At 36.4% G+C, this 57,671-nt stretch carries 55 protein-coding genes, 1 pseudogene and 1 riboswitch (1 of these 57 running past the window's edge); of the genes and pseudogenes, 38 read left to right on the top strand and 18 right to left on the bottom strand.

From position 1 onward, the window contains the following. The 6 genes from SB773_RS15075 to SB773_RS15050 form a co-directional block, all read left to right on the top strand. Positions 1 to 122: the 3' end of a WecB/TagA/CpsF family glycosyltransferase gene (locus SB773_RS15075; protein WP_002016406.1), read on the top strand. 619 nt of this gene lie to the left of the window's left edge; the window shows 122 of its 741 coding nt (coding positions 620–741); its start codon lies beyond the left edge, outside the window; its stop codon occupies positions 120 to 122. 154 nt (positions 123 to 276) lie between these two features. Then, the gene (locus SB773_RS15070) at positions 277 to 1,476 is read left to right on the top strand and encodes an MFS transporter (protein WP_002016404.1); all 1,200 of its coding nucleotides are present in this window, start codon (positions 277 to 279) and stop codon (positions 1,474 to 1,476) included. Between the two features lie 208 nt (positions 1,477 to 1,684). Further along, entirely contained in the window at positions 1,685 to 2,401 is a 717-nt protein-coding gene (locus SB773_RS15065) for a LytR/AlgR family response regulator transcription factor (RefSeq protein ID WP_410590661.1), read from the top strand. Between the two features lie 122 nt (positions 2,402 to 2,523). Further along, the gene (gene cstA / locus SB773_RS15060) at positions 2,524 to 4,599 is read left to right on the top strand and encodes a carbon starvation protein CstA (RefSeq protein WP_410590659.1); all 2,076 of its coding nucleotides are present in this window, start codon (positions 2,524 to 2,526) and stop codon (positions 4,597 to 4,599) included. Continuing rightward, positions 4,592 to 4,795, top strand: a complete 204-nt coding sequence (locus SB773_RS15055; protein WP_002184484.1) for a YbdD/YjiX family protein — start codon at positions 4,592 to 4,594, stop codon at positions 4,793 to 4,795. The genes cstA and SB773_RS15055 overlap by 8 nt, the downstream gene beginning before the upstream one ends. A 147-nt stretch (positions 4,796 to 4,942) precedes the next feature. Further along, positions 4,943 to 5,998 (top strand): diguanylate cyclase, encoded by a 1,056-nt coding sequence (locus SB773_RS15050; RefSeq protein WP_113733710.1) that lies wholly within the window; start codon positions 4,943 to 4,945, stop codon positions 5,996 to 5,998. A 111-nt stretch (positions 5,999 to 6,109) separates the two neighbouring features. Here SB773_RS15050 and pdxK read toward each other — a convergent pair whose 3' ends face one another. Continuing rightward, positions 6,110 to 6,934 (bottom strand): pyridoxine/pyridoxal/pyridoxamine kinase, encoded by an 825-nt coding sequence (gene pdxK / locus SB773_RS15045; protein ID WP_002016397.1) that lies wholly within the window; start codon positions 6,932 to 6,934, stop codon positions 6,110 to 6,112. A 134-nt stretch (positions 6,935 to 7,068) separates the two neighbouring features. On the opposite strand from pdxK, the gene SB773_RS15040 reads away from it, so the two are divergent. From SB773_RS15040 to SB773_RS15030, 3 genes are all read left to right on the top strand, one after another. Next, positions 7,069 to 8,640: a GAF domain-containing sensor histidine kinase gene (locus SB773_RS15040; protein WP_113733711.1), complete on the top strand. Its 1,572-nt coding sequence runs from the start codon at positions 7,069 to 7,071 to the stop codon at positions 8,638 to 8,640. A 20-nt stretch (positions 8,641 to 8,660) separates the two neighbouring features. Further along, the gene (locus SB773_RS15035) at positions 8,661 to 9,308 is read left to right on the top strand and encodes a response regulator (RefSeq protein WP_002016393.1); all 648 of its coding nucleotides are present in this window, start codon (positions 8,661 to 8,663) and stop codon (positions 9,306 to 9,308) included. 190 nt (positions 9,309 to 9,498) lie between these two features. Further along, positions 9,499 to 10,125, top strand: a complete 627-nt coding sequence (locus SB773_RS15030) for an FMN-dependent NADH-azoreductase (RefSeq protein ID WP_410590655.1) — start codon at positions 9,499 to 9,501, stop codon at positions 10,123 to 10,125. 58 nt (positions 10,126 to 10,183) lie between these two features. Here the strand turns inward: SB773_RS15030 and SB773_RS15025 are convergent, their stop codons facing one another. Further along, on the bottom strand, positions 10,184 to 10,855 hold the full coding sequence (locus SB773_RS15025) for a transcriptional regulator YeiL (protein ID WP_410590653.1): 672 nt from the start codon (positions 10,853 to 10,855) through the stop codon (positions 10,184 to 10,186). A 107-nt stretch (positions 10,856 to 10,962) separates the two neighbouring features. Here SB773_RS15025 and SB773_RS15020 point away from each other — a divergent pair, with 107 nt between their 5' ends. Continuing rightward, positions 10,963 to 11,658, top strand: coding sequence for a YjjG family noncanonical pyrimidine nucleotidase (locus tag SB773_RS15020; protein ID WP_044438384.1), 696 nt, complete (start codon positions 10,963 to 10,965; stop codon positions 11,656 to 11,658). Positions 11,659 to 11,844: 186 nt separating this feature from the next. On the opposite strand, the gene SB773_RS15015 is transcribed toward SB773_RS15020, so the two are convergent. Beyond that, complete coding sequence (locus SB773_RS15015) at positions 11,845 to 13,074, bottom strand: chloride channel protein (protein ID WP_113733712.1); 1,230 nt, start codon at positions 13,072 to 13,074, stop codon at positions 11,845 to 11,847. A 319-nt stretch (positions 13,075 to 13,393) separates the two neighbouring features. Beyond that, a riboswitch (SAM riboswitch) is annotated at positions 13,394 to 13,498 on the top strand. 234 nt (positions 13,499 to 13,732) lie between these two features. Here SB773_RS15015 and SB773_RS15010 point away from each other — a divergent pair. From SB773_RS15010 to SB773_RS15000, 3 genes are all read left to right on the top strand, one after another. Next, positions 13,733 to 15,031 carry a bifunctional O-acetylhomoserine aminocarboxypropyltransferase/cysteine synthase gene (locus tag SB773_RS15010; protein WP_002068601.1) on the top strand — a complete coding sequence of 433 codons (1,299 nt, stop codon included), beginning with the start codon at positions 13,733 to 13,735 and terminating at the stop codon, positions 15,029 to 15,031. After that, positions 15,015 to 15,920, top strand: a complete 906-nt coding sequence (metA, locus tag SB773_RS15005) for a homoserine O-acetyltransferase MetA (RefSeq protein WP_002143920.1) — start codon at positions 15,015 to 15,017, stop codon at positions 15,918 to 15,920. Before SB773_RS15010 ends, metA begins: the two co-directional genes overlap by 17 nt. A gap of 138 nt (positions 15,921 to 16,058) precedes the next feature. Further along, positions 16,059 to 17,354, top strand: coding sequence for a homoserine dehydrogenase (locus SB773_RS15000; RefSeq protein ID WP_002130122.1), 1,296 nt, complete (start codon positions 16,059 to 16,061; stop codon positions 17,352 to 17,354). 29 nt (positions 17,355 to 17,383) lie between these two features. Here SB773_RS15000 and SB773_RS14995 read toward each other — a convergent pair whose 3' ends face one another. Beyond that, positions 17,384 to 18,010, bottom strand: coding sequence for a YczE/YyaS/YitT family protein (locus SB773_RS14995; RefSeq protein WP_113733714.1), 627 nt, complete (start codon positions 18,008 to 18,010; stop codon positions 17,384 to 17,386). 98 nt (positions 18,011 to 18,108) lie between these two features. Between SB773_RS14995 and SB773_RS14990 the strand changes: the two genes are divergently transcribed. The 5 genes from SB773_RS14990 to SB773_RS14970 are packed head-to-tail and all read left to right on the top strand — an operon-like array spanning position 18,109 to position 22,574. Continuing rightward, positions 18,109 to 19,086 (top strand): LacI family DNA-binding transcriptional regulator, encoded by a 978-nt coding sequence (locus tag SB773_RS14990; protein WP_410590649.1) that lies wholly within the window; start codon positions 18,109 to 18,111, stop codon positions 19,084 to 19,086. Between the two features lie 10 nt (positions 19,087 to 19,096). Further along, positions 19,097 to 19,978, top strand: a complete 882-nt coding sequence (locus tag SB773_RS14985; RefSeq protein WP_113733716.1) for an SGNH/GDSL hydrolase family protein — start codon at positions 19,097 to 19,099, stop codon at positions 19,976 to 19,978. Further along, positions 19,975 to 20,892 (top strand): ABC transporter ATP-binding protein, encoded by a 918-nt coding sequence (locus tag SB773_RS14980; RefSeq protein ID WP_113733717.1) that lies wholly within the window; start codon positions 19,975 to 19,977, stop codon positions 20,890 to 20,892. Before SB773_RS14985 ends, SB773_RS14980 begins: the two co-directional genes overlap by 4 nt. Beyond that, entirely contained in the window at positions 20,885 to 21,877 is a 993-nt protein-coding gene (locus SB773_RS14975; RefSeq protein WP_002089839.1) for an ABC transporter permease, read from the top strand. The genes SB773_RS14980 and SB773_RS14975 overlap by 8 nt, the downstream gene beginning before the upstream one ends. A gap of 19 nt (positions 21,878 to 21,896) precedes the next feature. Next, on the top strand, positions 21,897 to 22,574 hold the full coding sequence (locus tag SB773_RS14970; protein WP_410590646.1) for a uracil-DNA glycosylase: 678 nt from the start codon (positions 21,897 to 21,899) through the stop codon (positions 22,572 to 22,574). 38 nt (positions 22,575 to 22,612) lie between these two features. Here SB773_RS14970 and SB773_RS14965 read toward each other — a convergent pair whose 3' ends face one another. From SB773_RS14965 to SB773_RS14955, 3 genes are all read right to left on the bottom strand, one after another. Then, positions 22,613 to 22,906: a DUF3817 domain-containing protein gene (locus SB773_RS14965; protein ID WP_000953390.1), complete on the bottom strand. Its 294-nt coding sequence runs from the start codon at positions 22,904 to 22,906 to the stop codon at positions 22,613 to 22,615. A gap of 209 nt (positions 22,907 to 23,115) precedes the next feature. After that, the gene (locus SB773_RS14960; protein WP_113733719.1) at positions 23,116 to 23,937 is read right to left on the bottom strand and encodes a Cof-type HAD-IIB family hydrolase; all 822 of its coding nucleotides are present in this window, start codon (positions 23,935 to 23,937) and stop codon (positions 23,116 to 23,118) included. A 356-nt stretch (positions 23,938 to 24,293) separates the two neighbouring features. Next, positions 24,294 to 25,577: a purine/pyrimidine permease gene (locus SB773_RS14955; protein ID WP_044438401.1), complete on the bottom strand. Its 1,284-nt coding sequence runs from the start codon at positions 25,575 to 25,577 to the stop codon at positions 24,294 to 24,296. 241 nt (positions 25,578 to 25,818) lie between these two features. Between SB773_RS14955 and SB773_RS14950 the strand changes: the two are divergent. The 3 genes and pseudogenes from SB773_RS14950 to SB773_RS14940 all read left to right on the top strand — a co-directional run. Continuing rightward, positions 25,819 to 26,112 (top strand): annotated as a pseudogene (locus SB773_RS14950) (cation:proton antiporter regulatory subunit); the annotation flags it as partial. A 6-nt stretch (positions 26,113 to 26,118) separates the two neighbouring features. Continuing rightward, positions 26,119 to 26,406: a YwdI family protein gene (locus tag SB773_RS14945; protein ID WP_001198367.1), complete on the top strand. Its 288-nt coding sequence runs from the start codon at positions 26,119 to 26,121 to the stop codon at positions 26,404 to 26,406. Positions 26,407 to 26,469: 63 nt separating this feature from the next. Continuing rightward, on the top strand, positions 26,470 to 26,838 hold the full coding sequence (locus tag SB773_RS14940; RefSeq protein ID WP_002016371.1) for a DUF423 domain-containing protein: 369 nt from the start codon (positions 26,470 to 26,472) through the stop codon (positions 26,836 to 26,838). A gap of 31 nt (positions 26,839 to 26,869) precedes the next feature. On the opposite strand, the gene gerQ is transcribed toward SB773_RS14940, so the two are convergent. The 4 genes from gerQ to hemQ form a co-directional block, all read right to left on the bottom strand. Continuing rightward, complete coding sequence (gene gerQ / locus SB773_RS14935) at positions 26,870 to 27,316, bottom strand: spore coat protein GerQ (protein WP_410590642.1); 447 nt, start codon at positions 27,314 to 27,316, stop codon at positions 26,870 to 26,872. Positions 27,317 to 27,343: 27 nt separating this feature from the next. After that, the gene (locus SB773_RS14930) at positions 27,344 to 27,766 is read right to left on the bottom strand and encodes a cell wall hydrolase (protein ID WP_088293208.1); all 423 of its coding nucleotides are present in this window, start codon (positions 27,764 to 27,766) and stop codon (positions 27,344 to 27,346) included. Positions 27,767 to 27,940: 174 nt separating this feature from the next. Then, a complete protein-coding gene (locus SB773_RS14925; RefSeq protein WP_113733723.1) occupies positions 27,941 to 29,218 on the bottom strand; it encodes a serine hydrolase in 1,278 nt (425 codons plus the stop codon). A gap of 196 nt (positions 29,219 to 29,414) precedes the next feature. Beyond that, the gene (gene hemQ / locus SB773_RS14920; RefSeq protein WP_002089820.1) at positions 29,415 to 30,158 is read right to left on the bottom strand and encodes a hydrogen peroxide-dependent heme synthase; all 744 of its coding nucleotides are present in this window, start codon (positions 30,156 to 30,158) and stop codon (positions 29,415 to 29,417) included. A gap of 277 nt (positions 30,159 to 30,435) precedes the next feature. On the opposite strand from hemQ, the gene pta reads away from it, so the two are divergent. Beyond that, positions 30,436 to 31,407: a phosphate acetyltransferase gene (gene pta / locus SB773_RS14915; RefSeq protein ID WP_002016367.1), complete on the top strand. Its 972-nt coding sequence runs from the start codon at positions 30,436 to 30,438 to the stop codon at positions 31,405 to 31,407. Between the two features lie 69 nt (positions 31,408 to 31,476). Here pta and lipL read toward each other — a convergent pair whose 3' ends face one another. Both lipL and SB773_RS14905 read right to left on the bottom strand, forming a co-directional pair. Further along, on the bottom strand, positions 31,477 to 32,322 hold the full coding sequence (lipL, locus tag SB773_RS14910) for an octanoyl-[GcvH]:protein N-octanoyltransferase (RefSeq protein WP_002034931.1): 846 nt from the start codon (positions 32,320 to 32,322) through the stop codon (positions 31,477 to 31,479). 127 nt (positions 32,323 to 32,449) lie between these two features. Continuing rightward, the gene (locus SB773_RS14905; protein ID WP_002016365.1) at positions 32,450 to 33,145 is read right to left on the bottom strand and encodes an RsfA family transcriptional regulator; all 696 of its coding nucleotides are present in this window, start codon (positions 33,143 to 33,145) and stop codon (positions 32,450 to 32,452) included. A 289-nt stretch (positions 33,146 to 33,434) separates the two neighbouring features. On the opposite strand from SB773_RS14905, the gene SB773_RS14900 reads away from it, so the two are divergent. The 6 genes from SB773_RS14900 (at position 33,435) to SB773_RS14875 (ending at position 39,382) form a co-directional block, all read left to right on the top strand. Next, complete coding sequence (locus SB773_RS14900) at positions 33,435 to 33,659, top strand: YuzB family protein (protein WP_000526075.1); 225 nt, start codon at positions 33,435 to 33,437, stop codon at positions 33,657 to 33,659. Between the two features lie 236 nt (positions 33,660 to 33,895). Continuing rightward, the gene (locus SB773_RS14895; RefSeq protein ID WP_002113119.1) at positions 33,896 to 34,951 is read left to right on the top strand and encodes a FecCD family ABC transporter permease; all 1,056 of its coding nucleotides are present in this window, start codon (positions 33,896 to 33,898) and stop codon (positions 34,949 to 34,951) included. Beyond that, the gene (locus SB773_RS14890) at positions 34,948 to 35,964 is read left to right on the top strand and encodes a FecCD family ABC transporter permease (protein WP_060750525.1); all 1,017 of its coding nucleotides are present in this window, start codon (positions 34,948 to 34,950) and stop codon (positions 35,962 to 35,964) included. Before SB773_RS14895 ends, SB773_RS14890 begins: the two co-directional genes overlap by 4 nt. Before the next feature lie 15 nt (positions 35,965 to 35,979). Further along, on the top strand, positions 35,980 to 36,792 hold the full coding sequence (locus SB773_RS14885) for an ABC transporter ATP-binding protein (RefSeq protein WP_000212073.1): 813 nt from the start codon (positions 35,980 to 35,982) through the stop codon (positions 36,790 to 36,792). Between the two features lie 201 nt (positions 36,793 to 36,993). Next, positions 36,994 to 37,932, top strand: coding sequence for an ABC transporter substrate-binding protein (locus SB773_RS14880; protein ID WP_002138981.1), 939 nt, complete (start codon positions 36,994 to 36,996; stop codon positions 37,930 to 37,932). 145 nt (positions 37,933 to 38,077) lie between these two features. Beyond that, positions 38,078 to 39,382: an HD domain-containing protein gene (locus SB773_RS14875; RefSeq protein WP_002143908.1), complete on the top strand. Its 1,305-nt coding sequence runs from the start codon at positions 38,078 to 38,080 to the stop codon at positions 39,380 to 39,382. A gap of 39 nt (positions 39,383 to 39,421) precedes the next feature. Here SB773_RS14875 and SB773_RS14870 read toward each other — a convergent pair whose 3' ends face one another. Continuing rightward, positions 39,422 to 39,607, bottom strand: coding sequence for a 2-hydroxymuconate tautomerase (locus SB773_RS14870; RefSeq protein WP_001147171.1), 186 nt, complete (start codon positions 39,605 to 39,607; stop codon positions 39,422 to 39,424). Positions 39,608 to 39,719: 112 nt separating this feature from the next. On the opposite strand from SB773_RS14870, the gene SB773_RS14865 reads away from it, so the two are divergent. Next, positions 39,720 to 40,394, top strand: a complete 675-nt coding sequence (locus SB773_RS14865) for a site-2 protease family protein (RefSeq protein ID WP_002016358.1) — start codon at positions 39,720 to 39,722, stop codon at positions 40,392 to 40,394. 25 nt (positions 40,395 to 40,419) lie between these two features. Continuing rightward, on the top strand, positions 40,420 to 40,929 hold the full coding sequence (locus tag SB773_RS14860) for a YwhD family protein (protein WP_002016357.1): 510 nt from the start codon (positions 40,420 to 40,422) through the stop codon (positions 40,927 to 40,929). Positions 40,930 to 40,961: 32 nt separating this feature from the next. Here SB773_RS14860 and SB773_RS14855 read toward each other — a convergent pair whose 3' ends face one another. Together SB773_RS14855 and SB773_RS14850 are read right to left on the bottom strand one after the other, a co-directional pair. After that, positions 40,962 to 43,013 carry a transglycosylase domain-containing protein gene (locus tag SB773_RS14855; protein ID WP_410590634.1) on the bottom strand — a complete coding sequence of 684 codons (2,052 nt, stop codon included), beginning with the start codon at positions 43,011 to 43,013 and terminating at the stop codon, positions 40,962 to 40,964. A 100-nt stretch (positions 43,014 to 43,113) separates the two neighbouring features. Further along, complete coding sequence (locus tag SB773_RS14850; protein WP_410590632.1) at positions 43,114 to 43,839, bottom strand: glycerophosphodiester phosphodiesterase; 726 nt, start codon at positions 43,837 to 43,839, stop codon at positions 43,114 to 43,116. Positions 43,840 to 43,989: 150 nt separating this feature from the next. Here SB773_RS14850 and SB773_RS14845 point away from each other — a divergent pair, with 150 nt between their 5' ends. The 4 genes from SB773_RS14845 (at position 43,990) to speB (ending at position 47,671) form a co-directional block, all read left to right on the top strand. Continuing rightward, on the top strand, positions 43,990 to 44,397 hold the full coding sequence (locus tag SB773_RS14845; RefSeq protein WP_002016353.1) for a MerR family transcriptional regulator: 408 nt from the start codon (positions 43,990 to 43,992) through the stop codon (positions 44,395 to 44,397). Between the two features lie 5 nt (positions 44,398 to 44,402). Beyond that, positions 44,403 to 45,566 carry an MFS transporter gene (locus SB773_RS14840; protein ID WP_002016352.1) on the top strand — a complete coding sequence of 388 codons (1,164 nt, stop codon included), beginning with the start codon at positions 44,403 to 44,405 and terminating at the stop codon, positions 45,564 to 45,566. Between the two features lie 186 nt (positions 45,567 to 45,752). Beyond that, on the top strand, positions 45,753 to 46,580 hold the full coding sequence (gene speE, locus SB773_RS14835; protein ID WP_000424693.1) for a polyamine aminopropyltransferase: 828 nt from the start codon (positions 45,753 to 45,755) through the stop codon (positions 46,578 to 46,580). A 218-nt stretch (positions 46,581 to 46,798) separates the two neighbouring features. Further along, positions 46,799 to 47,671: an agmatinase gene (speB, locus tag SB773_RS14830; protein WP_060750523.1), complete on the top strand. Its 873-nt coding sequence runs from the start codon at positions 46,799 to 46,801 to the stop codon at positions 47,669 to 47,671. Between the two features lie 419 nt (positions 47,672 to 48,090). Here speB and SB773_RS14825 read toward each other — a convergent pair whose 3' ends face one another. After that, complete coding sequence (locus tag SB773_RS14825; protein WP_410590628.1) at positions 48,091 to 49,128, bottom strand: PTS sugar transporter subunit IIC; 1,038 nt, start codon at positions 49,126 to 49,128, stop codon at positions 48,091 to 48,093. 234 nt (positions 49,129 to 49,362) lie between these two features. Between SB773_RS14825 and SB773_RS14820 the strand changes: the two genes are divergently transcribed. Continuing rightward, positions 49,363 to 49,725 carry a YxeA family protein gene (locus SB773_RS14820; protein WP_002130097.1) on the top strand — a complete coding sequence of 121 codons (363 nt, stop codon included), beginning with the start codon at positions 49,363 to 49,365 and terminating at the stop codon, positions 49,723 to 49,725. 25 nt (positions 49,726 to 49,750) lie between these two features. Here SB773_RS14820 and SB773_RS14815 read toward each other — a convergent pair whose 3' ends face one another. Next, positions 49,751 to 50,791: a S66 family peptidase gene (locus tag SB773_RS14815; RefSeq protein WP_410590626.1), complete on the bottom strand. Its 1,041-nt coding sequence runs from the start codon at positions 50,789 to 50,791 to the stop codon at positions 49,751 to 49,753. Positions 50,792 to 50,939: 148 nt separating this feature from the next. Here SB773_RS14815 and SB773_RS14810 point away from each other — a divergent pair, with 148 nt between their 5' ends. The 3 genes from SB773_RS14810 to SB773_RS14800 all read left to right on the top strand — a co-directional run. Beyond that, positions 50,940 to 51,377, top strand: coding sequence for a YwiB family protein (locus SB773_RS14810; RefSeq protein ID WP_002089794.1), 438 nt, complete (start codon positions 50,940 to 50,942; stop codon positions 51,375 to 51,377). Further along, positions 51,377 to 53,047 (top strand): arginine--tRNA ligase, encoded by a 1,671-nt coding sequence (gene argS / locus SB773_RS14805; protein ID WP_002143903.1) that lies wholly within the window; start codon positions 51,377 to 51,379, stop codon positions 53,045 to 53,047. The genes SB773_RS14810 and argS overlap by 1 nt, the downstream gene beginning before the upstream one ends. A gap of 1,575 nt (positions 53,048 to 54,622) precedes the next feature. Further along, the coding region (locus SB773_RS14800) for a Cna B-type domain-containing protein (protein WP_410590623.1) at positions 54,623 to 57,671 on the top strand (3,049 nt) is incomplete at its 3' end.

The raw sequence follows: 57,671 nt of genomic DNA, 5'->3' as shown, positions 1-57,671 counted from the left end.
CAAAATGGATTCAATCTATTCATTTAGAGTGGTTTTACAGATTATGTAGTAATCCAACACGTTGGCGTCGTCAGTTAGTATTAGCTGAATTTTTAAAAGAAGTAATGCGTTCAAAAAAGTAGCGGAACATCGCTACTTTTTTTTATTTGTTTATTTTTGATAAACATTTTACTTTTTGGGAATGATGAAGGAGAATTTTTATAAGAAAGTATTTTACTTATGCAATACACACATGTAAAATGATGTGTAAAGACACCTGTGTAAGGAGGACTTCTTGTGAGCAAGGTAAAAGAAATTTCGAAGCGAAAGCTACTTGGTATAGCAGGGCTTGGCTGGCTATTTGATGCAATGGATGTTGGAATGCTTTCATTTGTAATCGTAGCACTCCAAAAAGATTGGGGATTAAGTACTCAAGAAATGGGTTGGATAGGTAGCGTTAATTCAATTGGTATGGCAGTAGGAGCGCTCCTTTTTGGGATACTATCAGATAAAATAGGACGGAAATCGGTCTTTATTATTACATTATTACTATTTTCTATCGGTAGTGGTTTAACTGCTTTAACGACGACATTCGCGATGTTCCTCGTTTTACGCTTTTTAATTGGTATGGGACTTGGCGGGGAACTTCCAGTTGCATCTACTCTTGTATCAGAAAGTGTTGAAGCGCACGAACGTGGAAAAATAGTTGTACTATTAGAAAGCTTTTGGGCTGGTGGTTGGTTAATCGCAGCTCTTATCTCATATTTTGTTATTCCTAAATACGGTTGGGAAGTTGCTATGGTATTAAGTGCAGTTCCAGCGTTATATGCTTTATATTTAAGATGGAATTTACCCGATTCTCCAAGATTCCAAAAGGTTGCCAAAAGGCCATCTGTTATTGAAAATATAAAATCGGTTTGGTCTGGAGAATATCGTAAAGCAACAATTATGTTATGGATTCTATGGTTTTGTGTGGTCTTTTCCTATTATGGAATGTTCCTTTGGTTACCTAGTGTAATGGTACTGAAAGGCTTTAGTTTAATAAAAAGTTTTCAGTACGTACTCATTATGACTTTAGCTCAACTTCCAGGATATTTCACAGCTGCATGGTTTATTGAACGTCTTGGTCGTAAATTTGTATTGGTTACGTATTTAATTGGTACAGCATGTAGTGCTTATGTGTTCGGAATTGCGGATTCATTAACAGCATTAATAGTGGCGGGTATGTTACTATCCTTCTTTAATTTAGGTGCTTGGGGTGCATTATACGCTTATACACCGGAACAGTATCCAACAACTATTCGCGGTACAGGTGCAGGAATGGCAGCTGCATTTGGGCGTATTGGTGGTATTCTTGGACCACTATTAGTAGGGTATTTAGTTGCTTCACAAGCTTCACTATCGCTAATATTTACGATTTTCTGTGGATCAATTTTAATTGGGGCACTTGCTGTAGTTATACTTGGCCAAGAAACGAAACAGAGGGAATTAGTATAAAGAGAAACCTTAATCAGTGGTGTTTTGTCCATCAACCACTGATTATTAGCCCGCATCAATCGGGATAAAAGAAAAGGGGAACCAAAGTGGTTTCCTTTTTTCTGTTTTTTTAGATAAATAATGGTATAGTAAGAAAAAGGGAATATTTCTTACTAAAGCGAATGTATACAACAAGACATATGGACAAAGGAATTAGGTGGCTGGATAAATGAAAATCTTACTTATCATGGAAGAAACAGAAGAGCGAAGAAAATTAGTTGAGAACTTTACTGAAAACATTCGAAATGTAGAATGTTTTGAAGCGAAAACTGGAACAGAATCTTTGCTAATAATGAAAAAACATACACCTGATTTTGTTTTTTTAAATTCGCAATTAATGGATGGTACTGGTTTTGAATATTCGAGTTTGTTACGAGAAGTGAATTGTTATACGAAATTTATTTTTATTGGTGAGGATATAGAAGAGGCAATTACAGCTTTTCGTTTCCAAGCGTTTTATTATTTATTACGACCATTTCGTGAAGAAGATTTACAATTCATTTTATATAAAATAGGAAAAGAACAAGGTGAGAAAGCAAAGAGTCATCTGCGTAAACTGCCGATAGAAGGCCATGAGGGGATTAGATATATTCTCCCGGAGGATATTGTATATATTAGTAAAAATAAGGAAAATAAAACCGTTTCAATTTATACAACGAATAATCAGCATATTTCAACATACACACTCCAGGAATTAGAAAATAAACTAAATGCATATGATTTTTTACGTGTACATAAAAGCTATTTAATTAATATGTCATATGTACAAGAACTTAAACCTTATTATAATGGCACGTATAATTTGCATTTAGACAGGTACGATGAGCAACCGATTCCAGTAAGCCGTAATTATGTAAAACGGCTTCGAAATAAAATTGAACTATGACAAGTAATGAGAGAATTTTAACATAATAGCCTAGAAATCCTTCATGATAAGGAGGATTCAAATTAAATATTCAGAAAATTTAGTACAATCTCCTCTAAGAAGTAGTAATGGGGGGATTGTACGTGAAAACATTGAAATCAATTTTACTTTGGGGAGTTATTGCAGCAGTAGGAGCATCTGCTTTTGGTGTAATAGCTTTATCACAAGGTGAGACAATTAATGCTGTATGGCTATTAGTTGCTGCTGTATCAGTGTATGCGATTGCTTATCGCTTTTATAGTAGATTTATAGCAAGGAAAGTTTTTGGCCTAGATAATAATAGGCAAACGCCTGCTCATACGTTAAATGATGGGAAGGATTATGTTCCAACAAATAAATGGGTTTTATTCGGACATCACTTCGCTGCGATTGCAGGGGCAGGTCCTTTAGTAGGACCAATTTTGGCGGCGCAGATGGGGTATTTACCTGGGACTATTTGGATTATTGTTGGGGTAGTTATTGCCGGAGCTGTACAAGATTTTGTAATTTTATTTGCTTCAATGAGACGTAATGGTAAATCATTAGGAGAAATGATTAAAGATGAAATTGGTCCTGTTACAGGATTAATTGCGATGATTGGTATTTTAGGTATTATGATAATTTTATTAGCAGTATTAGCTTTAGTAGTTGTGAAGGCACTTGTTGGAAGCCCATGGGGAATGTTTACAATCGCAGCAACAATTCCAATTGCTATTTTAATGGGAGTTTACATGCGTTACATTAGACCAGGGCGAGTAGGGGAAGGATCAGTAATCGGTATTGTTCTACTAGTCCTATCGCTTATTGGTGGACAGTATGTAGCAGAAAATCCAACACTTGCAAGTATGTTTACTTTTAGTGGTGAAACAATTGCTATTATGCTTATCGTATATGGATTCATTGCATCGGCATTACCAGTTTGGATGCTCCTTGCACCACGTGATTATTTAAGTACATTTTTAAAAATAGGAACGATACTTGGATTAGCAATTGGTATTTTAATTGTAGCTCCAGATTTGAAGATGCCGGCAGTATCTAAGTTTATTGATGGAACAGGTCCTGTTTTCTCCGGGAACTTATTTCCGTTCTTATTTATTACAATAGCTTGCGGTGCTGTCTCTGGATTCCACGCTCTCGTTTCATCAGGTACGACGCCGAAAATGATTGAGCAAGAAGGTCATGCACAGCCAGTTGGTTATGGGGCAATGTTAATGGAATCATTTGTAGCAGCGATGGCTATGATTGCAGCTTGTGTATTAACACCAGGAACTTATTTTGCAATTAATAGTCCAGCAGCACTGATCGGAACAGATGTATCACAAGCGGTTCAAGTTATTTCTTCGTGGGGATTTGCTATTACACCGAATGAATTAAAAGAACTTGCTGTTAACGTCGGAGAACAGACCATTTTATCACGTACAGGTGGCGCACCAACATTAGCAATTGGTATGGCACATATATTTTCACAAGTAATAGGTGGAACGGCGATGATGGCATTTTGGTACCATTTTGCCATTCTTTTTGAAGCACTATTTATTTTAACAACGATTGATGCTGGAACACGTGTAGGACGATTTATGATTCAAGATATTTTAGGGCATGTGTACAAGCCGTTTGCGAAAACAGATTCCACAATAGCGAATGTGGTTGCTACAACGTTATGCGTACTAGGCTGGGGGTACTTCTTATATCAAGGGGTGGTTGACCCTCTCGGTGGAATTAATACGCTATGGCCACTTTTCGGTATTGCAAATCAAATGTTAGCGGGGATTGCATTATTACTTGGAACGACAATTTTATTCAAAATGGGGAAAAAGGCATACGTTTGGGTAACGCTTATTCCGACTATAGGATTACTTATTGTAACGATGACAGCTGGTTATCAAAAGTTGTTTCATGAAAATCCTAAAATAGGATTTCTATCACATGCGAAAGTATTTCAGGGAGCATTAGATGATGGTAAGGTATTAGCTCCAGCTAAAAATGTTGCGCAAATGAAACAAATTATTTTTAATGACTATATTGATGCGGCACTTTGTGGAATTTTTATGATAGTTGTAATTGCTGTATTAATTTCTGCACTTCGAATTTGGATTCAAGTATTAAGAAATAAGCCAATGCCGTTAAAAGAGGCACCATATATTCCAAAAGATGAAAGTGAGTCGAGGAACTATGCTTAAAAATTTACGGAACGTATGGGGAAAGAGAAAGCAATTTATTAGTTTACTTGTCGGAGTTCCAAGTTATGAAACGTATGTAAATCACATGAAATTACATCATCCAGAAGAGAAAATTCTATGTCAAAAGCAATTTTTTGCTGAGGCACAAGAAGCTAGATTTAATGCAAAAGGCGGAAAGATATCGCGATGTTGTTAATGGAGGAGACGAAATTTCGTCTCCTTTTTTGTTTTACTGTTCCACGTGGAACAGTAAAACAAAAAAGATTGGGAATTATAGGGATTACGTAATACAATAGCATATAGAAAGGGATAGATGGAAAAGAAAAAGTAGGGAGATTATTTTATGTTCAGAGATCTATTTGTAAATATGACAATTATTCTGTCCTTTATCTTTGTGGGTGCTCAGCTTTTAAGAGATAAGCCATTAAAAGAAGGATTCTCTTTTTGGCAGAAATGTTTGGTCGGTATTTCAACTGGAATATTGAGTATATTGTTGATGCATTTTGGTGTGCATATTGAAGATATTATGTTGGATTTACGTTATTTAGCTGTTGTTTTGGCAATTATAATTGGTGGCCCAATAGCTAGTATTATAACTGTTATGATTATTTTAATAACGCGGGTATTTTTTACTGAGTATTCTTTAGCCTCTGAATTGGCTTGCTATACTATCGTGGCAATAGGGATTGGCATTACTCTCATTTGGCGGATGAAGATTTCTATATTTACAAAATGGATATGGTTTAATGTGTACAGTTTGTCTATTTTAATACTACCACTTTATATTTTATTTAAGGATATATATGTAGTGGTATTATATTTAATTTGTTGTATTGTAGCGGCATACATCACATTTGTAAGTGCAAGTTACATATTGCAATCCAATGAATTATTTCAAACGATGAAGCATTATGCAACGATAGATGCATTAACGAATCTAGGAAATGTAAGACAGTTTGATTTTGAGATGAATCGTCATATTGATAGTAAGCATATGAAAAATGATTCACTTTGTTTATTACTTATCGATATTGATCACTTTAAGTATGTAAATGATACGTACGGTCATCCTGCTGGAGATGAAGTGTTAAAACAACTAGGGCGTATTTTGTTAGAGAATGCACCATTCCCAAATTTAGTCTTTCGAAAGGGTGGCGAAGAGTTTGCTCTGTTGTTACCAAAAAAGAGAGTAGCATTTGGAACTCGTATAGGGGAACAAATTCGGCTAGCAGTTGAAAAGCATTCATTTCAACTGCAAAATGGGGAAAAAATTAAAATTACAGTTTCTGTTGGGCTTTCAGAATATAAAAAATCGCCTGAGCAATTTATTCAATCAGCGGATGATGCGTTATATTATTCAAAAAGAAATGGTAGAAACAAGGTTAGTTCAGCATCATAGGAATTCGGGGAGTACTTTAAAAGATTTCTGTAAAGTAATTAAAACCCACAGAACAATAAATGTTCTGTGGGTTTTAATCTATTTTTAAATTTATTAATAAAAAGCGTTATGTTAGACAAGTTCTTTCGGTGCAACGAATTTGCGGTATGCACCGTGATGTGTTGGTCCTACATATTCGTTAATCTTAAATGAATGACGAATTGCAGCTGTGATGAATTCTTTCGCAGTTTTTACTGCTTCTTTCACCGTTTTTCCTTTTGCAAGTTCTGCTGTAATTGCAGCAGAATATGTACAACCTGCACCGTGTGTATTTGTCGTATCAATCTTTTCTGATTCTAGAAGATCGAATGTTTCGCCGTCATATAACACATCAATAGCAGTTTCTGTGCCTAGTTTGCTACCACCTTTAATCAGTACGTATTTAGCGCCTAAAGCATGGATTTTTTTTGCAGCTTCTTTCATGTCCTCAAGAGAATTAATTTTCACACCACTTAATTGATATGCTTCAAATAAGTTTGGCGTTACGACTAATGCCTTTGGAACAAGAACGTCACGTAAGCAGTCATTTGTTTCAGGATGTAACGCTTCATCCGCTCCTTTACATACCATAACAGGATCAACTACTACATTTTCGAAATTGTGCTTTTCAATTGTTTCCGCAACCATTTCGATAATTTCTACTGATCCAAGCATACCCGTTTTTAAAGCATCTACGCCAACGCCTTCAATTGTCGTTTCTAATTGTGGTTTTAATGTAGAAGCTGGGATTGGGAATACGTTATGTGCCCAACCGTTATGTGGATCCATCGTTACGATTGTCGTAAGAGATGTCATTCCGTATACACCAAGTTCTTGGAATGTTTTTAAATCTGCTTGTATACCAGCACCGCCACTTGTGTCAGAACCAGCGATAGTAAGTGCCTTATTCAATGTCATTATGAAAGCCCCCTCAAGTGATATAATGAAAACTATGTTTTCACCATTATATCAATGTTACGAATAAGTACAAAGTGAAAAGTAGATGATTTATGTTAAGTACTATTTAAAATCTTGTATGTAGGAGACGAATTATGTTTCAAGAGAATCGTACAAATGAATTAGTTATATTAAAAGAGATTGCAGAAACGTTGAATACCTCAAATGATACATATCACGTACTTCAAGCTGTGCTGGAAAAGCTGTTGAATGTAACTGGTTTAACGACAGGATGGATTTTCCTTGCGGATGAAAATGGTAGATATACAAAATTAATTGATTACCAATTACCAGAGGGATTGAAATTCGAAAATAAACGACCGATGTGTGAGGGGAATTGCTGGTGCTTACACCGCTTTGTGGAAGGAAAACTAGAGCGAGCAGTTAATATTATTGAATGTAAGAGAATTAATAATGCGATTGAATACAACTGGGGAGATACAGAAGGGATTGTACATCATGCGACAGTACCGCTAAAAGCGGGAGAAGATGAATTTGGCGTGTTAAATGTAGCTAGCCCAGGTAAAACGCATTTTTCGGAAGAAGAATTAGTACTATTACAATCAGTTGCCTTTCAAATTGGAACGGCATTAAAGCGTACAAAACTGTATGAAAATGAAAAGAGAAGAGCTCATTATTATGTAAAGTTAGAACGCTTTATTCAAGCTTTAAGGACAATTCATAAATTTAATGCATTACCAGAAGAGATTGTAATGCAAATAGGGAGCTTATTTCTATGGGAGCAAGTTGTATTCTTTATTAGAGAAGAAAATGAACTAGCTGTGAGAGCTTCTTATAAGAAAGGTGAACTACAAGATGATTTGAGGGCAGTAGCACAGGAAGCGTTGGAAAAAGAAGAGTCTGTCTTATCGAAGCGTCAGGTTGGTAATATAGAGCATCCCAATAGGACAGTTATCGCTATTCCGATACATATTCAAGATCATATATTTGGAGTATTAAGTGTAAGTTCTAATAATGGAGAATTTGATATAAATACGATAGATGTAGTACAAGCGTTAGCAAATCATATTTCATTAATGATAGAGAACTTAAGATTAAATGAAAAACGCCGCGAACTTGTACGAATGGAAGAGCGTAATCGTTTAGCTAGAGATTTACATGATTCTGTTTCACAAAAGTTGTTTTCATTAACGTTTATGACGAAAGGCGCTGAAGCTGTCTTAAAGGGTCAAAATGAAAAGGTAGATCAGTCTTTGTATGAGATGCGTGAATTAGCACAAGGTGCCTTAAAAGAAATGAGGACATTAATTTGGCAGCTCCGTCCGGCTGGATTAGAGAAAGGGTTATTACCAGCTTTAAAGCAATATGGTGAAAGTTTAGGATTGAAAATCCGGGAACAAGTTACAGGTGTACGTGATTTGCCGCGTGTAGTAGAAGAAGCGCTATGGCGAATTGGACAAGAAGCTTTAAATAACGTAAGTAAGCATGCGGATGTAAGAGAAGCGACGATTTATTTCAAAGTGACGGAGAAAAATGTATCATTAGAAATAGTCGATCAAGGAAATGGGTTTGTAGAAAAGGATATAAAAGAGAAGAAATCACTCGGTATGACTACGATGCGTGAAAGAGTAGAATTAGTTGGTGGAACAATTAAAATTGTAAGTAGTAAGAAACGAACGAGTATAAAAGTAAATGTACCATTATGATGTGAAAATGAGGGAAGTTTGTGAAAATAAAAGTATTGTTAGTTGATGATCATACAGTTGTTTTAAAAGGATTAGCATTTTTTCTAAGCACACAGGAAGATTTTGAATTAGTTGGTGAAGCAAATAATGGGAAAGAGGCGCTAGTGAAAGTAGGCGAAACGAGTCCAGATGTCGTATTAATGGATTTATATATGCCTGAGATGGATGGAATTGAGGCAACAGCTTGTATTAAAAAAGAATATCCAAACGTGAAAGTAATTGTATTGACTAGTTTTTCTGATCAAGCTCATGTATTGCCGGCACTAAAAGCTGGGGCGAGCGGTTATATTTTAAAAGATATCGAACCAGATCAGCTTGTTGAAGCTATTCGAAGCGCGTATAAAGGTAATATTCAATTACATCCAGATATAGCAAATGCCCTTCTTTCTCAAACATTACCACAGGAAGAGAAAGAAGAAGAACCTTCCGTTCAAGTGGATGTATTAACAGCGAGAGAAAATGAAGTATTGCAGTTATTGGCGAAAGGGATGAGTAATAAAGAAATTGCTTCTGTTTTAGTTATTACAGAAAAAACGGTAAAAGCTCATATGAGTAGTATTTTGAGTAAGTTACATTTATCCGATCGCACACAAGCAGCATTATATGCAGTGAAAAATGGAATTGTATAAGACAAAAGTCGTAAGACCTAGTTCGCCTTTAGAAGGTGGACTTTTTTTATGGAAAAATACGTCTATGTGAGGACGTAATTGTCTTGATATAAAGATAAAATGTATTTGTAAGCAACAATAATTATAAGGGAGTACCCTTTTTCGTAAGTGATATATAACAACATAAGAGTGAGTAGTAGGAGGAAAAACAATGGCAACAGTTTTATTTGTAAAAGCAAACAACCGCCCAGCGGAACAAGCAGTTAGTGTGAAATTATACGAGGCATTTTTAGCAAACTATAAAGAAGCGCATCCAAATGATACAGTGGTAGAACTTGATTTATATAAAGAAGAATTACCATATGTAGGCGTAGATATGATTAATGGTACATTCAAAGCAGGTAGAGGATTTGATTTAACAGAAGAAGAAGCAAAAGTGGTAGCAGTTGCTGATAAGTATTTAAATCAATTTCTAGAAGCTGATAAAGTAGTTTTCGGTTTCCCATTATGGAACTTAACGATTCCAGCCGTATTACACACGTATATTGATTATTTAAACCGTGCTGGTAAAACGTTTAAATATACATCAGAAGGTCCAGTTGGGCTTATTGGAGATAAGAAGATTGCGTTATTAAATGCACGTGGCGGCGTATATTCTGAAGGACCAGCAGCTGAAATGGAAATGGCTGTAAAATATGTAGCAAGCATGATGGGCTTCTTCGGCGCAACAAACATGGAAACGGTAATTATCGAGGGACATAACCAATTCCCAGATAAAGCAGAAGAAATCATTACTGCAGGTCTTGAAGAAGCAGCTAAAGTAGCAAGCAAATTTTAATTAAAATTATAATCGCCACTCAAAAAAACAGCATTAACTTTTATGTTAATGCTGTTTTTTATATTTTTAGCTCGTCAGCAAGTTTTTCTAATTGATTTCGATCTTGTATATAATATGTTCGGCCTTCTTTTTTTAAATAGTTTTGCTGGCAAAACTGGTTTAATACATATAAAAGATGGCGGTAACTGACGTTTAAGTATTCTGAGGCCTCAGTATGTTTTTCGGTATAGCAATTATTTTGTTCCGTTAATAGAATGAACGCAGCTAATCGGTTTTCAAATGGATAACTATAGTTTTTGGCGTAATTTTCTGTTCGGGTAATTGTTTTTTCTCCAATAAATTTGCATAGTTTCTGTAGAAAGGTATCATCTTGCAATAAAAGATGCTGACAATCTTTAAGAGGAAGCGCTAAGCAAATACAATCTTCAATCACCTCAACCGCTTTCGTAACAGATTCTACGCCAATTAATCCTAATTCCCCAATGAATGAAGGTGCTTGAATAAAATTAATTAAAGAGACTTTCCCATTTTTATGGCTCATATATATTTTTGCTTTCCCGGAAATTAAGTAATAGAGATAAGGGAGGTCGACTCCCTCCTTACATATCATCTCTTTCTTTTGAAAAGAATGTAGTTCTACATATGGTAAGACATGAAAGGAAAAAAGAGTATGGAATTGATGAATTTGCATGTGTTGATAAATTTCTTTCTCATTTTTACTGATTTTCATATTTTCACCCCTGTTTGTAGTATGAGATATCTCCTATTATTTTTACAAGGAAGAATGATACGATTTATGTAAATTTGTTTTTGTAGAAAAGAGAGTGTGAGGGGTTTATGAAAAAATATAAAACATTGCTATTTGATGTAGATGATACATTGTTAGATTTTCAGAAGGCGGAGAAAGTGGCGTTACGTATGCTCTTTGAAGAGAAAGGGATTCCTTTAACTAGCGAGGTTGAAGCGCAGTATAAAAAAATTAATAAAAGCCTTTGGGATGCTTTTGAAGAAGGTGAAATAAACCGTGATGAAGTCGTAAATACACGATTTTCGATTTTGTTTAAAGAGTACGGGGAAGAAGTAGATGGGATATTATTCGAAAATAATTATCGTAGCTACTTAGAAGAAGGAAACCAACTCATGCAAGGTGCATTTGAATTTATAAATCAAATTCAAAATGAGTATGATTTATATATAGTGACAAACGGTATTTCTAAGACGCAAGATAAACGTTTACGTAATGCAGGATTACATTCATTGTTTAAAGATATTTTTGTTTCTGAAGATACGGGATTCCAAAAGCCGATGGAAGAGTATTTTGATTATGTTTTTGAAAGGATTCCTAATTTCGCTTTTGAAGAAGGGCTCATTATTGGGGATTCGTTAAGTGCCGATATTAAAGGTGGATATGTAGCGGGAATTGATACTTGTTGGTTTAATTCAGAAAAGAAACCAAATAATAGCGAGATTGTGCCAACATATGAAGTGCATAGTTTTGAAGCGTTATACGCGCTATTAAAGCAGCATGTGTAATAAAGTGAAACTTTAATCAGTGTGGATTTTGGCCATCCCCCACTGATTATTAGCCTTCACCAATCGGGCAGTTATCTCCCACCCAACTCCCTCGCACTTGCCGGATTTTGAGGTGAGAGTCTTACTGCTCGCAAATAGCGGGATAAAAACAGGCAGTGGAACTTTTGTCCCTACTGCCTGTATGTATTAGTTTGTAGCTTCATTGTTTTTAGGAAGCGGAAATGCATTCCCAATCGCTGCTGCCCCGAGCATCGGTAATAATAAATTGAGCGGGAAAAACATGAGTAATAGTAATGTTATAGCTATTGGTTTTCGTAATGCATAGCTTGAAATAGCTGTCGTGACGATGGCTACAGAAGATATTGGATCTATGGGTAGAATAGAAGCTATAGCGTATCCGATACTTGATCCAGCAAATATAATTGGGAAAATATGTCCGCCGCGCCAACCCGTATTTAAACAAACGGCAGTAATACATAATTTTAAAATTCCTGAAAGAAGTAGTACCCAGAAGGATAAATGGCTCCATTCAACGACTAAATCTTTTAATTGATGTTCCCCTGAGAATAACGTGTAAGGAAGAAAAGTTCCTGTAATTCCTAATAAAATACCGCCTATAATTCCAAGTGATACCTTGTATTCTTTGAAGGGGTGGATTAATTTCTCTAATGTGAATTCTAATTTGAAATAAAAGAAACCAACTATAGCACCAATGCTAGCAAGTGGTAGAAAGGCGATCCATTCATTAAGAGCAAGAGACCCTTCCCCAAAATCAACAATAAAGGATCCACGATTATCGAGTTTACTAAGCAATAAGTAAACGGAAAAACCGGCAAAAGTGGTAGCTAAATATACAATTGCTTTTTTTCCTTTCGAAAATTCATTAATTTGTTCACCCTCATTTTCATTCGGAGCTAAGAAACCGAATAATGGTGCATTAAAAATTACACTTAAAGTAGCACCAATTCCAACCTCTGTTAGTTCATTCATTCCCTTTAAAGCAAAATTAAAGCGATCTCCTACCCATGTACAAAGTCCACCGATAATTCCAACAAGTGCTGCTTCTGGGCCTAAACTAGCTCCAAATATTAAAACGATAATCGCAGTTAAAGTAGCTTTATGTACAAAACTGTATTCGATTCTACCTGTTTTTTTATATTCAGCCATCACTTCGGGCATAAGACGTGGATATGTACCGAAGTATTTTTGTGTTAAACCAACGAGGATACCACCGATGATTGTTACACAAATGGTGTAATAAGGCGGAGAAGAGAAAATAGTAGGTAAGTATCCCCAAATAAAGTGAATTCCGATATTTATTGTAACTAAAAATAACCAGACTGTAGCTCCTACTATAGAGCCTAAAAGAATGCCATATAGGACGAGTATATAGTGCATGTCTTTTTTATTTGTCATGTTGTACCTCCGTTATGTAAATTTTCATGTAGAAAGGATTAAATATGCTAGTGTGAAATGAATTGAATATATATAGTATCTTTTTGAGGGTTTGGCTTATTCAATATATTGAAATCTCATGAAAATTTGAAACCAACGCGGTTAAACCACTTATTTAATTCTATATATTGATCGGAGTTTTTAAAAGGTCTTTTTCAAATGAATATGGAATATATTTCTTTTGTTGTTTATATTAAATTCCTCGCATTTAATTTAGAACATTCAGAAAAACCATTTGACATCAGGAAATTATTGCTATAAAATCAACGGTAATTGCATAGTCTTATCAAGAAAAGGTGGAGGGACAGGCCCGATGAAACCTTGGCAACAGCCGTATAACGGAATTGTGCCAAATCCTGCAGGTAATAATCCTGAGAGATAAGAAAGAGCCTTAGAGCGTGTTTTCAAACTGCTCCTTTCTTGTTTTCAGGGAAGGGGCAGTTTTTTATTTTGGATAAAGTGAAACTTTAATTAGTGGGGGTTTTGTCCCTCCCCCGCTAATTATTAGCCTTCATCAATCGGGCAGTTATCTCCCACCTAACTTCCTCGCATTTGCCGAATTTGGAGGTGGGAGTCTTACTGCCCGCAAATAGCGGGATAAAAGAAAGGAGAATGAGAGATGGGAGAATCATGGGGGAAAGGAACGATTTGTGTGCAAGGTGGCTATACGCCAAAAAATGGTGAGCCACGTGTTTTGCCACTTTATCAAAGTACAACGTATAAATACGATACGTCAGATGATTTAGCAGCACTATTTAATTTAGAGGCAGAAGGATATATATATACGCGTATTGGAAATCCTACTCTAGCTGCATTTGAGCAGAAGTTATCAGATTTAGAAGGCGGTGTAGGGGCTGTTGCAACAGCTTCTGGGCAGGCAGCCATTATGCTTGCGGTTTTAAATATTTGCAGTAGTGGAGACCATTTACTTTGTTCTTCAACTGTTTACGGAGGAACGTTTAATTTATTTGGAGTGAGTTTGCGAAAGCTGGGCATAGATGTTACGTTCTTTAATCCTAATTTAACGGCAGATGAAATTGCGGCACTTGCTAATGATAAGACAAAACTCGTTTATGCAGAGTCGTTAGGAAATCCAGCAATGAACGTTTTGAATTTCAAAGAACTTTCAGCAGCAGCAAAAGAATTAGAAGTACCTTTTATCGTTGATAATACATTAGCGACGCCTTATTTATGCCAGGCGTTTGAACATGGGGCAAATATCATTGTCCATTCTACAACGAAATATATTGATGGCCATGCAAGTTCTCTAGGCGGCATTGTAATAGATGGAGGGAACTTCGATTGGACAAATGGAAAATACCCTGAGCTTGTCGAACCTGATCCGAGTTATCACGGCGTAAGCTATGTTCAAAATTTTGGAGCAGCAGCGTATATTGTGAAAGCACGCGTTCAGTTATTAAGAGACTACGGAAACTGTATGAGCCCATTCAATGCATATATTAGCAACATTGGCCTGGAAACATTGCATTTACGAATGGAGCGTCATAGTGAAAATGCTCTCGAAGTTGCTAAGTGGCTTGCCAATCATGATCGCATTGAATGGGTGAATTATCCAGGATTAGATAGTAATGAAAATTACTCGTTAGCACAAAAGTATTTGAAAAAAGGTGCTAGTGGAGTTTTAACATTTGGTATTAAGGGCGGATTAGAAGCAGCGAAAGAATTTATCGCAAATGTAAAGCTTGCAACTCTTGTAACGCATGTAGCTGATGCAAGAACTTGTGTAATACATCCTGCTAGTACGACGCACAGACAATTAAGCGCAGAAAATCAGCGTTTAGCTGGCGTTACATCTGATTTAATCCGTTTATCGGTCGGTATAGAAGATGTTTCTGATATTATTGCAGATTTAGAAGCGGCGCTAGTCGGAGGCAAACAACATGCCGATCATAATTGATAAAGATTTACCAGCTCGCAAAGTATTGCAGAAGGAAAATATTTTTGTAATGACGAAGGAGCGAGCAGTAACACAAGATATACGTGCTTTGAAAATTGCTATATTAAATTTAATGCCCACAAAGCAAGAAACAGAGGCGCAATTACTTCGTTTAATTGGAAATACGCCGTTGCAATTAGATGTGCATTTACTTCATATGGAATCGCATCTGTCTCGCAATGTAGCGCAGGACCATTTAACGAGCTTCTATAAAACATTTCGTGATATTGAGGATGAAAAATTTGATGGACTCATTATTACAGGAGCACCAGTTGAAACTCTTTCTTTTGAAGAGGTAGATTATTGGGAAGAGCTTGGACGTATTATGGAGTATTCAAAAACGAATGTAACATCTACGCTTCATATTTGCTGGGGGGCACAAGCAGGTTTGTATTATCACTATGGTGTGCCGAAGTATCCTCTTGCGGAAAAAATGTTTGGTGTATTTGAACATGAGGTTCGCGAGCAACATGTGAAATTGTTACAAGGGTTTGATGAAGTGTTTTTTGCTCCGCATTCTCGTCATACAGAAGTAAGAGAGAGTGATATTGAAAAGGTGAAAGAATTAACGTTATTAGCCAATTCTGAAGAAGCAGGTGTTCATCTTGCTATTGGGCAAGAGGGAAGGCAAGTTTTCGCACTCGGACATAGTGAATACAGTTGTGATACGTTAAAGCAAGAATACGAACGGGACTGCCAAAGAGGGTTAAATATTGATGTGCCAAAAAATTATTTTAAACATAATAATCCAGATGAGAAGCCACTTGTTAGGTGGAGGAGTCATGGGAATTTATTATTCTCTAATTGGCTGAATTATTATGTGTATCAAGAAACCCCTTATATATTGTAAATGATTGTATAACACGTGGTAGCGTTTTATTTGTAAAGATCAACCTGTATTTTTCTTAATATTCAAAATACATTGTTTTTCAGATTTTTTGTCTATATAATGGCATCTAAACACAATTTTTGAGGGGTGGACAGTATTATGAAAGACATTCAAGTGGGGTTATTAGGTCTTGGGACAGTTGGTAGTGGTGTAGTTCGTATTATTACAGATCATCAAGAACGACTTATACACCAAGTAGGTTGTCCAGTGAAAGTAACGAAAGTATTGGTGCAAAACATTGAGAAAGAGAGAGAAGTAGACGTGCCTTCTACTCTATTAACACAAGATGTGAATGAAATTTTAGATAATCCTAATATTGATGTTGTCATTGAAGTAATGGGCGGCATTGATGATGCAAAAGCATATATTTTACAAGCTTTAAAAAGCGGGAAGCACGTTGTGACTGCAAATAAAGATTTAATGGCGTTACACGGAGCGGAACTCTTAGCGGTAGCAAAAGATAATAAGGCTGATTTATTTTACGAAGCAAGTGTAGCTGGAGGGATTCCAATTTTACGAAGCATCGTAGAAGGACTTTCCTCAGATCTTATTACGAAAGTAATGGGAATTGTAAATGGAACGACAAATTTTATTTTGACGAAAATGTCAGACGAAGGGAGAGCATATAACGACGTGTTAAAAGAAGCTCAGCAGCTTGGATTTGCAGAAGCAGATCCAACATCAGACGTAGAAGGTTTAGATGCAGCAAGAAAAATGACGATTTTGGCTACCCTCGGTTTCTCTACAAATGTAGAGCTTGGAGATGTGAAGGTAAAAGGAATTACTTCTATTACAGCAGAAGATATTGAATATAGTAAGAGCTTAGGCTATACAATTAAATTAATTGGTCTTGCAAAGCGAGATGGCGAGAAATTAGAGGTTACAGTTGAGCCAACTTTACTTCCAAATGCACACCCTCTTGCGGCAGTGCAAAATGAATATAATGCTGTCTATGTGTATGGTGAAGCGGTAGGAGAAACGATGTTTTATGGACCGGGAGCAGGAAGTTTACCGACAGCGACAGCTGTTGTTTCTGACCTAGTTGCTGTAATGCAAAATATTAGGCTTGGTGTAAACGGAAATAGTGCGGTAGTCCCGCAATATCAAAAGGTACTAAAAGAGCCGGATGAAATTGTTGTGAAAAAGTTTTTAAGACTTCATGTGAAAGACGAAATTGGTGTGTTTGCAAAAATTACATCATTGTTCTCTGAGCGCGGTGTTAGTTTTGAAAAGATTATTCAAATGCCACTTGAAGAGAAAGGGAAAGCAGAAATCGTAATCGTAACGCATCGTGCTTCTCTTGCGGATTATGAGTACATTCTACATACATTGCAATCGTATGAAGAAATAGATTGTGTGAAAGCAAATTATCGAATTGAGGGAGATGCTAAGTAGTATCTTTTCTAATAAAACGAAAAACCCTATTAAGCGGCTTGCTTAATAGGGTTTTTTCTATTTAAAATCTTCGTACCAACTTGAATAAAAGCTTGAATAATCCAACCTGTTGTAAAGGATAAGATAATTGTTCCAAAATAGATTGGCCCATCTAATAAGAAGCTTAATGTTAAAAATAAAAAAGCTAATGAAATTTCTGTTCTTCTAAATGTCCATTTCTTTTTCTCAGCAACAGTTAAAACGAAAGCCTCTTGAGGTGCTGCGCAAAGGTTTGTAGAGACGTAAAGACCAATTCCAGCTCCGATGAATAGATTTCCGCAAATAAGTGTTATATATTTTGGAAGAGAGCGGATAGTATCCATAATAGTCGTAATAGAACCAACCCAATCAACAAAAAGAGAAATAAGAATCATTGTGACAATTGTGCCGATTGTAATTTGTTTTTTGTCCCAAAAGAGTACGATCAGGGTAAAAACAAAGTTAATCATGAAAATCCAAAAACCAATACTTATCCCAAAATTTTGATATAGTGCAATAAAGAAGGAATCATAAGGGCTAAGTCCAAAGGAAGTAATTGTCGTCATCATATTAATACCGATGGCGAGAATGAGTAAACCGCCAATGAAAAATATATATTCTAGTTTGAATCGAAGCATAGTTGTATATCCTTTCAAAATGTATTTGCTAAGAAAGGATATACTGTGGAAAGCTTACCAGGTCAAGCGAGAATTTTTGAGGGGAAGGGGAGAATGAGATGACTAATATAAGAAAGATTGCTGAACTTGCTGGGGTATCTGTTTCAACTGTTTCACGTGTACTCAATAATCATCCGTATGTGAATGAACAGAAACGAAAAGAGATTTTAGCGATTATTGAAGAATTAAATTACACGCAAAATGTGAATGCGATTCATTTAGTGAAAGGAAAAACGAATGTAATTGGCGTTTTATTGCCGCACGTAAATGATCAATATTACAGTGCCATTATTGGGGGGATATCAAAGGAAACCGCAAAGAACAATTATAATATGATGCTTTGCCAGACAAATTATAGCGAAGAAAAAGAGCTTGAAATTTTACATATGTTAAAAATGAAAAAGCTTGATGGAGTAATTATATGTTCACGGACAAATAGTAAGGAAAAACTTGAAGAGTATACGAAGTTTGGTCCAATTGTGATGTGTGAAGAAATAGATTCGAATTTCATTTCGAGTGTACATATTGATTACTACAAAGTATTTTTGCGCGGGATGAAAAGCTTAATAGATGCTGGTCATACACGTATCGGATATTGCATTGGAAGAAGTAATAGTATTAATAGCCAGAGGCGAAAAAAGGCGTATGAGGATTCACTTCAACAGATTGTTGTAACACCGTTAGATGCCTGGAAGTTTAAGGGCTGTTTTACGGTGGAAGATGGGCGCAATGTAGTCAGGGAATGGGCTCGTATGTCTGTAAAACCGACGGCGTTTCTTGTATCCTGTAACCATATTGCTGCGGGAATGGTAACAGAAGCGAAAAAACAAGGAATTCGAATGCCAGAAGATATTACGATTATCGGATGTGATGATCAAGAAGTGGCAAATATATTAGGCATAACAACGATTTCGCATCCTAGTAAAAATGTCGGGATAAAAGCGTTTGAATTATTATATGAAAAGATTAATGATGAGGAAATAGATGTGAAACATGTAGAGTTATTACCAGATTTGGTAGATAGGGAAACGACATAATAGAGAAGGTGTGAAAATCGCTTTTCGAAAATTCGTTTGGTATAATTATGGACAATCTATAGGGGCTAAAAGGGGTTTTGATATGAGATCAAAATTAGTAAAAGTAATTCTACTCATTACAATTGCGTCTTTCTGTTTATTTGCATACGGTTTTGTTTCGGGTGTAAATGATGTATTAAATCCGAAAGCTTCAAAATTAATTACGAAGACTGACGTAGTGGAAAAAGAGAAAAAGAAAACAGGAACGTTACAAATAGTTAGTTTAGGTGATTCGTTAACGCGCGGCGTTGGTGATAAAGAAGGAATTGGCTATATTGGACGAATGAAAGAGAATTTACAAAAAGATTATAAACAAAAAGTTGCACTAAGCAATTTGGCAGTTAGTGGTGCGAAAATGCCTGATTTATTAAAACAAATCGAAAGCAGCGGAGCTCAATATTCAATTAAGCAAGCAGATGTAATTGTTTTAACAATTGGAGGAAATGATTTATTCCCAGGATGGGAATCGCTCGGAAAGATAGATTTAGAGACGTATCGTCCTGATACGGAAACGTTTCAAAATGAAGCGAAGAAAATTATAGAAGAAATTCGTAAATTAAACACAGATAGTCCTATTTTTTGGCTAGGTTTATACAATCCTTTTGAGGATGTAGAAGATTTAAGAGGTTCATCAAATATTGTTGTTGATTGGAATGCTTCTTTAGAGAAGTTAGCATTAAATGATAAAAATGTATATATTACACCGACATTTGATTTATTCCAAAATCGTGGGAAAGATTTATTATACTCCGATCATTTTCATCCGAATGAAGTAGGCTACACATATATGGCAGAGCGATTAGTCCAAAACGTCGTAAGTAAATTAAAACTAGAGCAAGGAGGGATAAAATGACGACGATACTTTCTGTACGAGACTTAAAGAAGGTAATTGGAAAGAAGACGCTTGTAGAGGACATTTCATTTGATGTAAAACAAGGAGAAGTGTTTGGCTTTTTAGGACCGAACGGAGCCGGGAAAACGACAACAATTCGAATGTTAGTCGGACTGATTAAAGCGACAGAAGGTACTATTTCTATCGGTGGTTATTCTATTAAGGAAAATTTCAGAGAAGCGATGCGTCAAATTGGAAGTATAGTTGAAAACCCAGAGCTTTATACATATTTAACGGGATGGGAAAACTTAAAGCAATTTGCGCGCATGCTTGGTGATATATCAGATGAACGTATTATTGAAATTGCAAAAATGGTTCATTTAGATGAGCGTATTCACGATAAGGTAAAAACATATTCCCTTGGTATGAAGCAGCGCCTTGGAATTGCACAGGCGCTACTTGGAAACCCGAAATTGCTCATATTAGATGAACCGACGAATGGTTTAGATCCAGCTGGGATTAGAGAACTTAGGGAATTTATACATAAGCTTGTAAAAGAAGAAAATATGAGTGTATTTATTTCGAGTCACTTGCTAAGTGAAGTGCAACTGATATGCGACCGTGTTGCTATTATTCATAAAGGAAAAATGATAACAGTTGCACCTATTGAGGAGTTGATCAAAACAGCGAGTGATCGTGTGGAATGGGTCGTTACACCGATTTCCAAAGCGAAAGACATGTTAGACGCTGTTGAAGAGATAGAGGAAGTTAGTGTAGAAGATGAGCGTTTATTATGTCGTATGGATGTTGCGTCTATTAATGTTTGGAATAAGCATTTTGTAGAAAACGGGATAGATGTACATAGCGTCAAAGAGCTTGTATTTACGCTAGAAGATTTATTTATTGAACTCACAAGGGGTGAGCAATATGCGTGAATTTGCGAATCTAGTTTTAAATGAATCAGAAAAGATTTATCGTAAGAAACGAATTGTTGTTGTCATGCTTATTTTAGCAATCTTGATTCCACTTTTTGTGTATGCTCAGTATCGTGAAATAGAAACGACGCAAAAAAGGCTTGGTACGACCGATTGGAAAGTATCATTACAGCAACAAATTGTTGATTCACAAAACCGCTTGAACAATTCTAGATTGCCAGAAGAATGGCGGGATTGGTTAAAAGTAAGAGTGGAACAACAACAATATTATTTAGATCATAATATTAATCCGACTGCGCCAGGAGCACCGACATTTGTGAGGGCGTTTATTGAACAAGGAATAACGTTATTTATTCCATTGCTCGTTATGATTGTCGCCATTGATATTGTTTCAGGAGAACGAAGCGATGGTACGATGAAAATGCTTCTGACGAGGCCAATTCGGCGCTGGAAAATACTCCTTAGTAAATATGTGACGATGTTATTTTTCATTTCGCTCATATTGCTTCTTGTCGGTTTGTTTGCTTACGCATTATCAGGGCTTGTATTTGGATACTCTGGATGGAATTTACCTGTGTTAACAGGATTCGTCATTGATAAGGAAACGTTAAATACGAACTTTGTACACCTTATTCCGCAGTGGCAATACATTTTAATGGCGTACGGACTAGCTTGGTTTGTTGCTATCGTTGTTGGAACTATATCATTTATGGTCTCTGTTTTAATTCGTAATACACCAGCTGGTATGGGCGTTATGTTAGCTGCGTTAATTGCAGGCGGCATTTTAAGTTCATTCGCAACGTCTTGGGAAGGTGCGAAATACATTTTTAGTGTCAACTTATCGCTAACGGATTATTTATCAGGAAAACTGCCTGCATTACAAGGATTATCAATGGGATTTTCTTTAATAAATTTAACGGTTTGGGCAGTAGTATCTCTTATCATTTCGTTTGTAGTATTTACAAGGCAGGATATGGTGAATTAATTGGATAGGAAGTGAAGGCATGGAAAAAATTTTGCAGAATGATTGGGGACCATTACTGGGGCCAGAATTTGAGAAAGAATACTATCAAAATTTAGCTAACTTTTTAAAAGAAGAGTATGAGGAGCATGTGATTTATCCAAAGGTAGAAGATATTTTTAACGCTCTAGAGTATACAAGTTATGAAAATACAAAGGTCGTTATTTTAGGACAAGACCCATATCATGGACCGAATCAAGCGCATGGTTTAAGCTTTTCGGTACAACCTGGTATTAAAACGCCGCCATCATTGCTAAATATGTACAAAGAACTTCGAGATGAATACGGTTATGAAATTCCGAATAACGGTTATTTAGTAAAGTGGGCGGAGCAAGGAGTTTTACTATTAAATACTGTATTAACGGTTCGTCAAGGTGAGGCGAATTCTCATAAAGGAAAAGGATGGGAGCATTTCACAGATCGCGTAATTGAGCTATTAAATGAACGTGAAAAGCCAGTTATTTTCATATTATGGGGACGCCATGCTCAGGCGAAGAAAAAGTTAATTACGAATACGAATCATCGTATTATCGAGTCTGTACATCCAAGTCCATTATCAGCAAGACGAGGTTTCTTTGGAAGTAAGCCGTACTCTAAAGTAAATACGATTTTAGCTAATATGGGCGAAAGAGAAATTGATTGGGAAATTCCAAATTTATAAATAGAAAAGGTAGTTAACAGTTGTTAACTACCTTTTTATTATTGTTGTTCGTTCTTTAGTTTTGCATCTAGTACAAAAGTACCGAATGGGATAACTGATGAAACGAATGCCCCAAGTGCCCATAAAATTGATTTACGGTGTACGATTGTTACTTGAATTACTGCAAAGATGAATAGAATAAATAAAACGCCATGAGCCATGCCTGTAATTTTAACAGCTGTTGCAAATCCTGCGAAATATTTCAATGGCATTGCTACAAATAATAGTAATAGGAAAGAAATCCCCTCAATTAAGCCGATTGCTCTTAATCTTCCGATTGGTGTAGATAACATGAAGTAGCCTCCTTTAATGTATGCTTGTATATAGTAAATTTGTATTCTTTTTCAAAATGAAATAGTCTATTTTATTTAATTATATACAAAAAGAAAGTTTACACTACGAGAATAGTGCAAAGTTCAAAATATAGTCACAAAAGCATTGCAATTTAAATAAAAACCTATTTGAAGTATTTGACTTCAAATAGGTTTTATGAATGAAAATATTAAACAAGTACTTCCGTTTTTAAAACGAATTTCTCTACAACTTTTGCAACGCCATCGTTCATATTTGTATCTGTTACATAGTTTGCAATTTCTTTAATATCATCTGGTGCATTGCCCATCGCAACACCAAGACCAGCGAATTCAATCATTGCTTGGTCGTTATAGCTATCACCCATTGCGATAACCTCTTCACGCTTAATACCAAGTTTTTGGATTAGCTGGTTTAGGCTTGTTCCTTTTGTAACACCATATTCAGTAAATTCTAAGAAGAATGGTTTAGAGCGCATAACGCTTAATTGACCTTCTAGTTGTTTTTGTAGTTTCTTTTCTACTTCAACAAGGCGTTCAGCTTCTTTATTCATTAATACTTTTACTACAGGTTCTTTAACAGCAGTTTTAAAATCATCTACTTCAATAATCGGCATGCCAGTAATTTCGCCCTCAATTTTAGTATAAGGATTATTTTCTTCTGTTACGATATCATCGCCAATATAAGTATGGATCCATACATCTTCAGTTTTACTAATTTCAAATAGGTTGTGAACGATTTCAGGAGATAGCGTGCTACTGAAGATTTCTTCATTTGTTTTACAGTTAATAATTTTTGCGCCGTTAAAAGATAGAATGAAGCTACCATATTCCTCTAAACGAAGTTCTTTTGCAACATTGCGCATACCAAACGTTGGGCGCCCAGAAGCAAGTACAACTTTAACTCCTTGCTCTTGTGCTGTCATTAAAGCCTCTTTCGTACGAGGTGAAATTGTATGGTCGTCGCGTAATAAAGTATCATCTAAATCTAAAACAATCATTTTATAAGTCATATAGAAAATTCCTTTCTTTGTTGAAATAGAAATAAATTTTTATGAAGATAGTGGGGAATATATAGTAAGACATCGAACTTCTTTACATGAAACTAGGAGAAGTTCTGCATTGTTAGTATAAATTATCATGAGCGTGCTGCCCATGATAATTTATCCCGCATTAACGGGCAGTAAGACTCCCACCTCAAAATTTAGCTGGAGCAAAGAAGTTAGGTGGGAGATTAACTGCCCGTAAACGCCCGATTGGTTCAACTAATAATCAGTGGGGATGAACAAAAACCCCACTGATTAAAGTTTCACTTTATCATTATCGTAACAACTCTAAAGATAGAGTGCAATAATGGAAGTTTTCCAATTTACGATGGTTGTTTTTCGTGCGAACGAGAAAATAATATTTCCAGCAAGATAGCCATTACAGATCCAAGAACAAGACCGTTACTTAAAAATGAAGCTAAAAATGGTGGTAGCGTAGAAAACGCTCCTGCTGGAACGAACATAACGCCGACCCCTGTAAAGATTGAAAGGCCTGCTACTTTAAATAATTGTTCTTTATTTTGTACAGTGTCATATTCGCGGAAAGCTAGACCAATCATGCTTGCAAATACAGGATAAATTGCAGCATACCCAACTGCAACGGGGATGGCTGCAAAGAATGAAGTAATCTTTGGGAATATACTAACAAGAATAATAAAGCTTGACCCTAACATAAATGGAAGGCGCTTATAAATATTTGTCGTTGCAATAAATCCTGCGGATCCAGAAATGGCAACAGGACCAATGGCTGAAAATAGACCGCCTAGCAATTGATTTATTCCTGTTATAATGCCAGCTTGTTTGAAGCGATCTGGAGCAGCATCTTCTTCATACTTAGAAACAACCTTTTGTACAACGCGAATACTGGCTAACATATTTGTTAGAAGTAGTAGTGTGACGAAAACTACCGTAATTGCCATGTTCCATTCAATGCGAGGCATTCCGAAAACAAACAGAGATGGAAGACGAATTATATCTGTCACAGGTGTTACTGGATTAGATAATCCGAAGCACGCAAATAATATCCAGCCGCAGACGATACTGAAAAGAACGGAATATTGTCCAATAATAGGTATCTTCATAATGAAAAAAGATAGTAAAATAACAATGAGTGAAAGAATAAATACCTTTGGCTGTACTTCTGTATGTTGTCCATCAAGGCCAAACATGCCTTTTAAGAAGGAGCCACTAAGTTGTGCGACCAAAAGGAATAAATACGTTCCAATTACTGTCGGTGTAAAGTAACGAACTAGTTTATCAATAAGTCCAAAAACACTAAGAATAATACAAATGATGCCACTTAATAGGAAAGCGTACTGAAGGACCTTAAGTGTTTCATTGCTTGATCCAAATAATACGACGCCTAAACTTGCATACAAGGAGAAAATTCCCCACCAAAGGCCTGCAGGACCTTCTTGGATAGGAAGTTTATGACCAAATATGGCTTGCAAGAGACCGGCAAAACCGAGAACAAATAATGTTCTTTGTACAAACGCGATAGCTTCAGCGCCATCAAGGCCGTAACTAGTTGCGACACTAATTGGTACAATAAGACTTCCAGCTAAAATAAATAGTGCCCATTGTAAGGCAGAAAGAAATAGCTTCATTATATCAACCTCTTTCATAGATTCCGTTTTCTAGTATATACGTATTTCATTTCCTCTGGCAAAGATTGTAGATAGAGAAAAGAGTTGAAACGTAATATGAATGTACGGAAGCAATTATGGATAGCGGTTATATGTATGACTTTTGTTGTAATTCTAGGAATGCTATGATTTATGACAATTGAAGAGATTAGCTTGTTTCAAGCATTTTGGATGACGATGATTACTGTATTGATGGTTGGATATTGCGAATCCGTTAACAGTGCATTATATTGATACAGTATTGTATGGAATAGAGCAATCATTTGTAATTGAAGAAGTTCAAGTTGGTAAAGATTCTAACTTAGCTAGTAAATCGTTATTAGAGAGTAATGTGAGAAATCAATTTGGTGTAACAATTTTAGCGATTTTAAGAGATGGGGATATTATCCATAATCCAACGGGGCAGGAAAAACTGCAAGAACATGATATGATAATAGTATTTGGTTCAGTGGAAAAACTGAGGCAATTTGAGAAAGAACTACAAAGTAAGAGGTGACAAGGAATGCAAGTATCTAGCGATAAGGTTTTAAATAAAATGGCGAGTGAAATTGCAAAGGCAAAAAGTAGTGAAGGACAAAAATCAAAAGAGCATTTATTAGTTGTGCGTGCATTATGTGATTTATTATTAGATGAACAAGTTGAGCCTTCTACGTATAGAGAACCACAAGTTCAATCACAAATAATCGGATCTCAGCCTATAACAACAGTTCAACCGGTTATGCCAGTTTCTGGAGAACCTGTGTATATAAAAGAAGAAGGTGCAAATGGTAATTCTTTATTTGATTTTTAGGGATTAAATCGTTTGGATTATATGTGAAAATTGCTTATGATAAAAATAAAAAGGGGAATTAAGATGAAAATTTTCTTTTTACTAGGTTGTATTGCAGCGGGGCTATCTGTTGCATTAGGGGCTTTTGGAGCACATGGTTTAGAAAATAAAATTTCTGCAAAAATGTTAGAAGTGTGGAAGACGGGAGTTACATATCAAATGTTTCATGCAGGTGGCTTATTCGTAGTTGCTCTATTAATGGACAAAATGCAATCATCACTTTTAAGCACTGCAGGTTGGCTTATGGTAGCTGGGATTATTATGTTCTCAGGCAGTCTTTATGCATTAAGTACAACAGGTATTAAATTCTTTGGCCCAATTACACCTCTTGGTGGTGTAGCGTTTATTGTGGCGTGGATTTTAGTCGGAACTGCAGTTGTAAAAGGTTTATAAAAAACAAAAGCTGGCATTTGCCAGCTTTTTTTTATGGTCTTGGAGCATAAGTTGCTTGTTGACCAGGTAAATACGTAATTTCTCCTGGGAATTCTACATAATCTAAATAAATCATTAGTAGTAAAAATCGTTTTCCAGATTTCGGTTCACTAATAACGATATGATCACGGCCGGCTGCCTCAATAATCCCTGTATAAGATTGTGTGCCAAGCGAGCTACCACGTTCATAAGTCATTACAACTGTAGCCTGCTTACCTTTGTTTAAACGAAGGATATTTTCAATATAAGATTGCTCTAGTGGTAACATACCTTGAGAAACTGCCAATTGAGCCTGAGCAGCTTGTTGTTGCATCGCTTGCTGTTGTTGTTGTTGTTGTTGTTGTTGTTGCTGCTGCGCGGTCATTTGTTGCGGTTGTACATAAGTTCCAGATGGTTGATAGAAACCTGTTCCATAGTATGGATTTTGTTGCTGTGCCATTCAAAAATCCCTCCTCGTTTTCATTCCTTAATATATGCTAGGGCAATCCCCGGCAGTTGGTTGGAAGAAGCAGTGCTTTTTAAAACGTCCAGAGTTTTGTTGGTCATACCAAGTTGGTGGGCAAGGACCTTCAGGTCTGAAAAACCATAAGGCGAAATTTGCAGGCCAAAAACGTTGTCCTTGAATGGTACGCCTTGCTAAGGCAATGTCTTGTTCTCGTGCTCGTTGATAAAAGTACCCTTTTTGAGTAGCTTCAAAACCACCAGGATTTTGATAAACCATCTGACGTAAGTTCCGTACTTTTTTAAAATCCAAACAATTTCCGCGGACACGATTTACACCGACATTTCCAACCATTAGCATGCCTTGTTGTCCTTCTCCTTCAGCTTCGGCACGCATGAGTCTAGCTAATAACTTTACATCTTCTTCTGTATGCGCGATAACACCCATTATGTGTCACCTCTCTTTTTGGAATACCCTTCGGAAAGAGGTTTTTTCTAGATGAAGTGTGGAACAATTACTAGTTCATACGTATGAGAAAAAGGACTCAGATATGACAACCAAACAAAGTTTTACATTTTGAGAGGAAAAGAAAAAAAGCTAGCGTGGGCTAGCTTTTCATCATTAAAATACTTTAGACCATGAGTTTGAGAAGAAATCGCCAATTGAACGCATTGTTAATACGAACCAATTTGCTTTTTCTACTTCTTCAGTCGTTTTTGCAGTAACTTTTATACTTTTATTTCCGTCTAAGAAACCGTATTTATCAGTTGATTCTAAAACGATGGAACCGACTTTTGCATCTTTCTTAATAGGGGCAACTAAATGTCCATCTTCAGCAAGTGATTTATCTGCTTCAGCTGAAATTTTGTAAGGTGATTTGCTACCTTTTGCAGTAACTACTGTCACTTCTTTTTCTGGTGCAACTGTTACGTAGTCTTCTTTTCCTTTTACTACAGAAATTTTGTTATTTTTATCTACTTTTAATTTCTGTTTTTCGAAGTTATTAAATCCATATTCAATTAATGCACGAGATTCTGTGAAACGTTCGTCCATTGATTTTGTTTTAATAATAACTGAAATAAGACGTAAATCACCACGTTTTGCTGTAATAGTGAATCCATATCCAGCGGTATCAGAACTTCCTGTTTTTAAACCATCTGCTCCTTCATAAGAGAAAGCAGCACCTGGTAACATCCAGTTCCAATTTTCCATACGAATTGGTTTCGGATGATTATCTGGGAAGTTTCTAAATCTTTGTTTTGTATCCTCTAGCATTTCTGGATACTTTGTAATAATTGTTTTTGAAAGAATACCCATATCGCGAGCTGACATGGAGTTTTCTCCATTCGGATCAGTTCCTTCAGGATGTTTTCCTTTTAAATCAGCGTTGTTTAACCCAGTAGCGTTTACAAATTTATATTTCTTTAACCCTAGTTTTTTCGCATGTTCATTTGCAAGATTTAAGAAGTTCTTTTCACTTCCTGCAAGTAATTCTGCTAAAGCAATACTAGATCCATTCGCAGAGAAGATAACGATAGAATGATATAATTCTCTTACAGTATATTGGCGTCCCTTTTCAAACGGTACGTTAGAGAATTCATTATTACGTGAAACTTCATAAGCGTAATCAGAAATAGTTACTTTCGTATCCCAAGTGATTTTTCCTTCTTTAATTGCTTCTAATACGGCATAAATAACAATTAATTTTGACATACTAGCGATAGCTAGTAATTCATCTGGATTTTGTTCATGCAGTATTTTTCCTGTATCCGCATCAAATAGAAGTGCAGCAGCTGCCTCTATATGTATTTTTTCTTCCGCATGGGATGTTGTTACTCCTAAGGAAGAAAATGACAATAGAGACACTAGTAAAATAGACAAGATTTTCTTCATATACATTATCACCTTCGCATCGTTATTAGCATATAGCTCGTACCATTTTAGCATAAATTTGGATATAGAAAGGTTACAATTTTGTAAGGAAATTGAAAAGAATTTGTCGATTTTTGTTCAAATTTGCAGAGAAAAGAAGCTTTTTGAGGAGAAATATAGAGGGTAATAAAAAAAGGAACGAATTTCGTTCCTTTTTTACGATTTATATGTGTAAAAATTTCTCTACCTTTTCGTCTGGTAAAATGTTTCCAACGAAAAATGTTCCGAATTCACCATAACGAGCACTTACTTCATCGAAGCGCATTTCATATATAAGTTTCTTAAATTGAAGAACATCGTCAGCAAATAATGTTACGCCCCACTCAAAATCGTCAAATCCAACTGATCCTGAAATAACTTGGCGCACTTTACCTGCGTACTGGCGACCGATTTTGCTATGGCTGTACATAAGTTTCTTACGTTCATCCATAGGAAGCATATACCAGTTATCATTACCTTGGCGACGCTTATCCATTGGATAGAAGCAAATGTGATTTGCTTTCGGTAACTCAGGATATAAGCGAGCTAAGATTTGTGGGTTTTGGTATGGGTCTTCATCAGCTGGAAGATAGTTGCTTAGTTCAACAACAGATACGTAAGAATATGCAGGAACTAAATATTCAGCTAATGTTGTTTTATTTAATTCTGTTTCGATTTCATTTAACTCTTCCATTGTTGGACGTAAGATCATAAGCATAATATCTGCTTTTTGACCAACAACTGTATACATTGCATGACTGCCTTTTTTTGCAGTAGCTACTTCGTTCCATTTTTCAACGACATTTAAAAATTCAGACACTGCTTGTCCGCGTTCGTCACTAGATAATGTTTTCCATGCTGCCCAATCAATAGAACGTAAATCATGTAAACAATACCAGCCATCTAACGTTGTTGTTGCTTCACTCATTCTATTCACCTCAGTTAATGATATTTTACACGTTAACTATAGCATATATAGGATTAAAAACATCTACATAAAGTTTCGGCGCATAAAACTGTCACATTTATATTTACTGGAAAACGGGAGAAAATAAGGCTTAAGTAGGCATTATTTCTCGGCTGAATTTTATGAAAATATAATCATTTTCATTTTATCTATTTTTTGGGAGCTATAAGTTTAAAATATAGCTAAAAAGAAGTATTCTTAAAGGTAGAGTTTTTAACATTTGTAGGAGGGTTTATTCGTGAGCAATTTATTTACAGCAGTAAAAGAAAAAGTTCAAGGAAAAGGCATTTCTATCGTACTTCCTGAAGGAACTGATGAAAGAATTTTAGGCGCTGCAGAGCGTTTAGCAAAAGAAGAGTTAGTAAAACCAATTTTAGTTGGTAATAAAGAAGAAATTAGCGCAAAAGCTGCTAGCATGAACTTAACATTAGCAGGCGTTGATATTTACGATCCAGCTACATACGAAGAGATGGATGCAATGGTAGCATCTTTCGTTGAACGCCGTAAAGGTAAAGCAACAGAAGAAGATGCTCGCAAAATCCTTAAAGACGAAAACTACTTCGGTACGATGCTTGTATACATGGGCAAAGCACAAGGTTTAGTAAGTGGTGCAGCTCACTCTACAGCTGATACAGTTCGTCCAGCACTTCAAATTATTAAAACAAAACCAGGCGTTACAAAAACTTCAGGCGTATTCATCATGGTACGTGAAGAAGAGAAGTATGTATTCGCTGATTGCGCAATTAACATTGCACCAAACAGCCAAGATTTAGCTGAAATTGGTATCGAAAGTGCGAAAACTGCTGAACTATTCGGTATTGACCCACGCGTTGCTATGTTAAGCTTCTCTACAAAAGGTTCTGCGAAATCTCCAGAAACAGAAAAAGTTGTAGAAGCAACTCGCATTGCAAAAGAAATGGCTCCTGAATTAACTTTAGATGGAGAATTCCAATTCGATGCTGCATTCGTACCATCTGTAGCTGAGAAGAAAGCTCCAGGTTCTACAATTAAAGGTGATGCTAACGTATTCGTATTCCCAAGCTTAGAAGCTGGTAATATCGGCTACAAAATCGCTCAACGCTTAGGTAACTTCGAAGCAGTAGGACCAATCTTACAAGGTTTAAATATGCCTGTAAATGATCTGTCTCGTGGATGTAACGAAGAAGAAGTGTACAAGTTAGCTTTAATTACAGCAGCTCAAGCACTTTAATTCTATAAAGAATTAATATGAAAAAAGACCATCCTATTTCTTTTGAAATGAGGGTGGTCTTTTTGGTTTCTATTTTTCTAAACCAAGTGCCTTATTATTACGGTCAATAATACGTTGTAAATTCGTCTCGTATAAAGGAACTTCATCTACTGTTAGCTGAGATGATGTTAACTTTGGAGTGAATTGTTGCAACGTTTTTAAAAGGCGCATCATTAAATCTTGCACTGTAATTGTTTCACCGAGTAATTCAGATAGTGAAGCCATCGTACTCGGTACAATTTCGGGATACGTAAATCTTGTTTCTTCGCCTTGAATTGCTACGTTGTAAAAATCACGAACGAGTGCGGCACGCTCAGATCCGCTTCCTGTCGCACATAAGTAAATTTGTACAGCAACGCCTCCGCGAATACGACGCTGAGAAATACCAGCAAATTTTTGATTGCGAATGCTCAAATCGTAGCTACCAGGACAATAAGAACCAACAATTTCTTTTGCTTCGATAGTAACATCGTAATCTTTTAACATTTCCTTAATTAAATGCCACATCGTATCGTATCCAAGGTCGATATCGATACCCTTTTCTGTTTCTTGGAATAAAAGTGATACATTTAAAACACCTTCATCAAGTACGACAGCAAGTCCACCAGAATTACGAACGATAACATTGAAGTCGTTTTCTTTTAAAAAGGAAATACCTTCTTCTAAATGTGGTAGGCGTGAATCTTGAATGCCAAGAACAATTGTATTGTGATGAACCCAAGAGCGCATTGTTGCAGCGGATAGACCATTTCCAATACTTGTGCATAACGTGTCATCCATTGCGAATGACTGAAGTGCATGGAAAGTTGGTCCTAAACTAGACTGATCTACAATACGCCACTCTGGCTGAGATAAAATCGAACGGGAATTGCTCATATAACTAACCCCTTATTTTTAAAATGACAATCTCTATTATAGCAAAAAATGTAGAAAGGGGTTTTCTCATATATAAAGGGAAGTTTAGAGGTGAAAGAATAAAAAGGATGCATTGCATGCATCCTTTTTATTCTGCAATTTTTTCTAAGTTACCGTTTCGATCCATGCGGAAAGATGTTTGTGAGCGTTCCTCATCATCCATTACTGCTAATTTACGAGCACGGTTCATAATATTCATAAGTGTTTCGTAATCCTCTTGTACAGTATGAGATTGTTGCTCTAATTTTTCTAGTTTCTTTTCTAGTTCTTCATTTCGCAGGATTTGCGTTTTAATTTCTTGTTTCAATCTCGTATTCTCGTTTTCAAGAGCTGTTACTTTTATATTTGAAGATCCAACTGTTTGTAAAAAGTAAATAACATCTTGCATTGTTATTGAGCTTTTTGGAGCAGGGACAGTCGGCTTTTGATATGGAGTAGCTTCTGTATATTGAACAGCTGTTTCATACGGTACGTGTTCTTCATAATCAGTTATCGCCGCCGCTGAAGCTGGTGGTGTGTAAAGCAAACGTTTTTTTGTCTGTTCACCGCCCGCAGCACGCATTTTATCTTTACGATGTTTTTTTGCTAGTTGAAGAGCTTGTTCATAGCTATAGCGAACAACAGCATTCCAGCGGAAACCACAAGCAGCAGATGTGCGATTTAACTGATCTCCTACTTCTTCAAAAGCATTTAATTGAGTACTTCCTTCTCGAACATGGCGAAGCACCGTTTCAGCAAGTAATAAATCGTCCTCGTCTGTCCAAGCATCTTGTCTTACTTTCATAGATTCAACTCCCTTTCTTTTTATGAACTTCCTATTTTTATAATGGGCAAAAAAATGAGCTTTTATACAAAGCTTTTAAAAATATGGTAGATTTCAATGAAGAGAAGAAATGTGGCTATGAATGATGAAAGCTTTTGAAGGAGAAAATATAAAAAATAGGTAGCTTTATATAGGAATAGAGCTACGCCCGGAGACTTGCAACAAGCTTCAAAGAGCGGTAAAATACCATTTAGTGTTTATTTTTAAATGTACTTGTGAAAAGTTTAAAATAGAGGAAGTGTTATATATAATGGGAAACGAATTTCGTGTGTGTGATGATTGTCAGGCAACGAACGTTAAAACGTTGATTCCGAAGTTAAAAAAAGTAGATTCATGTGCAACGATTGAGGTTGCATGTCAGTCTTACTGTGGCCCTGGTCGTAAAAAATCATTCGCGTTTGTAAATAATCGTCCAGTTGCGGCTCCAACAGAAGACGAATTAATTGTAAAAATTGAAGCAAAATTAAATAAGTAAGAAAAAGAAGAGTGAACAGATTACTCTTCTTTTTTTATGTCCATAAGATAGCGTTTTGTATGAATTCGTATTTCAAAATAATGGTTGACAGTCTTTTGACGTGGTAGGTAGAATAGAAAGTGTCTGATTCTGAGAATCATTATCATAAAAAAGTCAATTCACCTAATTTTTTTATTATTATTTGAGAATAAATTTCATTTTATTAAATATATGTTGTTGGTTAGGATGGTTGAGGGATGGAAGCGAGCGCAAGGAGTATAGAACAGCAAGATGTGAATGTTAAAGAGATTAAGAGCAGACCACTCGTTGCTTCTATTATTTTAATAGCAGGCACAATTTTGTTAGCTTTAAGTATGGCAGTTTCTATTTCGTTTGGTGCAGCAGATATTAGTTTAAAGACCGTTTGGCAAGCTGTATTTCAGTTTGATGGTTCCATAACGCACCATAACGTAATTCAAGAACTTCGCATGCCTAGAGCAATAGGGGGCGTAGTTGCAGGTGCTTTTTTAGCGGTATCAGGTGCAATTATGCAAGGTATGACACGAAATCCACTTGCATCTCCATCGTTAATGGGGATTACAGATGGTGCTGTATTCGGAATTGCAATTATGTATGCATTCTTCCCTAATTCACCTTATTTAATGTTTGTTATCGCATCTTTTATTGGAGCTGCGTTTGGAGCGAGCATTGTATATGGTATTGGGTCTTCTTCACCGGGTGGATTAACGCCTGTAAAATTAGCTTTAGCAGGTGCAGCAATTAGTGCTTTATTAGGGGCAATTTCATCTGGAATTGCATTGTATTTCAACCTTGCCCAAGAGGTAAGTATGTGGAATGCAGGCGGTGTTGCCGGAGTAAAATGGCAAAGTATTAATATGTTAGTACCGATTGGTCTTGTTTGTCTCGTTATAGCAATTATGATGTCGAGATATATCACAATTTTAAGCTTTGGTGAAGAAATTGCGATTGGACTTGGTCAAAATACGACATTAATTAAATTTATCGGAACAGTACTTGTTCTTGTATTAACAGGTTCTGCGGTTTCTATGGCAGGATCAGTTGGATTTGTTGGCCTTGTAATTCCGCATATGACTCGTTTCCTTGTAGGCTCAGATTATAGATGGGTTATTCCATGTTCTGCGGTCTTAGGTGGATTGCTAATTGAATGTGCAGATATGTTATCTCGCGTTATTAATCCACCATTTGAAACGCCAATTGGAGCAATTACAGCGCTAATTGGGGTGCCATTCTTCCTCTACTTAGCACGTAATGAAGGGAGAGGAAAGATGTGAGGACGAGCGTCTTAACAAAAAAGAACGTTTCTATTTTAACGATTTTAGTAGGATTAATTGTTGGTGTATTTTTAATAAGTTTAAATACAGGAACATTTAAAATTCCTCCAATAGATGTATTAAAGTCATTGGTTGGATTAGGTGCAGAAGATCAATCTGTTATTTTATTTGAATTTCGTATGCCGCGTATGGTTATTGCTATATTAGTTGGTTCTGCATTAGCTATGTCAGGTGCAATTTTGCAAGGGCTATCACGAAACCCACTTGCTGATCCAGGTATTATAGGTATTAACGCCGGAGCGGGATTAACAGTTGTTGTATTCGTCTACTTTTTCTTTGGAAAAGTTGGAACTGGTACATTTTTATCTGTATTTATCCTTCCATTCTTCGCGCTAGTTGGTGCGATATTAGCAGCGGTTATTATTTATTTACTAGCATGGAAAGACGGTGTTTCATCAACTCGATTAATTCTTGTTGGTATCGCTGTTGCAGCCGGATTTGGTGCGGTTAGTTTAATTTTCTCTATGAAGATGACATCTAACGACTTCCGTTTTGCAACGATTTGGTTGGCAGGAAGTTTATGGGGAACAGATTGGAAGTTCGTACTAAGTGTACTCCCATGGATGATTATTTTCTTACCACTTGCCATTAGTAAAGCGCACATATTAAATGTAATGAATTTAGGCGACTCTACAGCAGTTGGCCTTGGTGTAAACGTAGAAAAGGAAAGACGTAAATTATTATTTATTGCAGTTTGTTTAGCTGGTGCATCTGTTGCGGTGGCGGGAGGCATTGGTTTTATCGGTTTAATGGCTCCGCATTTAGCGAGACGCCTCGTTGGTGGTAAACATCAAATTATGTTACCAACGGCTGCATTGATAGGAACGTTCTTGCTTTTATTTGCAGATGTAATTTCAAGAAGTGTGTTACCAACTTCAGAAATACCGGTCGGTCTTGTTATTTCTGTAATTGGTGCACCATATTTCATATATTTACTTATGAGGACAAAATAAAGGGAGGCTTTTTGTATGGCAACTTTAGCAGTTGATGCGGTATCTGTTGGGTATAATGAAGGGTTAATTATAGATGGATTAACAGTTGAAATTCCGGAAGGACAAATTACAACGATTATTGGACCAAATGGTTGTGGGAAATCCACATTATTAAAAACGGCTTCTCGTATTTTGAAAGCAAAACGAGGTACTGTTTATCTTGATGGAAAAGCAATTGAGAAACAGCCAACGAAAGAAATCGCAAAGAAAATGGCGATTTTACCACAAACTGCAGAAGTGCCAACAGGCCTTACTGTGTTTGAACTTGTTTCATATGGACGTTTTCCTCATCAAAAAGGATTTGGAACATTGAAAGAAGAGGATTATCGCTACATTCATTGGGCACTTGAAGTGACGGGGATGACAGAATTCGCAAATCGTCCAGCAGAAGCTTTATCAGGTGGTCAACGTCAACGTGTATGGATTGCGATGGCTCTTGCACAAGGAACAGATTTACTTGTGTTAGATGAACCAACAACATACTTAGATATGGCTCATCAACTTGAGGTATTAAACTTACTGAAGAAGTTAAACAAAGAAGAAGGCAGAACGATTGTTATGGTTATTCACGATTTAAATCATGCTTCTCGTTTCTCTGATCATATGATTGCATTAAAAGCAGGTAAGTTAATGAAACAAGGAACGCCAGATGAAGTTATGACGAGTGAAACACTTCGTAACGTATTTGAGATTGAAGCGCAAATCGTTCCATGTCCAGTAAACTGTAAACCAATTTGTTTAACATACGATTTAGCGATGATTAATAATCAATTGCGTAAAAAAGCATAATTAATAGAATTTCCCCCTCTTAAAGAGGTGAGAGGGGGAGTTCTAATGGACGTTGAGCTTCTTACCCACGGATGGGAAGTTGAACGCCCGTTAGAACGGGTTATAAACAACGATTAATAAAAATATATTAATTAAATGTTGTTTCGTTTCTTATAGTTACATGCAAATTATAAGAGAAATACAGCTAGAAGGAGTCGGAATATGAAGAATTTTAAAATGGCACTATTAGCAATGGTACTAGTTGTTACTTCTGTACTATTTGCAGCTTGTTCTAACAAAGAAGAAGAAAAGAAAGCAGATGCGAAAACTGAAGAGCGCACTGTACAACACGCAAAAGGGGAAATTAAAATTCCTGCAAATCCAAAGAAAATTGCTGACCTTAGTGGTTCAACAGAAGAATTATTAATTTTCGGTATGAAACCGATTATTACTGCAAATACAACACAAGAAAAAATTGATTCACATATTGAGAAGAAATTGAAAGATGTAAAACCGGTTGGTTCTGCGTGGGGTGATAAAATTAACATCGAAGCAGTGGCTGCTGCAAAACCAGATTTAATTATTGTAAACAATCGTCAAGAAAAGATTTATGATCAATTATCTAAAATTGCACCAACAGTTATGTTAAAAACTCCATTAGACCAATGGCGTCCAAAATTCGAAGAAGTAGGTCAAATCTTCGGTAAAGAGAAAGAAACAAAAGAATGGTTCAAAAAGTATGATGAAAAAGCAAGCAAATTACATGACAAAATCGTTGCTAAAACTGGCGATGCAACATTCATGAAAATGGCTGCATATCCAAATGCATTCCGTGTATACGGTGACTACGGTTACGGTAGCGTAATCTTTGGTGATTTAAAATTACCAGCAGTTAAAGGTACACCAACTGATAAACCGTTAGTACAAATACAAAAAGAAGCTTTAATTGATTACAACCCAGATTACTTATTCGTATTTACAACTGGTGACGGTTCTCAGCGTCTAAAAGAATTCCAAGAAGAATCAATTTGGAAAAATATGAACGCTGTTAAAAACAACCATGTATTTACAATCAGTAATGAAGATGTAAACAAAGGATACTTCCCACTAGGTAAAGAAATGATCCTAGACGAAGTTACTGAGTTTATTTTAGGAAAATAATATATAAAGAAAAATCACCTTTGCTTTGGTAAAGGTGATTTTTCTTTATATAACAGGAATTAATATAGTCTTTCATTTCTTTCTGTTTCCTATATCGTTTATAATATATAGTAAGAATGCAGTAAAGAAAGGGGGATGTCGGAAAGTGGTATATTTAAACGACAAACTCAGCGAAACAAAAGTGTTTAAAGACCCAGTACATAAATATGTACACGTGCGTGATCGCGTTATTTGGGATTTAATCGGAACGAAAGAATTTCAACGCTTGCGCCGTATTAAGCAGCTTGGTACGACATTTTTTACATTTCACGGTGCAGAGCATAGTCGCTTTACTCATTCGTTAGGTGTATATGAAATTATTCGTCGTATGATTGATGATGTGTTTGATGGCAGACCGAACTGGAATGCTGAAGATAGATTGTTATGTTTATGTGCGTCATTACTTCATGATGTCGGTCACGGCCCATTTTCTCACTCGTTTGAAAAAGTATTTTCGTTAGATCATGAGAAATTCACGCAAAAGATTATCGTTGGTGATACGGAAATTAATCGTGTGTTAAGCCGTGTGGATAAGGATTTCCCGCAAAAGGTAGCAGATGTAATTGCGAAAACATCTACTAATAAATTAGCGATTAGTATGATTTCGAGCCAAATTGATGCCGATCGTATGGATTATTTATTAAGAGATGCATATTTTACTGGTGTAAAGTATGGGAACTTTGATATGGAACGTATACTGCGTGTCATGCGCCCGTACGGTAATCAAGTTGTCATTAAAAATAGTGGTATGCATGCTGTAGAGCATTATATTATGAGCCGTTATCAAATGTATTGGCAAGTATATTTTCATCCGGTAACACGTAGTGCAGAAGTAATTTTAACGAAGATTTTACACCGAGCTAAATCACTGCATGAGAAGTATTATGCGTTTAAAAATCATCCTGTTCATTTCTATTCTTTATTTGAAGAAGAAGTAACAGTAGAGGATTATTTAAAGTTAGACGAGAACGTAATGTATTATTACTTCCAAGTATGGCAAGACGAAGAAGATCCAATTTTAAGTGACTTATGTCGCCGTTTTATGAATCGAAATCTATTTAAATATGTAGAGTTTACAGATAAGCACGGTTTAGATAATTGGATGGAGCTAAGTAGCTTATTTAAAAAAATTGGACTAGACCCAGAGTATTACTTAGTTGTTGATTCAACATCAGATTTACCGTATGACTTTTACCGCGCAGGAGAAGAGGAAGAGCGTCTGCCAATCTTACTTCTTATGCCGAACGGGGAACTTAGAGAGCTTTCGCGTGAATCGGATATTGTTGAGGCGATTACAGGTAAGAAGCGAACGGATCAAAAGTTATTCTATCCGCATGATTTAATCTATGAAGATGGAAGAAAAGGAAAATATAAAGAGAGAATTATCGAGTTGTTAGAAGGAAAGAAATAAGAAGCAGCTAAGAGCTACTTCTTATGAAAAAACTTGAAATTATTTGTCGCTTAAGCGTTTTCCGCCAACTGCATAATGGTTTTTAGACATTTCTTCGATGAAAACAACGATGTTTTCTTCAGGAGCACCAGTTGTTTCGCTTACTGCTGCTGTTACTTTCTCAGCAAGAGCTTTCTTTTGTTCTTCTGTGCGTCCTTCTAGCATTTTCACTGTTACGTATGGCATATATAATCGCTCCTTTTATGTAAGTTACACTCTTATTATAGCGGATTATGAGGAAGAACAATCGGGAAAACAAATAATTTCTTTTTTTGACATATTGAAGAGGAGATGAGTTATGGATCAGTTATTTAGATACCCATTGCAACAAATTCCATTGGTAGCAATGGCGATTATTATTGCGCTATCTGTGCATGAATTTGCACATGCGTATGTTGCATATAAATTTGGAGACGATACAGCGAAAAAGCAAGGCCGTTTAACGTTATCACCGATGGCTCATTTAGATCCTATCGGTATGATTGCTGTATTAATTCTTGGATTCGGTTGGGCAAGACCCGTGCCTGTTAACCCATATAACTTTAAAAGACCGCGTCTTGCAGGAATATTAGTTTCTATTGCGGGACCGATAAGTAATCTTATCTTAAGTGCAATTGGTTTAATTATTTGGTATAGCTTAATAACATTTGGTGTGTTAGATGCGATGCCACTTGCAGTAGCAGATACGCTGGATCAATTTTTCCAAATTTTTATTATGCTTAATATTGTTTTACTTGTATTTAATTTATTACCAATCCCGCCACTTGATGGTTATCGCGTTGTGGAAGATTTAGCACCAGCAAATATTCGTGCGAAAATGACACAGTATGAAAAGTATGGATCAATTGCGTTATTAATTCTTGTTATTACACCGCTTAGCAATTACACAATTCAACCTATTTTCAATGTTGTTATTCCATATGTATTAGTATTTTTACAAAATATCATTGCGCCTATTTTCAGGCTTTTTTAATCATTAAGCGAGGAGGAGTTTACATATGACAGAGAAAAAGAAAAAAATCGGTTTTAATATCGTAAAAAATGATTCAACAGATGGACATGGTGGTTTTGGCGTTGGGGCATTAAGTTTAGAAAATATTTCTCCTGTATTTGTTGATGTATTAGAGAAAACTGCATTCGTTGATATCGGTGCGATGCATGCGCGTAGTACAGTAGAAAAAGGAATTAAGTTTTTAACAAATAAAGATGAAGTTCCAAACGGAAAACCGTTTTGGCTCGTTTGGGTAACAATTGAAAGAACACCAAACGGTGCTTATTACGCAGGTGCAACAGCCTGTGAAATGACAGTTGATCGTGAAATTCGCCGCGGATATAAATCACTTCCAGAGCATGTAAATAAAATGGATAAATCACTAAAGCGTCACATCATGATTGATCATATGGATGAATCATCTAAAAAAGTACTTGGTACATTCTTAAAAGAGCATAATGAAGCAATTTGGAACGAATCTAGTGAAGAATTGCGCCACGCATTATTAGGCGAATAAAAATAGCTGACGGATTTCCGTCAGCTATTTTTTTACCACGGGAGATATTTTTTCCACCAACCCGTCTTTTTCTTCTCTTCACTAACCTTTTCGAACTCTTCCTTATCATCAACGTGATCCATACAATACTCTGTTGGCTCTGTACCTTTTGCGAAATACATTTTCACAGAAATGGGACAATTTTTTGTAGCAATCTTACCGTTTTCAGGATTAACATCGACTGCAACAACATCTGCTGGTTGTTTGAACTCTTGTTTAGGCTGTCCATCTAATCCTTTTTCCATTGTATCGGTCCATATTTTTTTTGCGTATCCTTGTTCTGCTACGTTTGAAATGGATTTAGGTTGATCGTATCCAATCCAAACCCCTGTTACGAGCTGCGGGGTAAATCCAATCATCCAACTATCAGTTTCTGTAGAACCAGACTTTCCAGCATATGTTCTTGATAGTTTTGATAACATCGATTGACCGGTCACAGCGGCATAACTGCTTAGTTTTTTATTAAACATCCCTGCCATCATTTCTTCCATCACAAAGGCTTTGCTTTTATCTAGAACTTGTTTACTTTCTAAATGAGCATCGTATAGCATATTTCCTTCATGATCAACGATGCGCCTTATAAAGATTGGTTTTACTTCTTTCCCGCCGTTTGCAAACATGCTATAAGCATTGACCATTTCAATTGGTTTTACAGGAGATGTGCCGAGAGCAAGAGACGGAACATCTTTTAATGCGCTAGTAATACCGAATTGCTTCGCTGTTTTTGTAAGAATGTCTTCGCCTAAAAATAGATTTGTCTTCACAGCATATACGTTATCAGAAACAGCGAGTGCTTGTGCCATTGTCACAAAGTCGTCTGCATAATAGTTTTTATAATTTTTCGGTTTATATTTGGAAACACCATCACCTAAAGTGAATACAGTGTATTCGCTTTTTAAGCGCGTAGCAGGGGTGAATCCTCGTTCTAAGGCTGCGTAATATAGGAATGGCTTAAATGTAGATCCGGGCTGACGAGCGGCTTGTGTAGCTCTGTTAAATTGACTCGTATTATAATCAGTTCCACCAACAAGGGCAGCCACTTCACCCGTTTTTGGATTCATAGAGACGAGGGCAGTTTGGATGTTTGTTGTTTCAGGTATATGATTTTTTACAGCTTGCTCTGCTACAGATTGTAATTTAGGGTCTAGCGTTGTATAAATACATAAGCCACCTCGCTGTAAGGCTTGCTCATCTAATCCGATATCACGAAGAAGAGAAGCTTGTACAGCATCTTGGAAATAAGGCGCGACCTCTGCCACTTTTTTCGTATCTAATGAGGCGAAAGTTAGCGGTTCCTTTTTTGCCGAGGCAGCTTGCTGTTTTGTAATATAACCTTGTTCTACCATTTCATCTAGTATGAGAGATTGACGCCCTTTAGCACGCTCTTCTTTTAAAAAGGGAGAGTAGAAGCTAGGTCCTTTCGGAATGCCTGCGAGCATACTAGCTTCCGCTAATGTTAATTCTTTTGCAGTTTTATCGAAATACAGGCGAGAAGCAGCTTCGATTCCGTAAGCACCATGCCCGTAATAAATTGTATTTAAATATCCTTCTAAAATATGATTTTTATTATAGTTCACTTCAAGGCGAACGGTATACATTGCCTCTAATAGTTTACGCTTCCACGTTTTATCATGATCTAAGTATAGGTTACGAGCATACTGTTGTGTAATAGTACTAGCACCTTGTACTTTTGCCATTGCTTTTAAATCGGCAACAATGGCACCAACAATGCGCTTTATATCAAATCCATGATGTTTGTAGAATCGTTGATCTTCAATAGATAGTGTTGCCTCTTTTACATAAGGAGAAATTTCATCAAGAGATACATTATAGCGCTTTTGTGTTTCATTACTTTGTCCTATAACAGTGTCATCATTAGCGTAAAAGACACTCGTTTGCGGCACTGCAACAGGGGGAGGCCCCATAATTTTTGCAGCTATAATGATAATAAAAAAGGAAAAAACGAAAAAAAGAACACAAGAAAACATTACGGTGAAGAAAAGACGTTTATATTTTTTAAGTTTTGGATTCATAGTTTGATCCATCTTTTTCAGCCCCTCATTAATACAAGCATTATTGTATTAGTATTGAGGGTTTTCGTTTATTTTAAACAATGAAATTTTGAAAACAAAAAAGCCCCTTCAATTAAGAAAGGAGCTCAAAGGCACGTGCTGGCCAATCGGTAATGATGACATCTACACCATAGTCAATCATAGTTTGTAAATCTTTATATTCATTAATGGTGTAAGGACGAAAAACGTATCCTTGCCCCTGTGCTAATTGGACAAACTCTTTCGTTAATAATTGAAAGTTTGGATGTAATCCAGTCGCCTCGCGCCTTTTTGCTTCAGCAATAGGATCTGCAAGTGGTGTATCGTACAAAATCGCTCTTGGAATTTCTGGAGCAATTTCTGCTAATAATGAAACGGAATCGTGGTTAAATGATGAAAATGCAATTTGATTGGATAGATGATATTCACGAACAAGAGCAACAACTTTTTCTTCAATATTTGGATAATGAAGAACATCTGTTTTTAATTCAATGTTAAGTTGTAAATTTGTTGTAGAGAGCCAAATAAATACTTCTCGTAATGTTGGGATTTTCGCCTCATGGAAAGAAGGATATTTATGGCTACCAGCATCTAAGGCTTGTAATTCCTCTACAGTTTTCTCAGAAACAAGTCCCACGCCATTTGTTGTGCGGTCCACCGTTTCATCATGAATAACAACTAGTTCACCATCTTTTGATAGATGAACATCAAGTTCAATTCCGTGAGCCCCAATGCGTTCAGCCTCTTGGAAGGCAATCATCGTATTTTCTGGGTGTGTTCCTTTTACCCCGCGATGAGCGAAAATAAGTGGTTTATTCATGTGGAAATCTCCTTATCATCTCTTTTCTTTCATTATGAAACTGCTTTGAGAAAAATACAATTCATATGACAAACATTTACAAAAGTATAACAGTTGCACAAAAGTTAACGTTAACGTAAAATGTAATAATCAGTGAAGGGAGGAATACACATGTATAAAATTGATGAAGTAACAAAGCAAGTTGGTTTAACAAAGCGTACACTTCGTTATTATGAGGAAATTGGTTTAATTCATCCCCCAGAACGCAGTGAAGGGAATATTCGCCTGTATACAGATGAGGACATTGCGAGAATTAAAAGGATTGTGGAAGCGAAAGAAGTACTAGGAATTACGCTTCAAGAAATGCAACATTTCTTATCGTTAAAAGAAAGAATGGAACAAAGAAGAAATAGTGAGAATCCGCGTGACCGTGAAGTGATTCAAGAAATTAAAGAGATGCTTGAAAAACAAGTGCAAACGTTAGACGAAAAAATGGAGCAAATGCAGCGTGTTAAGGCAGAGCTAGAGGATAGTTTAAGCCGTGCAGTTACATTTTTAGAGAATACAAAAGGAGAGTAATCAAAATGGAGAGCAAACAAAAATTAGGGAGATTGATTACAGTGGTGGCTACCTTCCTTGCCTTTTCAGGTATAGGAGTAGTCGACCCAATTTTACCAAGTATTGCTGAACAAATTGGTGCTTCGCATTGGCAAGTCGAGATGTTATTTACAGCATATATTTTAACGATGGCAATTATGATGTTACCAGCTGGAATATTTGCATCAAGATTTGGTGATAAACGAATGATGACGATCGGTCTTGCGATTGTAACTGTATTTGCATTTATATGTGGTATATCGCAAACGATTGCTCAATTATCTCTTTTCCGCGCGGGGTGGGGATTAGGAAATGCGATGTTCTTCGCAACGGCGATGACATTATTAATTGCATTAAGTAAAGAAGTTCATGAAGCAGTAGGATTATATGAAGCAGCTATCGGTTTAGGGATGGCAGGTGGACCTTTATTAGGCGGTATATTAGGTGGACATTCTTGGCGTTACCCATTTTTTGCGACGAGTATTTTAATTTCTTTAGCATTTATTTTAGTTTTCTTTTTTGTAAAAGAACCGGAGCGAAAAGTGAAGCGTAAAGCAGCAGGCGTAGGTGAATTACTTAACCTGGTGAAGTATAAACCGTTTATGCAAGGTGCTATTTCGGGAATGTTATACTACTACGGATTTTTCGTCGTGTTAGCATATTCACCACTGATTATGCATTTATCTGCTATTCAATTAGGATTTGTATTTTGCGGATGGGGATTAGCATTAGCTTACGGATCAGCAATTTTAGCGCATAAGCTAGAAGGTAAATATGAACCAAAAACATTGTTAAAAGGTAGTTTACTCGTATTTGCGATTTTCTTAATTGCACTATTCTTCGTTAAAATCATGTGGTTACAAATCGTGTTAATCGTTCTATCAGGATTAGCATCAGGCTTAAATAACGCGTTATTTACAAGTTATGTAATGGATATTTCACCTTATGAAAGATCTGTTACATCAGGTGTTTATAACTTCGTTCGTTGGTTAGGAGGCGCGATTGCTCCAATTTTATCAGGAGTCATCGGTCATACAGTTTCACCACAAAGTCCGTTTTTAGTCGGTGGAATTGTTGTGTTAGTTGGTTGCGTAATGATCTTAATTCCGATTCGTAAACCGGTAGAAATAGAGACAAAAACCCTTTCTTAAGAAAGGGTTTTCTTTCCTATTACAGAGCAATCCCTTTTCACATATATGTTAGAACCCTCTGACTAAAATATATTTTCGGTATTTTTGTACTTTTAACTATACTTTTTGGATGTTTTGTTTTATTTTTGTTAGGGGACATTAATGATGTCCCTATTATAAATTTGCATTGAAAGGCGTGATTGTACGATGGAACTATGGTTCACTGAAAAACAAACAAAGCATTTTGGAATTACGGCGCGTATTAACCGCACATTACATACGGAGCAAACAGAATTCCAAAAACTTGATATGGTTGAAACGGAAGAGTTCGGAAACATGCTTATTTTAGATGGCATGGTTATGACAACAGAAAAGGACGAGTTCGTTTATCATGAAATGGTAGCGCACGTACCTTTATTTACACATCCAAACCCTGAAAACGTATTAGTAGTAGGCGGTGGCGATGGTGGTGTTATTCGTGAAGTATTAAAGCACCCAAGCGTAAAGAAAGCAACTCTTGTTGAAATTGATGGAAAAGTAATTGAGTACTCTAAACAATACTTACCATCAATTGCAGGCGCATTAGATGATGAGCGTGTAGAAGTAAAAGTAGGAGACGGTTTCCTACACATCGCAGAAAGCGAAAATGAATATGACGTAATTATGGTAGATTCTACTGAGCCAGTAGGCCCAGCAGTAAACCTATTTACAAAAGGCTTCTACGCTGGAATTTCTAAAGCGTTAAAAGAAGATGGTATTTTCGTTGCTCAAACGGACAACCCTTGGTTTACACCGGAACTAATTACAACTGTGTTTAAAGACGTAAAAGAGATTTTCCCAATTACTCGTCTATACACAGCAAACATTCCGACGTATCCAAGTGGACTTTGGACGTTCACAATCGGATCTAAAAAACATGATCCATTAGAAGTAAGTGAAGAGCGTTTCCATGAAATCGAAACGAAATATTACACAAAAGAATTACACAATGCAGCATTCGCATTACCGAAATTTGTTGGCGATTTAATTAAGTAAGAGCGTTAAATTGAAATAAATAAAGTGTAAGTAACTCATTTAAGGTGTTTGTCTAGAAGGCTTGAACATGCTAGTTACTTACACTGCTACAAATGAAGTAGTCTTCTTGTGATAACAAGAAGGCCCAGGTAAATCGAGAAAGAGGAGCAATGCGCTCCAAATTTGAGAAATAGTGAAAGGTTGGGATACCTTAAGTTCCACATAAGGAGGAAAAGAATATGCGTTTTGATGAAGCTTATTCAGGTAAAGTATTTATTAAAAGTCATCCAAGTTTTGAAGAGTCAGAGGCAGTTATTTACGGGATGCCTATGGATTGGACAGTAAGTTTCCGTCCAGGATCTCGCTTTGGCCCTGCACGTATTCGTGAAGTATCAATCGGTCTTGAAGAATATAGTCCGTATTTAGATCGTGAACTAGAAGAGGTAAAATATTTTGATGCGGGTGATATCCCATTACCATTTGGGAATCCACAGCGCAGCATAGACATGATTGAAGAATATGTAGCAAAACTATTAGATGCCGGTAAGTTTCCACTAGGTCTCGGCGGAGAGCACTTAGTGTCTTGGCCAATTTTTAAGGCAATGGCAAAAAAATATCCGGATTTAGCAATCATCCATATGGATGCTCATACTGACTTACGTGAGTCATATGAGGGAGAGCCTTTATCCCACTCTACACCAATTCGTAAAGTGTGCGATTTAATTGGTCCGGAAAACGTATATTCTTTCGGTATTCGTTCTGGAATGAAGGAAGAATTCGAATGGGCAAAAGAAGTAGGTATGAACTTATATAAATTTGACGTATTAGAACCGTTAAAGGAAGTATTACCGAAACTTGCAGGACGCCCAGTCTATGTCACAATTGACATCGACGTATTAGACCCAGCTCACGCTCCTGGAACAGGAACATTAGAAGCTGGAGGTATCACATCTAAAGAACTATTAGAGTCCATCGTAGCAATTGCAAATTCAAATATACAAGTAGTCGGAGCAGACTTAGTAGAAGTAGCTCCAGTCTACGATCATAGTGATCAAACACCAATCGCAGCAAGCAAATTCGTGCGGGAAATGCTGCTCGGTTGGGTTAAATAAAAGCGTAGGCAGCTCGCTCAGAATCGCAGGTCATTGGAACGCTCGACCGAGAAGCGCTTTTGGCTTCGAACGAGAGTGTGAAATGGCCGGGGATTCTAGCTGCTGTAGCTGGATAAAATAAAAGCGCAAGCGGCTCGCTCAGAATGTGAGGGGGATGGAGCTTCAGACGTAGAGGCGTTTTTTGCCTCGAAGGAAGAAGCGAAGCCACCGATCATTCTAGCCGCTGTAGCTGGATAAAGTAAAAGTGAAGCCGACTCAAAAAGTGTTTTGAGCCGGCTTCTTTTATTAATAGGTAGGTTATTATTGTTTTATTTAGTAGTTAAGTCGATATATGCGGAGTTGTGTTCAATATAATTTCACTTAACGTCAAGCGACATAAAAAAGAGCTATTCTCAAACGATGAGAATAGCTCCCTTTCTTTACGCAACTTTCTCTTCCGAAGTAATTCCGCGAATTTCATCAGCAGAACGGATTGGATATTTGCGGAACACAATGGAACCGACGTATCCAACAATAGTGGTAACGATTCCACATAATACGGCAGCAATCGTTACTTTTATTACATCATTAAATCCGAACAGTACGAGAAGTCCTGGAATTGGGGATGCTGTCCCTGGTGCATTATTAACGAGCTGGAATAGTGACGTAATAATACCAGCAAGTGCACCACCAACAAAGTTTGTTGCGTAAATTGGAATTGGATTTGCTGAGACAACATCGGCTTGTGTTAACGGCTCGATTGCCACAGCGATTGTATCTTTCTTTGAACAGATTTTTAGTCGTTTAAAGAAAATGAAGTTCATTGGGGCAGAGGCTGCTACGGCAAGACTACCAATTGCCATCGGTAAACCAGTTAATCCGAGCATTGCAGTTAGTGCCATAGAACTTAATGGAGATGTAGAAATAACTGTTATTAATCCACCAAGCATAATACCCATAATGATAGGACTTTCTGTAGTTGCAACTGAAATCATAGAACCGATTTTACCGAGTGTTGCGTTAACGAGTGGATCCATAAGCATGGCCATTCCACGTGAAATTGGTGCGGCAATACATAGAATTGCTAAAAATTCTACACCAGCTGGTAATTTCTTTTCGAGAAATTTCACGACGAAAGCACAAACGTATCCAGCGAAAAATCCTGGTAAAATACCGAATCCACTAGTAGCTATACCGATTAAAACAGCGTATACGGGTGAGACACCGATTGCTAATGCGACTAAAATTGCCGCTGCGACACCGCTCATGCTACCAGAAGCTACTCCTACTGATTGTAAAAAGTCATTATGAAACATTTCTCCACCAATATAACGGTGAAATGCTTCAATAAGAAAACTTGCGATTGCTGCATTAGCTAAAGCGCCCATTGCTTTCATTCCGTAAGGCGCACGGTAACTGAAAAGTGTAAATAGACAAAGTACAACAAGTAATAGTGCTAAACCTTGCAAGATAGCCATTTGAAAATTGTCTCCTTTGATTTTTGTAATAAAAATTTGTATCATTCAATAATAATATAAAAGTTTGTTAAACGGAAAAATTTTTTATTGGGAAATTGCTGTAAGGTGAAAAACTCTTACAATAATGTAAGGAAAGTGTAAGGCATTTCGATAGAGTATAGTATGCCTTTTTTCGTATAATACAGGTATAGACATACGGCTAGTGAGAAAGCAGTGCAAACAGGAGGCGCATTTATGAAATTGGTAATTAAAGTTTTAGCTGTGTTCGCCATTATTTTAGGTGGAACAGCATATTATTTAAACACGAAAACAGAAGGTGTGCATGCTTTTGTAGACAACTTCTTTTCAAATAAAGAAATACAAGATTATTATGCTGTTATAGATAAAAGTGAGAAAAAAGACGATGAATATTTGTATACATTTAAAGGGTATACAGAAGATGGAAAGCTACAAGTTATTAAAAGAATGGTGAACCGTGAATTGCATACGGGTGCTTTTATAAAAATTTATGCAAAAGGTATGCAGGGAAAAGGATGGGCTGAAATCTCGAAAGAATCAATCCCGCAAAAAGCGTTGCAAAAAATAGAAAAACCATAAAAGGAGCGAATCGTTCGCTCCTTTTTTAGTGCGTTAAAATGGTGATAGCTGAACTTTCTTTATTAGAAATGATTTTTGCCCTTCCGCCAATTGGGAAAGTAAAGATTGGAGTTGTATGTCCGAAACTGGCATTCGCAATAATAGGGATATGAGCAAGTTCAGGCTTTGAAGCAATCATTTCTTGAATGTCCTCTATCATACATTCTGTTCCTTTTTGCATTCTTCCTATAACGATGCCTTTTACGTATTCAAAATCAGTTTGCTGCATAAGAGAATGTAAATATCGATCGAAAGTTTTAAGTGTAGCTTTTCCCGTTAAACTATCTTCTTCAAGAAATAAAACTTTATTTCTTAAGCTTGGCATATATGGTGTACCTTGTAGTAAATTCAAAGTGCTCATATTTCCGCCGATAATATCCCCTGTAGCTTCTCCTTCTTGAATCGAAACATATCCTTCATTTTTAATAAATTCTCGATTTTCTTGATCCATATACCAAGAATCATCGCTCCATGTTTCAGATGGTAGGATTTCAATAGGTTCATGAGAAGTTAAGCACTTTAAAAAGTAATCGGTCGTATAATCGAGTCCTTTCTCCATTCCAAATGAAGAGAAGTGAGGACCTGAATATGTAACTAAGCCTGTTTTAGCATAAATTGCGTTACTTAAAGCGGTAATATCAGAATAACCGCAGAAAATTTTCGGATTTTCTCGAATTAAATCATAATCGAGATGTTTCAATAAACCATTAGAGTTGTATCCGCCAAGTGTCGTCAAAATGGCTTTTACATTAGGATCTCTAAATGCTTCGTGGAGGTCTTGAACTCGTGAAGAAATAGAAGAGGAAGCGAATCGATCTATCTCATCAGCATATTTTGAGAATGTAACTTGAAAGCCTATGTCGGTTAATCTTTTTATAGCAAGGTCTCTGTTTTCATTTGAGACAATACTTAAACTACAAGATGGTGAAATAACCCTTATTTCATCACCTTTTTTTAATTTTGTTGGTAGCACCAAATTCACCCCTTGAAATAAAAGAATATTTAGATTTAAAAAATATTTTAACATATGAAATAAAGTGAAGGTGAATTATTTTTTGAAAAGGAGTTTTCCTGATTTTTCAGCAGACAGACAGAGTCTTTTTTTGATATGATAGGAAAAGTGATTTATTATAAGTAGTATTTAATATCTATAACATTTGAAGGGTGTGCAAGACGTGAAGAAACAACTTGCAGGCTTGCCGGTACACGTTCATTTCGTAACAGAAATCCGTGAAGGGGCGAGGAAGGAAACCGTTGCTTTTGAAGCAAATGGTCAATACTATGTAAAAGGTCAAGGTACATATATAACATTCCAAGAGCCGAACGAACAAGGCGAAGTGAAAACAATTATTAAAATTCAAGATGAACAAGTTCTCATTATGCGTTCAGGTGCTATTTCTATGCGTCAGACGCATGTGAAAGGTGAATGGACAACTGGTACGTATACGAGTGAACTTGGTACGTTTGCATTGCAAACGAAAACTGATAACGTTCTTTTTAAATGGTCGGATGAAAAGAAAAAAGGACAACTCTTCTTAACGTACGCATTGCTTCTAAGTGAACAAGAAGCTGGCAGATATACAATTACACTTAATTTGAAGGAGGCAAAATAATGAATTCTTTAGAACAAGTAAAAGGATTGATTAAAGAAGAAATTCAAGCTGCTGTATTAAAGGCAGAACTAGCGACAGAAGAACAAATTCCAAACGTTGTATTAGAATCTCCAAAAGATAAAACAAATGGTGACTTCTCTACAAATATGGCAATGCAACTTGCACGCGTTGCGAAAAAAGCACCTCGTATGATTGCAGAAGACTTAGTTGCAAACTTCGATAAAGCAAAAGCTTCTATTGAAAAAATTGAAATCGCTGGTCCTGGTTTCATTAACTTCTACATGGATAATAGCTACTTAACAGACTTAATCCCAACAATCGTCAACGCTGGTGAAGCATACGGTGAAACGAATACTGGTAAAGGTGAAAAAGTACAAATTGAGTTCGTATCTGCGAATCCAACAGGCGATCTTCACTTAGGACATGCACGTGGTGCGGCAGTAGGTGACACTTTATGTAACGTATTAGCAAAAGCAGGATATGATGTATCTCGTGAGTACTACATTAATGATGCTGGTAACCAAATTCATAACTTAGCTCTTTCTGTTGAAGCTCGTTACATGCAAGCTTTAGGTTTAGAGAAAGAAATGCCAGAAGACGGTTACCATGGTGCGGACATCATTGGAATTGGTAAACGCTTAGCTGAAGAGTTTGGCGATCGTTATGCAAAAGCTGATGCAGAAGAAAGCTATGAATTCTATCGTTCATACGGTTTAAAATATGAGTTAGCAAAACTTCAAAAAGATTTAGCAAGCTTCCGTGTTAACTTCGATGTGTGGTTCTCAGAAACATCATTATACAAAAACGGAAAAATTGATCAGGCTCTTGCTGTATTAAAAGAGCGTGACGAAATCTTTGAAGAAGGCGGAGCAACTTGGTTCCGTTCAATGACTTACGGTGACGACAAAAACCGTGTATTAATTAAAAATGACGGTTCTTACACATACTTAACGCCAGATATCGCTTATCACCGTGATAAATTAGAGCGTGGTTTCGATAAGCTAATCAACATTTGGGGTGCTGACCACCACGGTTACATTCCTCGTATGAAAGCTGCTATTCAAGCACTAGGTTACGATAAAGAAACACTTGAAGTAGAAATCATCCAAATGGTACAACTGTACCAAAATGGTGAAAAAATGAAAATGAGTAAGCGTACAGGTAAAGCAGTTACACTTCGTGAGCTTATGGAAGAAGTAGGCGTGGACGCAATGCGATACTTCTTCGCAATGCGTAGCGGTGATTCTCATTTAGACTTCGATATGGACTTAGCTGTATCAAAATCTAATGAAAACCCAGTATACTATGCACAATATGCACATGCTCGTGTATGCAGTATCCTTCGTCAAGGTGAAGAGTTAGGATTAGCTACAGGCGGAGACGTAAATTACAAACTTGTTACTTCTGAGAAAGAAGTAGAGTTACTGAAAAAACTTGGTGAATTCCCAGCTGTAGTTGCGGATGCAGCGCAAAAACGTCTGCCACACCGCATTACAAGCTATGCATTTGAATTAGCTGCAGCATTACACAGCTTCTACAATGCAGAAAAAGTATTAAACCAAGATAACTTAGAATTAAGTAAAGCTCGTTACGAATTAATGAAAGCAGTACGCACGACACTTCAAAATGCATTAGCAATCGTAGGAGTATCTGCACCAGAAAAAATGTAATAAAGAAAAGATGTCTATTTTTGTTTAGAATTGATATACAAGTTGATATATAAACTTCTGATCAGTCTATAGACTGATCAGAAGTCAAAGAAAGAAGAGCACCGAAAAGTCGTGTGGCTTGATAAGGGGAAGTTGAAACAGAAAAAGAGATGGCAAAGCTATCTCTTTTTCTGTGCCAATTTTCTAATCTAAATACATGTGACAAATATATGTTATGGTGATGGAGTGAAAATAGTAAAATACCAATTAACTATTGATTTTTAGGAACGATTCTAGAATAATAGACTGTTGGGGGTAAGATTATCAAAAATCCATATATGTATTATTAGTTGGTGGAATGTTACTAGAAAATGGTGTGATTGTTGTAAAAAACATTGTTACAGCTATGCCAAATACTAAAAGAACAATTCATCTAACCAAGTATTTAAACAATTAGTAATTAATCTTGAAAACTTCCAACTTAGTCAAGAAACTAGGGGTGGTATGTTTAAAATAGTACATATAGTACAATTAAAGGTTTCATGATTTGATAAAAAATAATGAAAGGATATAAATTTCTCGGTTTTGATATTATCATCATATATAAGCTCATTTTAATTCTTCGACATAGCCATGGAACCCATTAGGAAAAGGGTTTTTTCTCGACACTCATTTATATACTCCAAAAATGAAAAGGCTGAATTTCGTATTTCTATACGATTTACATGAAATCAGTTGACAATCATACTCTTTTTTAGTTACCCCCAAATTCGGTCCACTGTATTCAAATTTGGAGAATATGACTATCATCTTGCATAGGCAAACAATACTTCATCCAGAGCGTTTTTAATTATATAATGCTGGCGGTGGAACGCTTCTTGTTCTACTTGTTTCGGTGTGTAGGTCGGCTGTGTAACTAAACACAAAATGTTTTAACATATGGCCAATTTCACCTCAACTCATAATGGCAGAAAATGCATCTTCAATAACATCTTTTAGAATACGAGTATCCTAGCATGTTTCACAGTCGTAACCTTCTTCGGCTGATATGCTAAATTCGATTATAGATTGTACTTCTTGTTATTCTTTATGAGGATAAGTAAGGAAGTTGACCAAATGCATATTTACTGTGAAGTAGCTCTTCCATACTTGTCGACAATGAAATTTTTGCATTTATAGAGCAAACGTTTGCGTTGGTATGGAGAAATTTCGGAAACTCTACAGCATAATAAGACAACGACCGTCATGAGTTTTATCGTGAGTGCTTGTTGAGTGGTCTTCTTCTGACTTTGAAGTTGTTTGTTCGTTCATGGGTATTTGTAATTTGAATTCCTTTATCAAAATTTGTCCTGTATCTGTTTTTGTTAAACAGTATATACGATAAATAAAATGTCGGAGAAATTAGATGAATCTATATAAAAGTCAAACTGCAATTTTTTAAGTAGTAGAAGGATTGAAAAAGAGAAAAAGATGATAATAGCTGTCAAACAAGTTTTAGTAAAGTGGCTTAATGACATTGAATAGTAGAATCTTTGTCATAGTATGCTTGTACCAGGATCTATCTATTTTTAATTTTATAGGAGGATAACATAAAATATGTATTTAAAAAGAGTTACTTCGATTTTTTCGATTATAATGATTTTTATGTTTACTATAGGTCAAAGTCTTTTACCTATAGTAGCAAATGCACAAGAGCTAAACACAGCAGGACTTGTGGATAGTTTTCAGATTGGTAAAACAAATCTAAGTACCACAGAAAGGACTAAAGTAACTGTAAACTTCAGTGAAAAAGATGGACTTAGGCTGAAGCCTGGAGACACACTAACATTAACACTGCCTCCAGAATTAAAAGGATTAGATAGAGAGTTTCCATTAAATGACTATGGTACTTGTAAAGTTACAGCAGGTACTGTGGTATGTACATTTAATGATAAAGTGGATACATATGAAAATATTCAAGGGTATTTAAACTTTTTCGTGGAAGCTACTAATGTAGGAACGGATCAAAAGAAAGAGATTGAAACTAATTTCGGTACAACTGTAGATAAGCAGTCTGTAACAATTACCGGTCCAAGTAGTGGTGGTGGCACAGATCCTGGAAAGCCACCGTTTTTTTATAAAACTGGTGATATGAACTCAGGTAAGGACAATGAAGTACGTTGGTTCTTGAATATAAATTTAAATAAAGAAGAGTTAAGTCGTGATATTGTTGTGACTGATAATTTACAGGAAGGTCAAACACTTAATAAGGATAGTTTCTATATAAGTGTAGATAATTACCTAGGTAATCGATATTTAACGCTACAAGAGTTTGAAAAGCAAGGTTACGGAACGATTACCTTTACTGGTGACAGATCATTTAAAGTTGTGCTTAATAAGGATAAAGCACGTCTTGCCGCCTTTTCGATTGGTTATAGCTCTACTATAACGGAAGCAGGGAAGAAGCAAGAGTTTTTTAAGAATGATTATACGATTGATTACCAAGTTTGGAACAAAGAGCCAGTTAATGAATCGGGCAGTTACCCAGTCGAAAATATGGAAGCTAGCGGTGGTGCTACCGGTAACAAGGTTCCAAAAGGAAAGCTGAAAATTGTTAAACATATTGAAGGAAATAAAGAAAAAGTAATCCCGAATGTTTCGTTTAAGTTGTATAAAGAGTCTGGTGAACAAGTTGGGGGCGAATATAAAACAAATGAAAAAGGGATAGTTGAAACTCCTCAATTATCACCAGGTAAATATTATGTACAAGAGGTTTCAGCTCCAGACTATATTGATTTCGATCCTCAGAAAAAAGTAGAGTTTGAAATAAAATCAGATGATGAAAATGGAGTCGAACTGGATATTCCAAATAAAGTGAAAACTACATCTGTTTCAGGAACGAAGATGTGGAAAGGCGATAACGAGAAAGATCGTCCAAGTTCAATCAAAGTAGAATTACTACAAAATGAGAAAATAGTAGACACAAAAGAAGTAACAGCGGCAGATGGTTGGAAATACAAATTTGACAACCTAGCAGTCTATGATGCAAATGGAGTGGCGTACAAGTATGAAGTTAAAGAACAACCGATAGATGGATACACAACAGAAGTAAATGGTTATGACATTACAAATACAAAAGTGGTACAAACAACCAAAGTAGAAGGAACGAAAACATGGAAGGACGGAAATGCGGAAAATCGTCCGAATATGATTAAAGTAGACTTACTACAAAATGGCCAAGTAATCGCAACGCAAGAAGTAACAGAAGCAAGCGGTTGGAAGTATGAGTTCAAAGATTTAGCGGCATATGATGCCGAAGGTAAGGCATATAAGTATGAAGTGAAAGAACAAGCAGTAGATGGATATCAAACAGAAGTAAAAGGTTATGACATCACGAATACAAAAGTAGGCAAGACGAAAGTAGAAGGAACGAAAACGTGGAAGGATGATAATGCGAAAGATCGTCCGACGATGATTAAAGTAGACTTACTACAAAATGGCCAAGTAATCGCAACACAAGAAGTAACAGAAGCAACAGGTTGGAAATATGAATTCAAAGATTTAGCGGCATACGATGCCGAAGGTAAGGCAAACAAGTATGAAGTGAAAGAACAAGCAGTAGACGGATATCAATACGAAGTAAAAGGTTATGACATTACAAATACAAAAGTAGGTCAAACAAAAGTAGAAGGAACGAAAACGTGGAAGGATAACAATTCACCGGATCGTCCGAAAACAATCAAAGTAGACTTACTACAAAACGATAAAGTAATCGCAACGCAAGAAGTAACAGAAGCAAGCGGTTGGAAGTATGAATTCAAAGATTTAGCGGCATATGATGCCGAAGGAAAAGCGTACAAGTATGAAGTGAAAGAACAAGCAGTAGATGGATATCAATCCGAAGTAAAAGGATATGACATTACGAATACAAAAGATGCAAAAACAACAGTAGCAGGAACGAAAACTTGGAATGACAACAATGCATCAGATCGACCAACAACAATCAAAGTAGACTTATTGCAAAATGGCAATGTAATTCAAACACAAGATGTAACAGAAGCAACCAGTTGGAATTATACATTTGCAGACTTAGCACGATATGATGCAAATGGTGTTCCTTATACGTACACAGTAAAAGAGCATCCAGTAGCGGGATATAAATCGGAAGTAAATGGCTACAACATTACAAACACAAAAGTAGCAAAATTGACAGTAGAAGGAACAAAGACGTGGAAAGACGGAAATGCAATAGACCGTCCGGCAATGATCAAAGTAGACTTACTACAAAACGGTAACGTAATCAAAACACAAGATGTACTAGCAGTAATGGGTTGGAAATATATATTTGCAGATTTAGAAGCATACGATGCGAGTGGAGTAGCTTATCAGTATGAAGTGAAAGAACAACCGATTGCGGGATATAAATCTAGCGTAAGCAGTTATGACATCACGAATACAAAAGTAGGCGAAACGAAAGTAGAAGGAACAAAGACTTGGAACGATAACAACGCAACAGATCGTCCGACGATGATTAAAGTAGATTTACTACAAAACGGTAAAGTAGTAGACACAAAAGAAGTAACAGAAGCAACAAATTGGAAGTACACATTTGAAAACCTACAAGCATACGATGCAAACGGAGTAGCTTACGAGTATAAAGTGAAAG

Source organism: Bacillus sp. SIMBA_074, assembly GCF_046534555.1.
Taxonomy (GTDB): domain Bacteria; phylum Bacillota; class Bacilli; order Bacillales; family Bacillaceae_G; genus Bacillus_A; species Bacillus_A mycoides.
Note: the sequence above shows the minus strand (reverse complement) of the source record. Positions and strands in the feature narration are given on the sequence as shown.

Excerpts from the sequence above, each read along its gene's own strand:
- SB773_RS15015 (WP_113733712.1), bottom strand. The coding sequence starts at position 13,074 with ATGACAAATAAAAAAGACATGCACTATATACTCGTCCTATATGGCATT.
- SB773_RS14850 (WP_410590632.1), bottom strand. The coding sequence starts at position 43,839 with ATGAATAAACCACTTATTTTCGCTCATCGCGGGGTAAAAGGAACACAC.
- SB773_RS14820 (WP_002130097.1), top strand. The coding sequence starts at position 49,363 with ATGAAATTGGTAATTAAAGTTTTAGCTGTGTTCGCCATTATTTTAGGT.
- SB773_RS14940 (WP_002016371.1), top strand. The coding sequence starts at position 26,470 with ATGAAAATTTTCTTTTTACTAGGTTGTATTGCAGCGGGGCTATCTGTT.
- SB773_RS14855 (WP_410590634.1), bottom strand. The coding sequence starts at position 43,013 with ATGGATCAAACTATGAATCCAAAACTTAAAAAATATAAACGTCTTTTC.
- SB773_RS14930 (WP_088293208.1), bottom strand. The coding sequence starts at position 27,766 with ATGGGTGTTATCGCGCATACAGAAGAAGATGTAAAGTTATTAGCTAGA.
- SB773_RS14990 (WP_410590649.1), top strand. The coding sequence starts at position 18,109 with ATGACTAATATAAGAAAGATTGCTGAACTTGCTGGGGTATCTGTTTCA.
- SB773_RS14870 (WP_001147171.1), bottom strand. The coding sequence starts at position 39,607 with ATGCCATACGTAACAGTGAAAATGCTAGAAGGACGCACAGAAGAACAA.
- speB (WP_060750523.1), top strand. The coding sequence starts at position 46,799 with ATGCGTTTTGATGAAGCTTATTCAGGTAAAGTATTTATTAAAAGTCAT.
- SB773_RS14900 (WP_000526075.1), top strand. The coding sequence starts at position 33,435 with ATGGGAAACGAATTTCGTGTGTGTGATGATTGTCAGGCAACGAACGTT.
- SB773_RS15025 (WP_410590653.1), bottom strand. The coding sequence starts at position 10,855 with ATGAAAATCAGTAAAAATGAGAAAGAAATTTATCAACACATGCAAATT.
- SB773_RS14925 (WP_113733723.1), bottom strand. The coding sequence starts at position 29,218 with ATGTATATGAAGAAAATCTTGTCTATTTTACTAGTGTCTCTATTGTCA.
- SB773_RS14880 (WP_002138981.1), top strand. The coding sequence starts at position 36,994 with ATGAAGAATTTTAAAATGGCACTATTAGCAATGGTACTAGTTGTTACT.
- SB773_RS14980 (WP_113733717.1), top strand. The coding sequence starts at position 19,975 with ATGACGACGATACTTTCTGTACGAGACTTAAAGAAGGTAATTGGAAAG.
- speE (WP_000424693.1), top strand. The coding sequence starts at position 45,753 with ATGGAACTATGGTTCACTGAAAAACAAACAAAGCATTTTGGAATTACG.
- gerQ (WP_410590642.1), bottom strand. The coding sequence starts at position 27,316 with ATGGCACAGCAACAAAATCCATACTATGGAACAGGTTTCTATCAACCA.
- SB773_RS14885 (WP_000212073.1), top strand. The coding sequence starts at position 35,980 with ATGGCAACTTTAGCAGTTGATGCGGTATCTGTTGGGTATAATGAAGGG.
- SB773_RS15040 (WP_113733711.1), top strand. The coding sequence starts at position 7,069 with ATGTTTCAAGAGAATCGTACAAATGAATTAGTTATATTAAAAGAGATT.
- SB773_RS15020 (WP_044438384.1), top strand. The coding sequence starts at position 10,963 with ATGAAAAAATATAAAACATTGCTATTTGATGTAGATGATACATTGTTA.
- SB773_RS14995 (WP_113733714.1), bottom strand. The coding sequence starts at position 18,010 with ATGCTTCGATTCAAACTAGAATATATATTTTTCATTGGCGGTTTACTC.
- SB773_RS15010 (WP_002068601.1), top strand. The coding sequence starts at position 13,733 with ATGGGAGAATCATGGGGGAAAGGAACGATTTGTGTGCAAGGTGGCTAT.
- SB773_RS14945 (WP_001198367.1), top strand. The coding sequence starts at position 26,119 with ATGCAAGTATCTAGCGATAAGGTTTTAAATAAAATGGCGAGTGAAATT.
- SB773_RS14815 (WP_410590626.1), bottom strand. The coding sequence starts at position 50,791 with ATGTTAAAATATTTTTTAAATCTAAATATTCTTTTATTTCAAGGGGTG.
- SB773_RS15030 (WP_410590655.1), top strand. The coding sequence starts at position 9,499 with ATGGCAACAGTTTTATTTGTAAAAGCAAACAACCGCCCAGCGGAACAA.
- SB773_RS15050 (WP_113733710.1), top strand. The coding sequence starts at position 4,943 with ATGTTCAGAGATCTATTTGTAAATATGACAATTATTCTGTCCTTTATC.
- argS (WP_002143903.1), top strand. The coding sequence starts at position 51,377 with ATGAATTCTTTAGAACAAGTAAAAGGATTGATTAAAGAAGAAATTCAA.
- lipL (WP_002034931.1), bottom strand. The coding sequence starts at position 32,322 with ATGAGCAATTCCCGTTCGATTTTATCTCAGCCAGAGTGGCGTATTGTA.
- pdxK (WP_002016397.1), bottom strand. The coding sequence starts at position 6,934 with ATGACATTGAATAAGGCACTTACTATCGCTGGTTCTGACACAAGTGGC.
- SB773_RS15055 (WP_002184484.1), top strand. The coding sequence starts at position 4,592 with ATGCTTAAAAATTTACGGAACGTATGGGGAAAGAGAAAGCAATTTATT.
- SB773_RS14960 (WP_113733719.1), bottom strand. The coding sequence starts at position 23,937 with ATGACTTATAAAATGATTGTTTTAGATTTAGATGATACTTTATTACGC.
- SB773_RS15065 (WP_410590661.1), top strand. The coding sequence starts at position 1,685 with ATGAAAATCTTACTTATCATGGAAGAAACAGAAGAGCGAAGAAAATTA.
- SB773_RS14840 (WP_002016352.1), top strand. The coding sequence starts at position 44,403 with ATGGAGAGCAAACAAAAATTAGGGAGATTGATTACAGTGGTGGCTACC.
- SB773_RS14955 (WP_044438401.1), bottom strand. The coding sequence starts at position 25,577 with ATGAAGCTATTTCTTTCTGCCTTACAATGGGCACTATTTATTTTAGCT.
- SB773_RS14825 (WP_410590628.1), bottom strand. The coding sequence starts at position 49,128 with ATGGCTATCTTGCAAGGTTTAGCACTATTACTTGTTGTACTTTGTCTA.
- hemQ (WP_002089820.1), bottom strand. The coding sequence starts at position 30,158 with ATGAGTGAAGCAACAACAACGTTAGATGGCTGGTATTGTTTACATGAT.
- SB773_RS14895 (WP_002113119.1), top strand. The coding sequence starts at position 33,896 with ATGGAAGCGAGCGCAAGGAGTATAGAACAGCAAGATGTGAATGTTAAA.
- SB773_RS14975 (WP_002089839.1), top strand. The coding sequence starts at position 20,885 with ATGCGTGAATTTGCGAATCTAGTTTTAAATGAATCAGAAAAGATTTAT.
- SB773_RS14905 (WP_002016365.1), bottom strand. The coding sequence starts at position 33,145 with ATGAAAGTAAGACAAGATGCTTGGACAGACGAGGACGATTTATTACTT.
- SB773_RS14970 (WP_410590646.1), top strand. The coding sequence starts at position 21,897 with ATGGAAAAAATTTTGCAGAATGATTGGGGACCATTACTGGGGCCAGAA.
- SB773_RS14865 (WP_002016358.1), top strand. The coding sequence starts at position 39,720 with ATGGATCAGTTATTTAGATACCCATTGCAACAAATTCCATTGGTAGCA.
- SB773_RS15000 (WP_002130122.1), top strand. The coding sequence starts at position 16,059 with ATGAAAGACATTCAAGTGGGGTTATTAGGTCTTGGGACAGTTGGTAGT.
- SB773_RS14860 (WP_002016357.1), top strand. The coding sequence starts at position 40,420 with ATGACAGAGAAAAAGAAAAAAATCGGTTTTAATATCGTAAAAAATGAT.
- SB773_RS14965 (WP_000953390.1), bottom strand. The coding sequence starts at position 22,906 with ATGTTATCTACACCAATCGGAAGATTAAGAGCAATCGGCTTAATTGAG.
- SB773_RS14845 (WP_002016353.1), top strand. The coding sequence starts at position 43,990 with ATGTATAAAATTGATGAAGTAACAAAGCAAGTTGGTTTAACAAAGCGT.
- metA (WP_002143920.1), top strand. The coding sequence starts at position 15,015 with ATGCCGATCATAATTGATAAAGATTTACCAGCTCGCAAAGTATTGCAG.